Annotated in this window: 56 protein-coding genes, 3 tRNA genes and 1 pseudogene (1 of these 60 only partly in view); 33 read left to right on the top strand and 27 right to left on the bottom strand. The window is 58.4% G+C overall.

Annotated elements, in window-relative coordinates; all coding sequences use genetic code 11:
- Positions 1–1,207, top strand: the 3' portion of a protein-coding gene (locus ACIOVB_RS00385) for an EAL domain-containing protein (RefSeq protein ID WP_401263905.1). Its footprint begins 329 nt before the window's first position; 1,207 of the gene's 1,536 nt are visible here — the last part of the coding sequence; its start codon lies off the left edge, out of view; it ends in the stop codon at positions 1,205–1,207.
- 236 nt (positions 1,208–1,443) lie between these two features.
- Positions 1,444–1,809 carry a histone-like nucleoid-structuring protein, MvaT/MvaU family gene (locus ACIOVB_RS00380; RefSeq protein ID WP_187679905.1) on the top strand — a complete coding sequence of 122 codons (366 nt, stop codon included), beginning with the start codon at positions 1,444–1,446 and terminating at the stop codon, positions 1,807–1,809.
- 217 nt (positions 1,810–2,026) lie between these two features.
- Here ACIOVB_RS00380 and ACIOVB_RS00375 read toward each other — a convergent pair whose 3' ends face one another.
- Positions 2,027–2,545 carry a DUF4946 domain-containing protein gene (locus tag ACIOVB_RS00375; protein WP_401263903.1) on the bottom strand — a complete coding sequence of 173 codons (519 nt, stop codon included), beginning with the start codon at positions 2,543–2,545 and terminating at the stop codon, positions 2,027–2,029.
- 140 nt (positions 2,546–2,685) lie between these two features.
- Between ACIOVB_RS00375 and gloA the strand changes: the two genes are divergently transcribed.
- Positions 2,686–3,207, top strand: coding sequence for a lactoylglutathione lyase (gene gloA / locus ACIOVB_RS00370; RefSeq protein WP_401263901.1), 522 nt, complete (start codon positions 2,686–2,688; stop codon positions 3,205–3,207).
- Between the two features lie 94 nt (positions 3,208–3,301).
- On the opposite strand, the gene ahpF is transcribed toward gloA, so the two are convergent.
- From ahpF to ACIOVB_RS00355, 3 genes are all read right to left on the bottom strand, one after another.
- Positions 3,302–4,864, bottom strand: a complete 1,563-nt coding sequence (ahpF, locus tag ACIOVB_RS00365) for an alkyl hydroperoxide reductase subunit F (RefSeq protein ID WP_401263899.1) — start codon at positions 4,862–4,864, stop codon at positions 3,302–3,304.
- A gap of 124 nt (positions 4,865–4,988) precedes the next feature.
- On the bottom strand, positions 4,989–5,552 hold the full coding sequence (gene ahpC, locus ACIOVB_RS00360) for an alkyl hydroperoxide reductase subunit C (protein ID WP_034154256.1): 564 nt from the start codon (positions 5,550–5,552) through the stop codon (positions 4,989–4,991).
- A 138-nt stretch (positions 5,553–5,690) separates the two neighbouring features.
- Positions 5,691–6,629, bottom strand: coding sequence for a site-specific integrase (locus ACIOVB_RS00355; RefSeq protein WP_401263897.1), 939 nt, complete (start codon positions 6,627–6,629; stop codon positions 5,691–5,693).
- 175 nt (positions 6,630–6,804) lie between these two features.
- Here ACIOVB_RS00355 and ACIOVB_RS00350 point away from each other — a divergent pair, with 175 nt between their 5' ends.
- Positions 6,805–7,821, top strand: a complete 1,017-nt coding sequence (locus ACIOVB_RS00350) for a DNA-binding protein (protein WP_401263895.1) — start codon at positions 6,805–6,807, stop codon at positions 7,819–7,821.
- Here the strand turns inward: ACIOVB_RS00350 and gorA are convergent.
- Together gorA and galU are read right to left on the bottom strand one after the other, a co-directional pair.
- A complete protein-coding gene (gene gorA, locus ACIOVB_RS00345) occupies positions 7,818–9,176 on the bottom strand; it encodes a glutathione-disulfide reductase (protein ID WP_401263893.1) in 1,359 nt (452 codons plus the stop codon). The two genes, ACIOVB_RS00350 and gorA, sit on opposite strands and share 4 nt — an antisense overlap.
- Before the next feature lie 129 nt (positions 9,177–9,305).
- On the bottom strand, positions 9,306–10,145 hold the full coding sequence (gene galU / locus ACIOVB_RS00340; protein ID WP_105345983.1) for a UTP--glucose-1-phosphate uridylyltransferase GalU: 840 nt from the start codon (positions 10,143–10,145) through the stop codon (positions 9,306–9,308).
- A gap of 258 nt (positions 10,146–10,403) precedes the next feature.
- Between galU and ACIOVB_RS00335 the strand changes: the two genes are divergently transcribed.
- Both ACIOVB_RS00335 and ACIOVB_RS00330 read left to right on the top strand, forming a co-directional pair.
- On the top strand, positions 10,404–10,595 hold the full coding sequence (locus tag ACIOVB_RS00335) for a hypothetical protein (RefSeq protein ID WP_401263892.1): 192 nt from the start codon (positions 10,404–10,406) through the stop codon (positions 10,593–10,595).
- Positions 10,596–10,751: 156 nt separating this feature from the next.
- Complete coding sequence (locus ACIOVB_RS00330) at positions 10,752–11,033, top strand: hypothetical protein (protein WP_401263890.1); 282 nt, start codon at positions 10,752–10,754, stop codon at positions 11,031–11,033.
- 3 nt (positions 11,034–11,036) lie between these two features.
- On the opposite strand, the gene ACIOVB_RS00325 is transcribed toward ACIOVB_RS00330, so the two are convergent.
- Both ACIOVB_RS00325 and ACIOVB_RS00320 read right to left on the bottom strand, forming a co-directional pair.
- Complete coding sequence (locus ACIOVB_RS00325; RefSeq protein WP_187679913.1) at positions 11,037–11,267, bottom strand: hypothetical protein; 231 nt, start codon at positions 11,265–11,267, stop codon at positions 11,037–11,039.
- Between the two features lie 71 nt (positions 11,268–11,338).
- Positions 11,339–11,695 carry a hypothetical protein gene (locus ACIOVB_RS00320; RefSeq protein WP_187679914.1) on the bottom strand — a complete coding sequence of 119 codons (357 nt, stop codon included), beginning with the start codon at positions 11,693–11,695 and terminating at the stop codon, positions 11,339–11,341.
- Between the two features lie 210 nt (positions 11,696–11,905).
- Here ACIOVB_RS00320 and ACIOVB_RS00315 point away from each other — a divergent pair, with 210 nt between their 5' ends.
- The 5 genes from ACIOVB_RS00315 (at position 11,906) to ada (ending at position 15,043) form a co-directional block, all read left to right on the top strand.
- Complete coding sequence (locus ACIOVB_RS00315; protein ID WP_042559354.1) at positions 11,906–12,208, top strand: DUF1883 domain-containing protein; 303 nt, start codon at positions 11,906–11,908, stop codon at positions 12,206–12,208.
- 28 nt (positions 12,209–12,236) lie between these two features.
- Complete coding sequence (locus ACIOVB_RS00310; protein ID WP_187679915.1) at positions 12,237–12,413, top strand: hypothetical protein; 177 nt, start codon at positions 12,237–12,239, stop codon at positions 12,411–12,413.
- A 93-nt stretch (positions 12,414–12,506) separates the two neighbouring features.
- The gene (locus tag ACIOVB_RS00305; RefSeq protein ID WP_401263887.1) at positions 12,507–13,217 is read left to right on the top strand and encodes a 2OG-Fe(II) oxygenase; all 711 of its coding nucleotides are present in this window, start codon (positions 12,507–12,509) and stop codon (positions 13,215–13,217) included.
- A gap of 5 nt (positions 13,218–13,222) precedes the next feature.
- A complete protein-coding gene (gene alkB / locus ACIOVB_RS00300) occupies positions 13,223–13,888 on the top strand; it encodes a DNA oxidative demethylase AlkB (protein ID WP_401263885.1) in 666 nt (221 codons plus the stop codon).
- A gap of 87 nt (positions 13,889–13,975) precedes the next feature.
- On the top strand, positions 13,976–15,043 hold the full coding sequence (gene ada, locus ACIOVB_RS00295) for a bifunctional DNA-binding transcriptional regulator/O6-methylguanine-DNA methyltransferase Ada (RefSeq protein ID WP_187679918.1): 1,068 nt from the start codon (positions 13,976–13,978) through the stop codon (positions 15,041–15,043).
- A gap of 8 nt (positions 15,044–15,051) precedes the next feature.
- On the opposite strand, the gene ACIOVB_RS00290 is transcribed toward ada, so the two are convergent.
- Complete coding sequence (locus ACIOVB_RS00290; RefSeq protein WP_401263884.1) at positions 15,052–16,035, bottom strand: MDR family oxidoreductase; 984 nt, start codon at positions 16,033–16,035, stop codon at positions 15,052–15,054.
- 304 nt (positions 16,036–16,339) lie between these two features.
- Between ACIOVB_RS00290 and ACIOVB_RS00285 the strand changes: the two genes are divergently transcribed.
- From ACIOVB_RS00285 to ACIOVB_RS00245, 9 genes are all read left to right on the top strand, one after another.
- Entirely contained in the window at positions 16,340–17,404 is a 1,065-nt protein-coding gene (locus ACIOVB_RS00285) for an NAD(P)H-dependent flavin oxidoreductase (protein WP_401263883.1), read from the top strand.
- Positions 17,405–17,572: 168 nt separating this feature from the next.
- Positions 17,573–18,340 carry a molybdate ABC transporter substrate-binding protein gene (gene modA / locus ACIOVB_RS00280; protein WP_401263881.1) on the top strand — a complete coding sequence of 256 codons (768 nt, stop codon included), beginning with the start codon at positions 17,573–17,575 and terminating at the stop codon, positions 18,338–18,340.
- Positions 18,341–19,021 (top strand): molybdate ABC transporter permease subunit, encoded by a 681-nt coding sequence (modB, locus tag ACIOVB_RS00275; protein WP_187679922.1) that lies wholly within the window; start codon positions 18,341–18,343, stop codon positions 19,019–19,021. It begins immediately after the preceding gene.
- Between the two features lie 3 nt (positions 19,022–19,024).
- A complete protein-coding gene (gene modC / locus ACIOVB_RS00270) occupies positions 19,025–20,104 on the top strand; it encodes a molybdenum ABC transporter ATP-binding protein (protein WP_401263879.1) in 1,080 nt (359 codons plus the stop codon).
- Positions 20,105–20,176: 72 nt separating this feature from the next.
- Positions 20,177–21,214 (top strand): DNA topoisomerase IB, encoded by a 1,038-nt coding sequence (locus tag ACIOVB_RS00265; RefSeq protein ID WP_401263877.1) that lies wholly within the window; start codon positions 20,177–20,179, stop codon positions 21,212–21,214.
- A 146-nt stretch (positions 21,215–21,360) separates the two neighbouring features.
- Entirely contained in the window at positions 21,361–22,998 is a 1,638-nt protein-coding gene (locus tag ACIOVB_RS00260) for an ABC-F family ATP-binding cassette domain-containing protein (RefSeq protein ID WP_401263875.1), read from the top strand.
- A gap of 71 nt (positions 22,999–23,069) precedes the next feature.
- Positions 23,070–23,300, top strand: coding sequence for a hypothetical protein (locus tag ACIOVB_RS00255; RefSeq protein ID WP_401263873.1), 231 nt, complete (start codon positions 23,070–23,072; stop codon positions 23,298–23,300).
- 120 nt (positions 23,301–23,420) lie between these two features.
- Positions 23,421–23,651 (top strand): hypothetical protein, encoded by a 231-nt coding sequence (locus ACIOVB_RS00250; protein WP_123449131.1) that lies wholly within the window; start codon positions 23,421–23,423, stop codon positions 23,649–23,651.
- A gap of 261 nt (positions 23,652–23,912) precedes the next feature.
- Entirely contained in the window at positions 23,913–24,197 is a 285-nt protein-coding gene (locus tag ACIOVB_RS00245; RefSeq protein WP_401263872.1) for a hypothetical protein, read from the top strand.
- Positions 24,198–24,275: 78 nt separating this feature from the next.
- Here ACIOVB_RS00245 and ACIOVB_RS00240 read toward each other — a convergent pair whose 3' ends face one another.
- The 9 genes from ACIOVB_RS00240 to ACIOVB_RS00200 all read right to left on the bottom strand — a co-directional run bounded on the left by ACIOVB_RS00240 (position 24,276) and on the right by ACIOVB_RS00200 (position 30,258).
- Positions 24,276–25,151, bottom strand: coding sequence for a LysR substrate-binding domain-containing protein (locus tag ACIOVB_RS00240; protein ID WP_401263870.1), 876 nt, complete (start codon positions 25,149–25,151; stop codon positions 24,276–24,278).
- Positions 25,152–25,332: 181 nt separating this feature from the next.
- Positions 25,333–25,419: transfer RNA gene (locus ACIOVB_RS00235), tRNA-Leu, on the bottom strand.
- Positions 25,420–25,613: 194 nt separating this feature from the next.
- Positions 25,614–25,687, bottom strand: a tRNA-Cys gene (locus ACIOVB_RS00230).
- Positions 25,688–25,732: 45 nt separating this feature from the next.
- A tRNA-Gly gene (locus ACIOVB_RS00225) sits at positions 25,733–25,808 on the bottom strand.
- A gap of 60 nt (positions 25,809–25,868) precedes the next feature.
- Positions 25,869–26,429, bottom strand: a complete 561-nt coding sequence (pgsA, locus tag ACIOVB_RS00220; protein ID WP_007950102.1) for a CDP-diacylglycerol--glycerol-3-phosphate 3-phosphatidyltransferase — start codon at positions 26,427–26,429, stop codon at positions 25,869–25,871.
- Positions 26,430–26,461: 32 nt separating this feature from the next.
- Positions 26,462–28,285, bottom strand: a complete 1,824-nt coding sequence (uvrC, locus tag ACIOVB_RS00215) for an excinuclease ABC subunit UvrC (protein WP_401263868.1) — start codon at positions 28,283–28,285, stop codon at positions 26,462–26,464.
- Between the two features lie 2 nt (positions 28,286–28,287).
- Entirely contained in the window at positions 28,288–28,929 is a 642-nt protein-coding gene (gene uvrY, locus ACIOVB_RS00210; protein WP_016984198.1) for a UvrY/SirA/GacA family response regulator transcription factor, read from the bottom strand.
- Positions 28,930–29,056: 127 nt separating this feature from the next.
- Positions 29,057–29,500 (bottom strand): N-acetyltransferase, encoded by a 444-nt coding sequence (locus ACIOVB_RS00205; RefSeq protein WP_187679929.1) that lies wholly within the window; start codon positions 29,498–29,500, stop codon positions 29,057–29,059.
- On the bottom strand, positions 29,497–30,258 hold the full coding sequence (locus tag ACIOVB_RS00200) for a carbon-nitrogen hydrolase family protein (protein ID WP_401263866.1): 762 nt from the start codon (positions 30,256–30,258) through the stop codon (positions 29,497–29,499). Before ACIOVB_RS00200 ends, ACIOVB_RS00205 begins: the two co-directional genes overlap by 4 nt.
- Positions 30,259–30,876: 618 nt before the next feature.
- Between ACIOVB_RS00200 and ACIOVB_RS00195 the strand changes: the two genes are divergently transcribed.
- Positions 30,877–31,953, top strand: a complete 1,077-nt coding sequence (locus ACIOVB_RS00195) for a 3-deoxy-7-phosphoheptulonate synthase (protein WP_401263864.1) — start codon at positions 30,877–30,879, stop codon at positions 31,951–31,953.
- 47 nt (positions 31,954–32,000) lie between these two features.
- Here ACIOVB_RS00195 and ACIOVB_RS00190 read toward each other — a convergent pair whose 3' ends face one another.
- Positions 32,001–33,086: a hypothetical protein gene (locus ACIOVB_RS00190; RefSeq protein WP_401263863.1), complete on the bottom strand. Its 1,086-nt coding sequence runs from the start codon at positions 33,084–33,086 to the stop codon at positions 32,001–32,003.
- 335 nt (positions 33,087–33,421) lie between these two features.
- Here ACIOVB_RS00190 and ACIOVB_RS00185 point away from each other — a divergent pair, with 335 nt between their 5' ends.
- The 10 genes from ACIOVB_RS00185 to ACIOVB_RS00140 all read left to right on the top strand — a co-directional run bounded on the left by ACIOVB_RS00185 (position 33,422) and on the right by ACIOVB_RS00140 (position 46,297).
- Complete coding sequence (locus ACIOVB_RS00185) at positions 33,422–34,291, top strand: triacylglycerol lipase (protein ID WP_187679953.1); 870 nt, start codon at positions 33,422–33,424, stop codon at positions 34,289–34,291.
- 95 nt (positions 34,292–34,386) lie between these two features.
- Positions 34,387–34,668, top strand: a complete 282-nt coding sequence (locus ACIOVB_RS00180; RefSeq protein ID WP_401263861.1) for a peptidylprolyl isomerase — start codon at positions 34,387–34,389, stop codon at positions 34,666–34,668.
- A 133-nt stretch (positions 34,669–34,801) separates the two neighbouring features.
- Positions 34,802–36,670: an extracellular solute-binding protein gene (locus ACIOVB_RS00175; protein WP_401263860.1), complete on the top strand. Its 1,869-nt coding sequence runs from the start codon at positions 34,802–34,804 to the stop codon at positions 36,668–36,670.
- Positions 36,670–37,731 (top strand): microcin C ABC transporter permease YejB, encoded by a 1,062-nt coding sequence (locus ACIOVB_RS00170; RefSeq protein WP_187679935.1) that lies wholly within the window; start codon positions 36,670–36,672, stop codon positions 37,729–37,731. Before ACIOVB_RS00175 ends, ACIOVB_RS00170 begins: the two co-directional genes overlap by 1 nt.
- Positions 37,731–38,753, top strand: coding sequence for an ABC transporter permease (locus ACIOVB_RS00165; RefSeq protein WP_305438116.1), 1,023 nt, complete (start codon positions 37,731–37,733; stop codon positions 38,751–38,753). Before ACIOVB_RS00170 ends, ACIOVB_RS00165 begins: the two co-directional genes overlap by 1 nt.
- A 9-nt stretch (positions 38,754–38,762) precedes the next feature.
- Positions 38,763–40,337, top strand: coding sequence for an ABC transporter ATP-binding protein (locus ACIOVB_RS00160; protein WP_187679937.1), 1,575 nt, complete (start codon positions 38,763–38,765; stop codon positions 40,335–40,337).
- Positions 40,338–40,433: 96 nt separating this feature from the next.
- Positions 40,434–41,840 carry a sigma-54 interaction domain-containing protein gene (locus tag ACIOVB_RS00155; protein WP_401263858.1) on the top strand — a complete coding sequence of 469 codons (1,407 nt, stop codon included), beginning with the start codon at positions 40,434–40,436 and terminating at the stop codon, positions 41,838–41,840.
- A gap of 293 nt (positions 41,841–42,133) precedes the next feature.
- Positions 42,134–43,525 carry a GntP family permease gene (locus tag ACIOVB_RS00150; protein ID WP_187679939.1) on the top strand — a complete coding sequence of 464 codons (1,392 nt, stop codon included), beginning with the start codon at positions 42,134–42,136 and terminating at the stop codon, positions 43,523–43,525.
- 7 nt (positions 43,526–43,532) lie between these two features.
- Entirely contained in the window at positions 43,533–44,306 is a 774-nt protein-coding gene (gene hbdH / locus ACIOVB_RS00145) for a 3-hydroxybutyrate dehydrogenase (protein ID WP_401263856.1), read from the top strand.
- 35 nt (positions 44,307–44,341) lie between these two features.
- Positions 44,342–46,297 carry an acetoacetate--CoA ligase gene (locus ACIOVB_RS00140; RefSeq protein WP_401263854.1) on the top strand — a complete coding sequence of 652 codons (1,956 nt, stop codon included), beginning with the start codon at positions 44,342–44,344 and terminating at the stop codon, positions 46,295–46,297.
- Between the two features lie 66 nt (positions 46,298–46,363).
- Here the strand turns inward: ACIOVB_RS00140 and ACIOVB_RS00135 are convergent, their stop codons facing one another.
- The gene (locus tag ACIOVB_RS00135; RefSeq protein WP_401263852.1) at positions 46,364–47,476 is read right to left on the bottom strand and encodes a PilT/PilU family type 4a pilus ATPase; all 1,113 of its coding nucleotides are present in this window, start codon (positions 47,474–47,476) and stop codon (positions 46,364–46,366) included.
- A 130-nt stretch (positions 47,477–47,606) separates the two neighbouring features.
- Between ACIOVB_RS00135 and ACIOVB_RS00130 the strand changes: the two genes are divergently transcribed.
- Complete coding sequence (locus tag ACIOVB_RS00130; protein WP_401263850.1) at positions 47,607–50,144, top strand: PAS domain-containing protein; 2,538 nt, start codon at positions 47,607–47,609, stop codon at positions 50,142–50,144.
- A gap of 51 nt (positions 50,145–50,195) precedes the next feature.
- Positions 50,196–50,471 (top strand): peptidylprolyl isomerase, encoded by a 276-nt coding sequence (locus tag ACIOVB_RS00125; protein WP_007912322.1) that lies wholly within the window; start codon positions 50,196–50,198, stop codon positions 50,469–50,471.
- 113 nt (positions 50,472–50,584) lie between these two features.
- On the opposite strand, the gene ACIOVB_RS00120 is transcribed toward ACIOVB_RS00125, so the two are convergent.
- The 7 genes and pseudogenes from ACIOVB_RS00120 to ACIOVB_RS00090 form a co-directional block, all read right to left on the bottom strand.
- Complete coding sequence (locus ACIOVB_RS00120) at positions 50,585–51,520, bottom strand: sugar kinase (protein ID WP_401263848.1); 936 nt, start codon at positions 51,518–51,520, stop codon at positions 50,585–50,587.
- Between the two features lie 85 nt (positions 51,521–51,605).
- Positions 51,606–52,820: an amino acid deaminase gene (locus tag ACIOVB_RS00115; protein WP_401263846.1), complete on the bottom strand. Its 1,215-nt coding sequence runs from the start codon at positions 52,818–52,820 to the stop codon at positions 51,606–51,608.
- A gap of 42 nt (positions 52,821–52,862) precedes the next feature.
- Positions 52,863–53,627, bottom strand: coding sequence for an IclR family transcriptional regulator (locus tag ACIOVB_RS00110; protein WP_187679954.1), 765 nt, complete (start codon positions 53,625–53,627; stop codon positions 52,863–52,865).
- Between the two features lie 147 nt (positions 53,628–53,774).
- Positions 53,775–54,164 carry a RidA family protein gene (locus ACIOVB_RS00105; protein ID WP_007912330.1) on the bottom strand — a complete coding sequence of 130 codons (390 nt, stop codon included), beginning with the start codon at positions 54,162–54,164 and terminating at the stop codon, positions 53,775–53,777.
- A 31-nt stretch (positions 54,165–54,195) separates the two neighbouring features.
- Positions 54,196–54,993, bottom strand: a complete 798-nt coding sequence (locus tag ACIOVB_RS00100) for an amino acid ABC transporter ATP-binding protein (protein WP_187679948.1) — start codon at positions 54,991–54,993, stop codon at positions 54,196–54,198.
- Complete coding sequence (locus tag ACIOVB_RS00095) at positions 54,990–55,652, bottom strand: amino acid ABC transporter permease (protein WP_187679949.1); 663 nt, start codon at positions 55,650–55,652, stop codon at positions 54,990–54,992. Before ACIOVB_RS00095 ends, ACIOVB_RS00100 begins: the two co-directional genes overlap by 4 nt.
- Before the next feature lie 9 nt (positions 55,653–55,661).
- Positions 55,662–55,771 (bottom strand): annotated as a pseudogene (locus ACIOVB_RS00090) (amino acid ABC transporter permease); the annotation flags it as partial.

The following is a 55,771-nucleotide window of genomic DNA, read 5'->3' as shown; positions in this document are numbered from 1 at the left end:
GTTGTTCGGAGACTATAAGGAAGCCGTCAATGCCGGCGACTACAACGATGGCAAGTTGTGGTTGATGAACGGCAACCCGGTGACGCCCAATACGGCATTGCTGGTGTATCGACTCAGTGAAGGTCGCGGCGGTGCATTGACGACACTGGATGGCTATCACTTGAGCAACATGCTGCGCCTGATCGGCCGGCAGACGCTGCTGTTGCTGCAAGTGGGCGACAACTGGTTGTCCGCCGATGGCAAAGTCCATCAAGGTGCCCTGCCCGCTTTCCCGGTAGCGCAAAGCATGCTGGATTCTTCCCGCTATGCATTCAACGTGTCTGCCGGATTTCCCAGCGGTGAAACCTGGCGTTATATGGCCCACGAATACCCGCCGCTGTTCAGCCTGCTGATTTTTTTTGGTGTGGTCTCCGGCGCAATCGGGCACGTCTTGCAAAAGCGCTCCACTTCGCCGAGCCATGAAATGCTCCGTGCCCTGGAAGCCGGCGAGTTCATTCCGTACTTCCAGCCCGTGGTTCATGGCGATAGCAAGAAATGGTCGGGCGCCGAAGTCCTGATGCGCTGGAATCACCCCAAGGAAGGCCTGGTGCGTCCGGATCTGTTTATCCCGTTCGCCGAGCATTCGGGCCTGATCGTGCCGATGACCCGCGCCTTGATGCAGCAGACCGCAGCATTGCTCGGGCCACAGTCATCGACCTTCGCCACACCGTTTCACATCGGCATAAACATCACGGCAAGCCATTGTCAGGATCTGGTACTGGTGAAGGATTGCCGCGAGTTTCTCGCCGCCTTCGTTCCCGACAGCATCCACTTGGTGCTGGAGCTCACCGAGCGCGAGCTGATCGAGCCCACCGACACGACACGACAACTGTTCGAACAGTTGCGCGCGCTGGGCGTGATGATCGCCATCGACGACTTCGGCACCGGTCATTCGAGTCTTGGTTACTTGCGCAAATTCAATGTGGACTTCCTCAAGATCGACCAGAGCTTCGTTGCCATGATCGGCATCGATGCGCTCTCACGGCACATACTGGACTCCATCATCGAACTCTCGGCCAAGCTTGATCTGGGCATTGTTGCCGAAGGTGTCGAAACTCAGGCGCAAGCCGACTATCTGACCGCGCACAAGGTCAACTTTCTACAGGGCTATCTGTACGGCAAACCCATGCCGGCGGCAGACTTCATTAGTGCATTAAGTCACCATTAACTAAATTGACTTAAGCGTGACACGCCGACAAGGCGCACCAAATTGATACAAAAAGTCCACTGCTGTTACATGAAGACAACATCAGGATTTACTCCAGAGGCATTAACAACTACAATTTTTCGTGCCTGCGCAAAGATTGGCAGGTGAGCCAATTATCACCGAGTCGCTACAGGGCTCTTGGCTTATAGCTTTGTTTGCGGTTGGTATCAGCCAAATACACTATTGGAGTAAAGATATTGTCCAGACTCGCTGAATTTCGTGCAGCTGAAAAGGCCCTTCAGGAACAGCTCAAGCAGTTGGAATCACTGAAGAACGATGCCGGGCTCAAGAAAGAAATCGAATTCGAAGAAAAGCTCCAGGGGCTGATGAAAACCTACGGCAAAGGCCTGAAAGACATCATCGCCATTCTCGACCCGAATCCGGCTAAATCCGGCCTGCAAACCGCTGCAGCACCTAAAACCCGCCGCGCTCGCGTGGTCAAGGTCTATCACAACCCGCATACCGGTGAACTGATTGAGACCAAGGGCGGCAACCACCGTGGCCTGAAAGCCTGGAAGGAACAATACGGTGCAGGCACCGTTGACTCCTGGTTGCGCGGTTAATCTGACGCCAACAAAAAGCCCTGCATACGCAGGGCTTTTTTTATTGACAATATCTAACAAATGAAATGAATTTCATCGTTAAAGTTGCGACTTTTCTGTAACGTTTCCGAGCCAGCGAGCTAAACATTTTGCTGCTCGATGTTGCGACCCGGAGCAACGTTAAACTTTATGCTTAATCCCTTCGGGTATCTAATCCTGTCTTGAATAGAGCAGGCGTCTAAAGTTTGAGGCTGTTTTTCACTGCTGCTATTTCGTCTGAACTCGCCTTATAGACGTCAGCCTGACCGGCATACGATAGGACATAAGCCTTATCCGCTTCGATGGCTGCGACGAGCGTTTGCGATAACACATGCCGACCGTTTTCAGTCACCGTACAAGTCGTCTCCAGAGCAGACAAAGAACCGAGCGTCGCAGGATGCACCTTGTTGCAGACACTCTGATAACCCCCCTGAAAAAAGTCCTTTTGTATCGACTTGCGCATTTCCAGCAACACGCCCTGCAAATTGACCTGATGACCCGGCTCCACCTGAGTCATGGTCAATTCCATCACCATCACTTGATTGCCATCGGCATCATTCTTCACCGCCCGCTGCCGGAAAACCTGTGGCGCGGTATCAGCCAGCGCTTCGACCTCCCAACCTGCGGGCCAAGTGATGCGTGGCGGGTCGGCAAACACGGCCGGCGCGACAAACGCCAGGCCAAAGAAAACGAACAGGGTTTTGAACAGTCGGATCATTGCAGGCAACACTCGCAGATTGAGCCACAAAGTCTGAGGCCCACCCGCACACAGAGCAAGCCCGCGCTTTGGGTTTGGCGATGCCGGCAGGCATGCGTATCATTGCGCCCATTCACTCGCCCCATTGTTACGGAGGGCCTATGAGCCTGCACGAACTGAACACTTTCCCTGGCGTCACTGCCACCCCGGACGGCGCAACCCACAACTTCGTTTTCAACCACACCATGCTGCGTGTGAAGAACATCACCCAGTCGCTGGACTTCTACACACGCGTGATGGGTTTCTCGCTGGTCGAGAAACGCGACTTCCCGGAAGCCGAGTTCAGCCTGTACTTCCTGGCCCTGGTCGACAAAGCGCAGATCCCTGCCGACGCCGCCGCCCGCACCGAGTGGATGAAGTCGATCCCGGGCATTCTGGAATTGACCCACAACCACGGCACCGAAAACGATGCTGAGTTTGCCTATCACAACGGCAACACCGACCCGCGTGGTTTCGGCCACATCTGCATCTCGGTGCCGGATATCGTCGCCGCTTGCGCGCGTTTTGAAGAACTGGGCTGTGATTTCCAGAAACGCCTCACCGATGGCCGCATGAAGAGTCTGGCGTTTATCAAGGACCCGGATGGCTATTGGGTTGAGATCATCCAGCCAGCACCGATGTAAAAAGATCGCAGGCTGCGGCAGGCTGCGATCTTTTGTAACACCCACACAAAACCCCATGATCACTCATGGGGTTTTGTGCTTTAAGGCTTGGCGTTTACGCCGGAGCCGAAGTACGGATCAAGTGATCGAACGCGCTCAGCGAAGCCTTGGCGCCCTCGCCGACCGCGATCACGATCTGCTTGTACGGCACAGTGGTCACGTCACCGGCAGCGAAGATGCCCGGTATCGACGTCTCACCACGATTATCGACAATGATCTCGCCGCGTGGCGACAGCTCGATAGTGCCTTTGAGCCAATCGGTGTTCGGCAGCAGACCGATCTGCACAAAGATCCCTTCCAGCTCGACGTTGCGCAGTTCGTCAGTCTTGCGATCCTTGTAACGCAGGCCGTTGACCTTCTCACCATTGCCGGTGACTTCGGTGGTTTGCGCACTGGTGATCACAGTGACGTTCGGCAGGCTGTGCAACTTGCGCTGCAATACGGCGTCAGCACGCAGCTGTACATCAAACTCAAGCAAGGTTACGTGAGACACGATACCGGCCAGGTCAATCGCCGCTTCAACGCCGGAGTTACCACCGCCAATCACCGCGACACGCTTGCCTTTGAAGAGCGGACCGTCGCAGTGCGGGCAGTACGCCACACCTTTGTTGCGGTACTCCTGCTCGCCCGGCACGTTCATTTCACGCCACCGTGCACCGGTCGCCAGAATCACGCTCTTGGCTTTGAGGGTCGCGCCGCTGGCGAAGCGAACTTCATGCAACTCGCCGTTTTTGCCCGGGATCAATTTGTCGGCGCGTTGCAGGTTCATGATGTCGACGTCGTACTGTTTGACGTGTTCTTCCAGTGCAGTGGCCAGTTTTGGGCCTTCGGTTTCCTGCACGGAAATGAAATTCTCGATGGCCATGGTGTCCAGCACCTGACCGCCGAAACGCTCAGCCGCAACGCCAGTACGAATGCCTTTACGTGCAGCGTAAATAGCTGCCGAAGCACCGGCCGGGCCACCGCCGACGACCAGCACGTCGAAGGCTTCTTTGGCGCTGATTTTCTCGGCTTGACGCTCGATGGCACCAGTGTCTAGTTTGGCGAGGATTTCTTCCAGGCCCATACGGCCCTGGCCGAAGTTCTCACCATTCAAGTAGATGCTTGGCACGGCCATGATCTTGCGATCGTTGACTTCGTCCTGGAACAGCGCGCCGTCAATGGCGACGTGGCGGATGTTCGGGTTGAGTACGGCCATCAGATTCAGTGCCTGGACGACGTCCGGGCAGTTCTGGCAGGACAGCGAGAAGTAAGTCTCGAAGCTGAACTCACCTTTGAGCGAGCGGATCTGCTCGATCACTTCAACACTGGCTTTCGATGGGTGGCCACCGACTTGCAGCAGGGCCAGCACCAGCGAAGTGAATTCGTGGCCCATCGGGATGCCGGCGAAGCGCAGACTGATGTCAGCGCCCGGGCGATTGATCGAGAACGATGGCTTGCGCGCATCATCACCGCTGTCGATCAGGGTAATTTGGCTCGAAAGACTGGCAACGTCTTTCAGCAGTTCCAGCATTTCACGGGATTTCGCACCGTCGTCGAGAGAAGCAACGATCTCGATCGGCTGGGTGACCCGTTCCAGGTACGATTTCAACTGGGCTTTAAGATTGGCGTCCAACATACGGGCGATTTCCTTTATTTGAGGCGAAAAAAAGCCCGAGCGAATCTCGCCCGGGCTTTTCTATTGGGCGGTGCAGCTTACTTAAGTAGGTGCGGAGTTCCGCCCTGAGTTGCGTGTCACAGACTTAGATCTTGCCGACCAGGTCCAGGGACGGAGCCAGAGTGGCCTCACCTTCTTTCCACTTGGCTGGGCAAACTTCGCCCGGGTGAGCGGCAACATACTGAGCAGCCTTGATTTTGCGCAGCAGCTCGGAAGCGTCACGGCCAACGCCGCCATCGTTCAGTTCAACGATTTTGATCTGGCCTTCAGGGTTGATCACGAAGGTGCCACGGTCAGCCAAGCCAGCTTCTTCGATCAGTACGTCGAAATTGCGGGAGATGGCGTGGGTCGGGTCGCCGATCATGGTGTATTCGATTTTGCCGATGGCTGGCGAAGTGTTGTGCCAGGCAGCGTGAGCGAAGTGGGTGTCGGTGGAAACGCTGTAGATCTCTACGCCCAGCTTCTGGAAGGCAGCGTAGTTGTCAGCCAGGTCTTCCAGTTCGGTTGGGCAAACGAAGGTGAAGTCAGCTGGATAGAAGAACACCACCGACCACTTGCCTTTCAGGTCAGCGTCCGAGACTTGAACGAAGTCGCCGTTTTTGAACGCGGTAGCTTTGAACGGTTTTACTTGGCTGTTGATGATAGGCATTGATGACTCTCGGTCAGGGGTTATGAAGTTGATGGGGTGAATCCTACCCACTCACTCGACGGATGGCTCATTGGCAAACCTGATGCTGCTGATTTGTTTTCGCTATTAGCAAACTGTATTAATAGAAGAAAACGATATCTACGACGAAGCCGGTTTATCCGTAATCCGAGCCATCTCTTGAAAGGGGCTGGCTTCAACATAGCGCATGGCTGACTGCATATCCTTCCAGCCTACGTAACTCATCAGTGATTTGAGATCCCAGCCGCTTTGATGCGCCCACGTTGCGAAGCCGCGGCGCAACGAGTGGCTGGTGTAACGTTCGGCGGCAATCCCGGCACGCTCCAGAGCCTGGCGCAATAACGGGATGATGCTGTTGGCATGCAAGCCCTCCTCGTTCAAATTGCCCCAGCGATCGATACCGCGGAACACCGGACCGCGCACGAGCGCCACTTCGGTGATCCAGTCGATGTAAGCCTGCACCGGGCACAGCTTCAACAGTGCCGGGGTCTGGTAGGTCTGGCCAAGGTTTTCCCGGTCGCCTTTGCTGCGCGGCAGATACAACGTAATGCCACGTCCTGCGTGCGCTTGCACATGCTCAATCTGCAAGCGGCACAACTCATCACTGCGGAAGCCGCGCCAGAAGCCCAGAAGAATCAGCGCCCGGTCGCGATAAGCCTTGAGCAACAACGGACGATCCTGTTGTTCTCTGGCGGTTTGAATCTCTTGTTCCAGCCAATCGACAACGCGCTCCAGATCCTGCAACTGCAAAGGCTCGGCCTGTTTTTCCTGCGCCGGATGCAGCGCCCGAATGCCTTTGAACACCTTGCGCACCATCGGCGCCTTTGTCGGATCGGCAAACCCCTGACTGTTGTGCCATTGCGCCAGCGCAGATAAACGCAACTTCAACGTGTTGATCGACAGCACGCCCGCATGCGCCACCAGATAACGCGCAACACTTTCTGCTGTGGCCGGCAAGAAACCACCCCAGGTGATTTCGAAATGCTCGATGGCCGCGCGATAACTGCGGCGGGTGTTATCACGGGTGGCGGCTTGCAGGTAGCGATCGAGGTCGCTCATGGGCTGTTTTCTCTAGCGTACTGATTCAAGGATGCAGAAACGCATTTTGCCGTCTGACACTGGGTAATACCAGTATATCCCGCCTCTTTAATTTCAAAGATTTACCTTTATTCCTCAGATGGTACACTGCGTACTTTAGTGGCATGTACCACAGTACGTAACCGTAGGAGTTCACATGGCCCGTGGCGGCATTACCAAAGCACTGGTTCAGATCGCGCGCACAGCGATCCTGGCCCGCGGCGAACACCCGAGCATCGATGCAGTACGCATTGAAATGGGCAATACCGGCTCGAAAACCACGATCCATCGTTATTTGAAAGAGCTGGATGACGGCGCCCCGCTCGTCGAAGCGTCGGCCGAGCCGATCGATGATGAGCTGACCGCACTGGTTTCACGCCTTGCACAGAGACTGAAAGAACAGGCACAAGAGCCTATCGAGCAGGCTCGCGAGCAGTTTGAAGAACAGCGAGAGACACTCGAATCCGAACTGAAACAGCTGCGCCAGACACTGGAACAACTGGAGCAACAGCACGAGATACAAGGCGCCGCACTGGAACGTGAATCCGAAGCGCTGGGCAACACCCGCTCAATGCTGCAGACCGAACAAACCCGCAACGCCGGCCTGAATCAGGCATTGGCCGATTTTGAGTTGCGCTTGCAGGACAAGGACGAGCAGATTCGCTCACTGGAAGAAAAGCATCTGCATGCCCGCGACGCGCTGGAGCATTACCGCAACGCCACCAAAGAACAGCGCGAACAGGAACAGAGTCGCCACGAAGGGCAAGTGCAGCAGTTGCAGGCAGAACTGCGCCAGGCGCAACAGAGTGCGCTGGTACGTCAGGACGAGATCACTCAACTGCACCGTGACAACGAACGCCTGCTTACCGAAAACCGCGGCACCCAGCGCGAACTGAGCCTGATGCAGGATCAGCTCAAGCACAGCAACCAGCGCCAGGATCAACTGCTGGAGCAAGCGACCCGCGTCGACAGCGAGCGCACCCTCCTCCAGGAACGCTTGCGCGTGGCATCACTGGAAACCCAGACGCTCAAGCAGAACGCCGAAGAGCAAACGCAGCTTAATCAGTCACTCGAGAAGGCATTGAGCAAAGCTCGGGCGAGCCTGGAAGAGAGCCAGCGTCTGGCGGCTACCGTTGCGGCAGCGCCAGACTCGGCCAAACCGAAGGACGCTTAAGCGCCGACCGGCGTACGCATGGTGACAAACTCTTCGGCGGCGGTCGGGTGTACCCCGATCGTGTCGTCGAAGTCGCGCTTGGTCGCGCCAGCTTTCAACGCGATCGCCAGGCCTTGGACGATTTCGCCCGCGTCCGGGCCGACCATGTGACAACCGAGCACTTTGTCGGTCTTGCCGTCGACCACCAGCTTCATCAGCGTTTTCTCCTGACATTCGGTCAGGGTCAGCTTCATCGGCCGGAAGCGGCTCTCGAAGATCACCACATCGTGACCTGCATCGCGCGCCTCTTCCTCGGTCAAGCCGACAGTGCCAATGTTCGGCAGACTGAACACCGCCGTCGGGATCATCTTGTAATCAACCGGACGGTATTGCTCCGGCTTGAACAGACGCCGCGCTACCGCCATACCTTCAGCCAACGCCACCGGCGTCAACTGCACACGACCGATCACATCGCCCAACGCCAGAATCGATGGCTCGCTGGTCTGATACTGCTCGTCGACCTTGATGAAGCCTTTGTCATCGAGCTGCACGTCAGTGTTTTCCAGCCCCAGATTGTCCAGCATCGGACGGCGACCTGTGGCGTAGAAGATGCAATCCGCCTCCAGCACGCGGCCATCCTTGAGCGTGGCTTTCAGGCTGCCGTCGGCTTGCTTGTCGATGCGTGCAATGTCGGCGTTGAATTGCAGATCCATGCCACGCTTGGTCAACTCTTCCTGCAAATGCTTGCGTACCGAACCGTCGAAACCGCGCAGGAACAGATCGCCGCGGTACAGCAATGTGGTGTTCGCGCCGAGACCATGGAAAATCCCCGCGAATTCGACCGCGATGTAACCACCGCCCACAACCAATACACGCTTGGGCAACTCTTTAAGGAAGAACGCCTGATTGGAGCTGATCGCGTGCTCATGCCCCGGGATCTCCGGAATCTGCGGCCAGCCACCGGTAGCAATCAGAATATTTTTGGCCGTGAAGCGCTCACCATTCACCTCAACCTCATGCGGGCCGACGATTTTGGCGTGCGCCTCGTGCAGGGTCACGCCACTGTTAACCAGCAGATTGCGATAGATGCCGTTAAGGCGATTGATCTCGCGATCCTTGTTGGCGATCAACGTCGACCAATCAAAATCCGCCTCACCCAGGCTCCAGCCGAAGCCTGCGGACTGCTCAAAGTCTTCGGCAAAATGCGCGCCGTACACCAACAGTTTTTTCGGCACGCAGCCAACGTTGACGCAGGTCCCGCCCAGATAACGGCTCTCGGCAACCGCCACTTTCGCACCGAACCCGGCAGCAAAACGCGCAGCCCGCACACCGCCGGAACCGGCACCAATCACATAAAGGTCAAAATCGTAGGCCATTTCTATCTCCTCGGCAGGGGATCAGCATACCTGTAGACATCCATTGGGCAAGCACTGCTATCCATATAAGGACGGAAAATGAAAAAGCCACCCGAAGGTGGCTTTTTCGTACAGACGGATCAAGCGCTATCAGTAAGCCTTGCCAGTCTTGTAGAAGTTTTCGAAGCAGAAGTTGGTCGCGTCGATGTAGCCTTCAGCGCCACCGCAGTCGAAACGCTTGCCTTTGAACTTGTAGGCCATTACGCAGCCGTTCTGGGCTTGTTTCATCAGGGCGTCGGTGATCTGGATTTCGCCGCCCTTGCCTGGCTCGGTCTGCTCGATCAGGTCGAAGATGTCCGGGGTCAGGATGTAACGACCGATGATTGCCAGGTTCGACGGAGCATCTTCCGGCTTTGGCTTCTCGACCATGCTGTGAACGCGGTAGATGTCGTCGCGGATCATCTCGCCGGAGATAACGCCGTACTTGTTGGTTTCCTGCGGATCGACTTCCTGGATGGCCACAATCGAGCAGCGGAATTGCTTGTACAGCTTGACCATCTGGGTCAGTACGCCGTCGCCTTCGAGGTTGACACACAGGTCGTCCGCCAGCACCACGGCGAACGGTTCGTCACCGATCAGCGGGCGACCGGTCAGGATCGCGTGGCCCAGACCTTTCATTTCGGTCTGACGGGTGTAGGAGAACGAGCACTCGTCCAGCAGTTTGCGGATGCCAACCAGGTATTTCTCCTTGTCGGTGCCCTTGATCTGGTTTTCCAGCTCGTAGCTGATGTCGAAGTGGTCTTCCAGAGCGCGCTTGCCACGACCGGTAACGATCGAGATTTCAGTCAGGCCAGCGTCCAGAGCTTCTTCAACGCCGTACTGGATCAGTGGCTTGTTTACCACCGGCAGCATTTCTTTGGGCATGGCTTTAGTCGCTGGCAGGAAGCGAGTACCGTAACCGGCTGCTGGGAACAAGCATTTCTTGATCATATAAGTCCTTGAAAGGGCTGTGTGTACGAGTTTCGGCGCAGTCTAATCAGGCGGCGTGCACCTTACAATGCCCCGCACTGGCTAACCGATGCCAACATAGAGAAATATTCTCGCTGATAGTTCCATCGGCATATTTGCGCAACCAGATCAGCGTAGCTCAAAGATGCCGGCAAGCAGAACCACCATACGCTCATCGCCCCCCAATGCGAGCATTTGCCGGTATCATGGCGACTTTGAACCAGCGAACGAGACAGATAGATGGCCGCGGTAAAAATCATCAACGGGTATGTGATCGACAAGAAAGACGGCAAGTGGACTCTGACTACTACCAATGGCGAACACGTCGCCGGGCCATTCGACAGCGAACAGCTGGCGACTGATGTAGCATCGGTGTTCACCGATACCCCAGCGTCGGCGAAGCGTCGCGGCAAAGATAAAGATCAGGATTGATCTCCAGCGGCGCAAGCAGAGCCCTGCCATCGTGCAGGGCTTTTTTGTGTCTGGCCAAACAACAGTCGCAAACAAGTGGCCAATCGCTATAACCTTTTCACACCGGCGCTGTCAGAGCGTCTAGTCCCCCCCTCGCTGAAGACGACAACTATGAACATGAAAGGATTTTTGCCACTGATTGCGGTACTGGTACTGAGCGGCTGTGCCACTTCCGAACCTACCACCCTGAACAACGGCGAACAGGGCCTGACCATCGACTGCTCCGGCGAAGCCAACTCCTGGGCCACCTGCTATGAGAAGGCAGACGCCTCTTGCGCAGGCACCGGCTATCGCATCATCGGCACCGACGGTACGCCAGCGCCTAAGGAAAGCGACAAGACACTGGGCGTCGATGTCGGCAACTACAAGAACCGCAGCGTGGTGGTGGTCTGCAAATAGACGCTACATGTGAATTTCAGCGAATTTGATTCCGAGCCCGCGTACGACTTCGATCAGATCGTCGAGTCGATTGAATGACTCGACTTCGTCGTTCTCGTCCACCAGAAAGTAGCTGCGGCCGGCGCTTTTCTTGAAAAATACGATCCACTCGCCCGAATTCGCCGGGTTCTGGATTACATGGGTGGCAGAGATTAGGCCCTCTACATGGCGCTCCCGCACTTGCTCTCGCTTCATCGCGACTCCATAAATGAAAATGCCGTCACAGCATGACTGTGACGGCATCGATGCTGATGACCCACAGTCTATCAGCCGGAAATACACGCATTGGCAGCGTTACGCACATCGTGCGGGCGAACAGGCACATTGGACATGCGCTCATGCAGCTTGATGCTGCTGCCGCCGGAGCGATCTTCGATATCGAATACGGCGGCCGGGCCTGAGGACAGTTTGCCCGGAACAATAACGCGAACCCCATCCTTGTGGGGTTGCACCTGCAACGCGCCGCGGCTGTCAGCCAGTTTTTCGGTCAGGCACTGCGCGTACTCCTGGGGTTTCTTTCCGGAGATCACGCTCACAGTCGGCAGCGTTTCATTGATTTCGGAAACGCTCGCACAACCACCCACAGCCAAAACCAACGGCAGACACACCACACCCCACTTCATACAAAACCTCCGTTAAAGACCGTCCGACAGCAAAAATGCCGTTTTTCTCCGGGGCCTTCTGCATTTAACCCGCATCCAATCGCGAATATCTGTTCAAAATTGTCAAAGCAACGCCCGACGGCCCGATAATAACCCGTGCGGGCTGATAAACTGCGCGCAATTACAAGCTATCGTTTTGATTTAGTAGAAAAAGCCCTTCTGGAGGCGCCCATGAAATTCATTCACCAGCGCGAGCACCTCAACGAAGACGACATCGTCGTCATCCAGTGCTCGCAAACCTGCAACATCCGTTTGATGAGCGACGCCAACTTCCGCAGCTTCAAAAATGGCGGTCGTCACTCTTACCACGGCGGCGCTTTCGACACGTTCCCGGCGCGTATCACCGCGCCGAGCACCGGTTTCTGGAACATCACCATCGACACCGTCACCACCCGGGCAATCAGCGTTACACGCAAACCGACGCTGACGCATTCGATCAAGATCATCCGCCGCTCCAGCTCCAAACTCAGCTGAGCCGCCCCGCCCACACAGACAGGTATTCATGACCGTGGCCCAAACGACCAAATACGTCATCAAGTACAAACTCAACGGTGAACGCCGCTTCGAGTTCGCGCAGCTGGAAAACGGCACCGCCGAAGAAGCCAAAGCTGCGCTGGACGCGATCCACGGCCAGAGCGAAGACGTGATCAGCGAGATCGCCGTCAGTAAAGCGCTGTAAGACTGCGGCAGGAATTCAACCGCAAGCGGCGGAGTGATCTGCCGCTGGGGCCTGCCTAGACTGACCGCCTCGACCTTGAGTCAAGGAGTCAGCATGTCGATGTCTCCCTCCCGGCTGGATGCGCTCGACTGGGCCAGCCTGGAACAGCAACTGGATCAGGACGGCTGCGCGATCATCCGTTCGCTGCTGCATGGCGAGAGCTGTGATCGCTTGAGCGGCCTGTATTCGCAGACCGAACCGTTTCGTTCGCAGGTCATCATGGCCCGCCACGGTTTCGGTCGCGGCGAATACAAGTACTTCCGCTATCCACTTCCCACGACCGTAGAACGTCTGCGCACTGCGCTCTATCCGCGCCTGGTGCCAATCGCCAACCGCTGGCACGAACGGATGGGCCTGCCCACTCGCTTCCCGCCGACCCACGCAGCATTTCTGCAGAGCTGTCATAGCGCCGGGCAGTTACGCCCTACTCCACTGTTATTGCAGTACGGCCCACAGGACTACAACTGCCTGCATCAAGACCTGTATGGCGAACGGGTTTATCCGCTGCAAGTGGCAATTCTTCTGTCAGAGCCCGGGCACGACTTTACCGGTGGCGAGTTTGTGCTCACCGAGCAACGCCCGCGCATGCAGTCCCGGCCGCAAGTGCTGGACTTGAAGAAAGGCGACGCGGTGATTTTTGCCGTCAACCAACGTCCGGTCAAAGGCGTGCGCGGTGACTATCGGGTGACCATGCGTCATGGTGTCAGTCGCCTGCACAGTGGAAAAAGGCATACCCTAGGCATCATCTTTCACGACGCCACATAACCGCCATGCAGCCTCACACGTTCGATTTGTTCGCTGACAACGAACCCGCACAACAATCACGCGCCGAACAGATCGGCGAACAATCGTGGGTGCTTCGCGGATTGGCCCTGCCGCTTATCGAGCAATTGCTGCCGGCGCTGGATGCCATTCTTGTCGCCGCCCCGCTTCGCCACATGGTCACACCGGGCGGTTTCAGCATGTCGGTGGGCACCAGCAGTTGTGGGGAGCTGGGCTGGATCACCGATCGCAGCGGCTATCGTTACTCGCGTGTCGATCCGCTCAGCGGATTGCCCTGGCCGCCGATGCCAGCAGTGTTTGCTGAGCTGGCGCATGCGGCGGCGCTGGAATCGGGGTTTTCCGACTTCAAGGCAGATTCCTGCCTCATCAACCGATATGTCCCCGGCGCGAAGATGTCATTGCATCAGGACAAAGACGAAAACGCCTACGCGGCGCCGATCGTTTCGCTGTCGCTAGGGTTGCCGGCGATGTTTCTGTTCGGCGGATTCGCTCGAAGCGACAAGAGCCAGCGAATTCCTTTGCTGCATGGCGATATGGTGATCTGGGGCGGCGTCGATCGTTTGCGCTTTCATGGGGTTTTGCCGATCAAGCAGGGTCGGCATCCACGACTGGGTGAACAACGGATCAATCTGACTTTTCGCGTTGCTGGCTAAGCTGCAAAAGTTTGACCGCAAGGCCCGGAGTGTCGCGTCCACCCACGCTGGTTAACCTGAATCAAACAGGTCAACGGATTACCCACCATGAAAACGCTTTCAACCCGCGTCAACGCTGAAGACGATCCACGTTGGGCCGCCGTGGTAGCGCGGGATCCAAGGGCAGACGGGCAATTTGTCTATGCCGTGAAAACCACTGGCATTTACTGCCGCCCGAGCAGTCTTGCGCGGTTGCCGAAACCACAGAATGTCGAGTTCTTCGACACCGCCCAACAGGCTGAAGCCGCCGGTTATCGCCCCAGCAAACGAGCGAGCAAGGATCAAAGTGACGTGAGCGCTCAGCATGCCGCCACGGTGGCGACAGCCTGCCGCCAGATCGAGTCCGCCGAAACCTTGCCGGCACTCAACGAACTCGCTGAGAAAGCCGGGTTAAGCCCCTTTCATTTCCACCGTGTATTCAAAGCCGCGACAGGACTGACGCCCAAGGGTTACGCCAGTGCGCACCGCTCGCGCAAAGTCCGTGAACGTCTGGCGGACGGAGGTTCTGTGACCGATGCGCTGTATGACGCGGGTTTCAATTCCAACAGCCGTTTTTATGAAGCCGCCGATCAGTTGTTGGGAATGAAGCCCGGCGACTACCGCGCCGCCGGGCGGAACAACGACATTCGATTCGCCGTCGGACAATGTTCACTCGGGGCGATTCTGGTGGCACAGAGCGAACGCGGCGTTTGCGCGATCCTGCTAGGCGACGATCCTCACCAACTGGTGTGTGACCTCCAGGACCAGTTCCGCAAGGCGAACCTGATTGGCGCCGACTCTGGATTTGAACAGTTGATCGCCAAAGTGGTGGGTTTCATCGAGACACCGGCCATTGGCCTGGATTTGCCGCTGGATGTGCGCGGCACGGCTTTTCAGGAACGCGTCTGGCAGGCGCTTCGGGAAATTCCGCTCGGCAGCACCGCCAGTTACACCGAGATCGCCCAGCGCATCGGCGCGCCGACCTCCATGCGCGCCGTGGCTCAAGCGTGCGGGGCTAACCGCCTGGCGGTGGCGATCCCTTGCCACCGCGTGGTGCGCAGCGATGGCAATCTCTCGGGCTACCGCTGGGGGGTGGAGCGCAAACGGCAATTGCTTGAGCGCGAGACGCAGCCTTAGCGACTGAATCAGCGATTGACGTCAACCACAACCCGTCCGCGAAGTTGTCCGGCCAGTAGTTTTGGCGCGGCTTCAATGACTTCGCTCAAGGCAATTTCATGACTGATCAATGGCAGCAAAGTGAAGTCCAGATCCCTGGCCAGACGATCCCACGCCTCAAGGCGACGCGCCTTGGGTTGGGTCACGCTGTTGATACCCACCAAGGTGACACCACGCAAAATGAACGGCGCTACCGACGCTGGAAAATCCATGCCCTGCGCCAGACCGCACGCGGCGACGGTACCTTCTTCACGCGTACTGGCGCAGGCATTGGCCAACGTATGGCTGCCGACCGAGTCGATTACCGCTGCCCAGCGTTCCTTGGCCAGCGGTTTGCCCGGCTCGGAGAGGGTCGCGCGGTCGATGATTTCGCTGGCGCCCAACTGCTTCAGGTATTCATGCTCGGACACCCGGCCGGTGGACGCCACTACTCGATAGCCTAGCTTGCTGAGCAGCGCGATAGCGAAACTGCCGACACCGCCGTTAGCGCCAGTGACGAGTACCTCGCCCTGCTCCGGGGTCACACCATTACGTTCGAGCGCCAGAATGCACAGCATTGCAGTGTATCCGGCGGTACCGACGGCCATCGCCTGTGCTGCCGTAAAAGCCTTGGGCAGTGGAATCAGCCAGTCACCATTGAGCCGTGCCTTCTGCGCCAGGCCACCCCAATGGCTTTCGCCGACGCCCCAGCCATTGAGCAGCACCTGGTCGCCCACTTTATAGTCAGGATGGGAACTGACTTCGACCGTGCCCGCCAGATCAATCCCCGGCACCAGCGGAAATTTGCGCACCACCGGGCTGCTGCCGGTAATCGCCAGACCGTCCTTGAAATTCAACGTGCTGTAGGCGACGTTGACCGTGACATCGCCTTCGGGCAACTGCTCTTCGTTGATCTGTTGCAGGTTGGCGCGGTAACCGTTGTCGTCTTTATTGATCAAAATACCGTTGAACATGATGGCCTCTCATGGAAGGGTTTGCGGTAGTCATGCCATTCAAATAGCACATCGCAACAGGTTGCCACACTCGACTTTCCGCCAATCGGCGAATCCCCGCCAACAACTTTTGCAATCAGCGTACCCGAGGTTTTCACAGCTGCTCGCAATTCCTGAACCATTCATTTGGCGGAGGCAGATTCCGTCAACGCTGAAAATCTGAATGTGACGTTCTGTATTTCAGAGTGGCCCTTTATCCGGTTTTACTGTTAAAAAACCGGCTCTACCGTCCCTGCCCCGTTTTATCGTTCGGAGAACCGCTCCCATGAGCCCATGGCCAGATACCCGCATCGTCGACTTGCTCGGCATTGAACTGCCAGTCATTCAGGGCCCGATGGCCGGTGCCACGAACTCATCCATGGTGATTGCCGTTTGCAACGCCGGCGGCCTCGGGTCGATGCCGGCGGCGTTGCTGAGCATCGCGCAGTTGCGCGAAGAACTGAAGACGATTCGTCAGCACACCGACAAGCCTTTCAACGTGAATTTTTTCTGTCACCAGCCGCCCGCAGCCGATGAGCAGCGGGCGCGCGACTGGAAGAATCTGCTGGAGCCGTACTACCGCGAGTTAGGCGTCGACTTCGATGCGCCAACACCCGTGTCCAACCGGGCGCCGTTCGATGCGGCGGCGTGCGAAGTGCTGGAGGAATTCCGGCCTGAGGTGGTGAGTTTTCACTTCGGCCTGCCGGAAAAATCCTTGCTTGATCGAGTGAAGGCCACCGGCGCAAAAATCCTCTCTTCTGCAACCACCGTCGATGAAGCGGTCTGGCTGGAGCAGAACGGTTGCGACGCGATCATCGCCATGGGCTATGAGGCCGGAGGCCATCGCGGGATGTTTCTCAGTGATGACTTGAGCAGCCAGGTCGGCACGTTTGCCCTGGTGCCGCAGGTAGTCGATGCAGTGAAAGTGCCGGTGATTGCCGCCGGGGCGATTGCCGATGCCCGCGGTGTTGCGGCGGCGTTCATGCTGGGCGCTTCGGCGGTACAGGTCGGCACCGCGTATCTGTTCACCCCCGAAGCGAAAGTCAGCGCCTCGCATCACAAGGCCCTGCGCACGGCCAAAGAAAGCGAAACAGCGATCACCAACCTTTTCACCGGACGTCCCGCTCGCGGCATTCTCAACCGCGTCATGCGTGAACTGGGGCCGATGTCGCCGAAAGCACCGGCATTTCCGTTGGCCGGTGGAGCATTGATGCCATTGCGTGCGGAAGATGACGCGCAGTTCGCCAACCTGTGGGCCGGTCAGGCCTTCACACTGGGCGAGGACATCAGTAGCGCCGAGCTGACGCGGCAATTGGCCGAAGGTGCGTTGGCTAAGCTGACTCGTCGTTGACGGGTGAACAGGGTGAGGAAGCAAAGGTCTTTACCCTGATTTCCAGCAGAGCTTCCCGTTTGGCGGCATTTCGCTATATATTTCGCTATATAGCGATTTCACCTCTGCATCGGCGCAGTCCATTCCAATAAGAACTGCCCTCTGCACCGCCAATAACGGAGCTGTTTCATGACCATTCTTGCCTCACGTTTTGCCCCTGCCTGCCTTGCATCCTTGCTGGCGGTCTTCGCCATTGGCGCAGTTCAGGCTGACGAAGTACAGGTAGCGGTTGCAGCCAACTTCACCGCTCCGATCCAGGCCATCGCAGCCGACTTCGAAAAAGACACCGGGCACAAACTGGTCGCAGCCTATGGCGCCACCGGCCAGTTCTATACCCAGATCAAGAATGGCGCACCGTTCGAGGTGTTCCTCTCGGCTGACGACACCACCCCGGAAAAGCTCGAAAAAGAAGGCGACACGGTTAAAGGCTCGCGCTTCACCTACGCCATCGGCACTCTGGCGCTGTGGTCGGCGAAGGACGGTTACGTCGATGCCCAGGGTGAAGTGCTGAAGAAGAACGCATACCAGCACCTGTCCATCGCCAACCCTAAAGCCGCGCCATACGGCTTGGCCGCCACGCAGGTATTGGAAAAGCTCAAGCTGACCGAAGCCACCAAAGCCAAAATCGTTGAAGGCCAGAACATCACTCAGGCCTATCAGTTTGTCTCCACCGGCAACGCCGAACTGGGCTTTGTGGCGCTGTCGCAGATCTACAAGAACGGCAAAGTCAGCAGCGGTTCGGCGTGGATCGTCCCGGCCAGCATGCACGACCCGATCAAACAGGACGCGGTGATCCTCAACAAAGGCAAGGACAACGCCGCTGCCAAGGCGCTGGTTGAATACCTCAAAGGCCCGAAAGCCGCTGCAGTGATCAAGTCTTACGGTTACCAGCTCTAAATGTCGCTGACGAGTGCTGATTTCGCGGCGATCTGGCTGACCCTGAAACTGGCGTCCCTGACCACCGTGATCCTGTTGATTGTCGGCACTCCGATTGCCCTGTGGCTGTCGCGCACCCGCTCGTGGCTGCGCGGCCCGATCGGGGCGATTGTCGCCCTGCCCCTTGTGCTGCCGCCGACCGTCATCGGCTTCTATCTGTTGCTGATGATGGGGCCACACGGCTTTCTCGGCCAGTTCACCCAATGGCTGGGGCTCGGCACCCTGACGTTCAGTTTCACCGGACTGGTGATTGGTTCGGTGATCTATTCCATGCCTTTCGTGGTGCAACCGTTGCAAAACGCGTTCTCGGCGATCGGCACCCGTCCGCTGGAAGTGGCCGCGACGTTGCGCGCCAACCCGTGGGACACGTTTTTCAGCGTGATCCTGCCGCTGGCCCGTCCCGGTTTTGTCACTGCGGCGATCCTCGGCTTCGCGCATACCGTCGGTGAGTTCGGCGTCGTGCTGATGATCGGCGGCAATATTCCCGACAAGACCCGCGTGGTCTCCGTGCAAATCTACGACCACGTCGAAGCGATGGAATACGCCCAGGCTCACTGGCTGGCGGGCGCGATGCTGGTGTTTTCGTTTCTGGTGTTGCTGGTGCTGTACTCCAGCCGTAAAACCCGCGCGGGCTGGAGCTGATCAATGATTGATGCACGTCTTCAACTGGCTTACTCAGGCTTTAGCCTGGATGTCGATCTGCACTTGCCGGGCCGCGGCGTCACCGCACTGTTCGGCCATTCCGGTTCTGGCAAAACCACCTGCCTGCGTTGTATTGCCGGGCTTGAGCGCGCCGACCACGGTTTTATCCAGATCAACGAAGAAGTCTGGCAGGACAGCGAAAACGGGATTTTCGTCCCGCCGCACAAACGCGCATTGGGTTATGTATTTCAGGAAGCCAGCCTGTTCCCGCATTTGTCGGTGCTGGCCAATCTGCAATTCGGCCTCAAGCGCATCGCCAAGTCGCAGCGTCGCGTAGACATGGCGCAAGCCACCGAACTGCTGGGGATCGGTCATTTGCTCGAGCGGCATCCGCAGCATTTGTCCGGTGGCGAGCGTCAGCGTGTCGGCATCGCCCGCGCGCTGCTGACCAGTCCGAAATTGCTGCTGATGGACGAGCCACTGGCCGCGCTCGACAGCCAGCGCAAAAACGAAATCCTGCCGTATCTGCAACGCCTGCATGACGAACTGGATATTCCGGTGCTGTACGTCAGTCATGCGCAGGATGAGGTCGCTCGTCTGGCCGACCATCTGGTGTTGCTCAACGATGGCAAGGCCCTGGCCAGCGGCCCGATCGGCGAAACCCTCGCCCGTCTGGACTTGCCGATGGCAATGGGCGATGACGCCGGCGTGATCATTGAAGGTCAGGTCAGCGCCTACGATACGGACTATCAGTTGCTGAGCCTGCAACTGCCGGCCACCGAAATGAACATTCGCGTCACTCATGCACCGATGGCCGTGGGCCAGGCCTTGCGCTGCAAGGTACACGCGCGCGACATCAGCCTGGCCCTGCACAACGACGCTTTCAGTAGCATCCTCAATCGCCTGCCGGTGACCGTGATCAGCGAGCAAGCGGCAGACAACGCCGCCCATGTGCTGATCCGTCTCGACGCTGGCGGCACTCCGCTGCTGGCACGCATCACACGGTACTCGCGCGACCAACTGGGTGTGCGTCCGGGTCAGCAACTCTGGGCGCAAATCAAGGCAGTCGCAGTGCTCGCCTAAATCCGTTGGCACGACGGCATCAGTGCGCGGTCAATCGTTTTACAGACCGCCGCGCCAACGAAGGAAGCCGCCATGCCCGATACCGCGCTGACCGATGCACTGCCATCCGACCTGCATTACGTCGATGACACACAGCCCGGCATCACCCGCAAAAAACTGCGCGGCAAGTTCAGCTACTTCGAACCGTCGGGCCAGCGCATCACCGATCCCGACGAAATCAAACGCATCAACGCTCTCGCCGTGCCGCCGGCTTACACCGACGTGTGGATCTGTCTCGACCCACGCGGCCATCTGCAAGCCACCGGTCGCGATGCCCGTGGCCGCAAGCAATACCGCTATCACGCGCGCTGGCGCGAAGTGCGCGACGCCGACAAATATTCGCGGCTGCGCGAGTTCGGTCTCGCCCTGCCGAAGTTGCGAAAACAGCTGGAAACCTTGTTGGCTGCCCCCGGTTTCAGCCGCGACAAAGTCATGGCCACGGTGATCACCCTGCTCGATGCCACGCTGATCAGGGTCGGCAATACGCAGTACGCGCGGGACAATCGCTCCTACGGCCTGACCACCCTGCGCAGTCGGCATGTCGAGGTTAACGGCAGTGCGATCCTGTTCCAGTTCCGGGGCAAGAGCGGCATCGAACACCAGATCACCGTGAAGGATCGGCGCCTGGCGCGGATCATCAAGCGCTGCCTGGAGCTTCCTGGCCAGAACCTGTTCCAGTACTTGGACGAAAACGGCGAGCGGCACACCGTCAGCTCCTCCGACGTCAACACCTACCTGCAAACCCTGACCGGCGCTGACTTCACTGCCAAGGACTATCGCACCTGGGCCGGCAGCGCCTTGGCACTAGCGGTTTTACGCGAACTGAAACACGAGTCCGAAACGGAAGCCAAACGGCACGTGGTGGAAATGGTGAAGGGTGTCGCCAAACAGTTGGGCAACACGCCAGCGGTGTGCCGCAAGTGCTACATCCACCCGGCGGTGGTGGAAAAATTCATGCTCGGTGCCCTCGCCGAATTACCGCGCCCGCGCGTGCGCAAGGGCTTGCGGGCCGAGGAAGTGGCATTGGCGATGTTTCTCGAACGCATGAGCGAGATAACGGCTACACCTTGATCGATTGCGCGTCGTCCTCTAGGCTAGCCACCTTTCCCCTCCTCAGGACGACCGCAGAAGTGAACAACTCAGCCCTCTGAAAATGTAATCGCGACACGCCGCAAACGGCGCTTGTCAGTTTTCACGACATTTTTCTGGAGGTGCCGATGACTCACGTCTCGCGTACGCCCGCACTCGTCTCGCTGAATCAACTGGGTTTTCAATTCGCCAATGGCGAGACGATTTTCAACGACCTGAATCTGAAATTCGATCATCTGCCGACCGCTATCGTCGGACGCAACGGTGTCGGCAAAAGCGTACTCGCGCGGCTAATTGCCGGGCAGCTGCGGCCCACAACCGGCAGCGTGGTGAGTTCTTTTACTGTGCATTACGTCTCACAAAACTTCGTCGCACCACCGGGGCAAACCGTGGCCGACGCAACGGGCGCGGCCTCCCTTCTGGCGGCCCTGGGGCGACTCAACCTGGGGCACGCCAGTGCCGGGGATTTCGACATCATTGGCGAACGCTGGGATTTGCCGGAACGCTTGCGCCAGTTACTCGATGAGTGCGGACTGGCCGACATCGCGGCGAACGATCTGACGGCCAACCTCAGCGGCGGCCAGCAAGCCAGGATCGCCCTGATTGGCGCGCTGCTGAGCCCGGCACAATTACTGGTGCTGGATGAACCGACCAATCATCTCGACAGCGCGGGCCGGCAGTGGCTGACGAAAAAACTCGAAGAATGGCGCGGTGGCTTGATCGTCGTCAGCCATGACCGGCAGTTGCTGGAGCAAATGCGCAAAATCATTGAACTCACGCCTTTGGGCGCCAGCGTCTTCAGCGGTTGTTATTCGGAATTTGCCGAACAACGCCGAATCCATCAAGCCGCTGCGCAAGCTCAAATTGATCAAGCCCGGATCGAACGCCAGCGCGAGCGTTCGAGACTGCAACGCGAGCACGATGCGATCCAGCGCCATGCTGCCGGCAGCCGGCGTAAAGCTGAGACTGCCAACGTGGCCAGCTTCGAACGAGTGGCCGCTAAAGCGGCTGCGCGAGAAATCATGGGCAAGGTGCGCCACGGGCATCAGGCACGTAAATCCGATCTGGATACTCGTGTGCGCGACGCTTATGCGAACGTCGTGCCCGCCGACGGGGTGCTGATCAACCTGCCGGGCAGCGTCGTGCCGAGCAAGCGTCAGGTCTGCACACTGGTCGATGCGTGCCTGCCATGGCTGCCGATTGGTGCGCCTTCTACGCGGGTGAGCCTCGCCATCCACGGGCCGATGCGCATTGCCGTCAGCGGCCCCAACGGGTGTGGCAAATCGACTCTGCTGAACATCCTCGCCAATGACCTGAGACCTGTGTGCGGTGAATGCCTGACCCACGTGCCTTTTGCGTTCATCGATCAACAATTGACGCTGCTGGATGAGCGGACATCCATCCTTGAGCAACTGAAGGCACAACAAACGCCATTGGACGAAGGCACCTTGCGCAGCTATCTGGCGCATCTGCAACTTAATGCGCAGCGCGTCACCTTGCCCTGTGCCTCGCTCAGTGGCGGTGAACGCCTGAAAGCCGCGCTGGCCCTGGCATTGTGGCGCCAGACGCCGGCGCAATTGTTACTGCTTGATGAGCCGACCAATCATCTTGATCTGGCATCCGTGGAAGCTTTCGAGCGGGCATTGCAGACATTTCCCGGGGCGATCGTCGCCGTTTCCCACGATCAAACGTTTCTACGCGCCTTAAACCCGACCCATGATTTGATTTGGCATCCGCAAGGTTGGCACCTGCAACCGACGAGTTGACCTGTCTATTTTTTGCACGATCGCCGGGGGCTTCTATAGTTGATGTGACACGAATCAGCTGCGGTGACGCCATGGAAGACATTTTCGTCGTGAAGCGTTGCAACAAGATCATTATTCACGGTCGACGCGCCGAGGACAGCCAGCATGATCCCGCCGAAGCCATTGGCTGGTTTCGTATCTGCGATACACGCACAGGCGGCTTCATCGGCGATGGCTACGACGCGGAAGCAGACGCTCGGCGCGAATGCACCCGTCTCAATGCAGTCAGTTCGCCCATTACGGCCCGCGAGTCTTCCGGCTGATGCCGAGCAGAAGCGGGTCTATACTGAAACCAGCTGAAGGAGCGGCGCCCCAACGGCAGAAGGCTCGCAAATAGCGGGCTTTTTGCTGCCGCTCAGCGGTTTCACGAACGGAGGTGTTCCATGTCCGAAAAAGAGTCCATCACCACCCTCCTCACCCTGCTCGACGCCCGGCAGGCGCGCCTCGCGGCAGCTTGCAAAGAGATCGCCGACTGGGTCGATCACCAAGGCGGACACCCGACCGCCCTGCGAATCCGCGATCGCCTGAACGATATCGAGAAAGACGCGCCGCTGATCCGCAACACGCTGACAGCGCTCAAGCCAATCGATCGGCCGCTACCTCGGTTCAGATAGCACCGGTTGGCAATAAGGCTTCATACGCGGTGACGCTTGTGCCACCGCGGCGTCGCCTGTGCGGCATTTATATTCTTCGCTCAGGGATTTGGTTCTTTTCACATAACCATCACATCTAAGCGCTTACAGTGAAATTACTCCTTTAGAAAGTCCCCCTCTCACCCGCCCGCATGCGGGTGTTTTTTTGCCTGCAGTTCCACTCACCGAACGGCGCTATCTACGAGTTGTCATAACCTGTACACGTCACGAAGGAGACGGTCCATGGTTATCCATTTCAACGTCGGCGGGCATCTGGCCTGCGGCCACAAAGGCAAGCAACTCTCTGCGAGCAAGGAACTCAATCGCGTGAAGTGCCGCAGTTGCCGTAATACCGATGCCTACAAACAGGCGAGAAAAGATCAACGCAATGCAGCCCGACGCAGCGCACGGCACGCAAAAACCACTCATGGCGCAACAAACTGGCGCGCAGAATGGATCGAGCGGCTGACGACGATGGCCGGGCTTCAACGCTTGCCTCGTGGTTTTGCCGGGCAGGCATTTGTTTAGAGCGGGATAAAAAATGGGCCGAGCAAGTCGGCCCATTTTTGCGTTAGTTGTTACTCAGAAGACAGTTTCGCCAGGGATCTATCTCGCGGCGAGAATCTCCTCAAGAAAATCAATAAACACATTGATCCGGCTAGCCCCCCGGTGATTGGGCAAATACAGCGCATTGATGCAACTGCTCGCACTGCCGGGATTGACCTCATAGTGTTCCAGCAATCGGGTGAGTCGCCCTGCCGCGACGTCGTCGCGCACCAGCCAATCGGCCAGTAATGTCACCCCGCCGCCCGCTATTGCTGCTTCGCGCAGAATATCGGCGTTGTTGCTTTGCAGGCGACCGTGGACGTTGAGCTGGATGGTTTCTTCGTCGCCCTGAAAGGTCCAGTGCAGGTGGGAGCCAGCGTAATCAAAGCGCAGACATTGGTGTTCGAGCAGGTCGCGGGGATGGCATGGCGTCGGGTGCCGACTCAAATAATCCGGGCTGGCCACCACCCAGCGCTGGAACGCCCCTACCCGCTTGCTGACGATATCGTCGCTGACCACCGAGGAGCCGAGGCGCACGGAAACATCGATCTGCTCACTCAAAAAATCACTGACCTGGTCGCTCAACGACAGGCTGATTTCCAGCCCCGGATGACGATCCAGCAGGCGACTCAAATGCGGCGCAATGATGCGCCGGCCAAACTCGACGGGGACGCTGATTCGCAATCGTCCTTGCGCGTCGCTGCCACGATCGGCGACGACCGCGTCGGCCTCATCGATGGCATCGAGAATGGCCACGGCTTTCTCGAAATAGGTTTGTCCGGCGACAGTGACGCTGGTATTGCGAGTCGTGCGGTTGAGCAGGCTGGCGCCGAGCTCGTTTTCCAGTCCCGCCACCTGGCGCGTCAGCCGAGCACTTTCTTTGGTGGCGATCACCGTGGCTACGTGGATTACCCGGTTGCGCCGGCGACGTTCCAAGAGTGACTTTCTTTGGGCCTACAAGGCAGGAGCCAATGGTGACGTTACAAAAAATCACGTGGGCTATGGCTCGTCGAAGGATATGACTATTTGCGAGTGAATCGCGGTGCACAGTCCATATTATGGCGGGCAAAAAAATAAGGGCTCGCATGAGAAATCTCATGCGAGCCCTTGATATTCATGGTGCCCGAAGCCGGAATCGAACCGGCACGCCCTTACGAGCGGGGGATTTTAAGTCCCATGCGTCTACCAGTTTCGCCATTCGGGCGGTAGCGCGGTGTAGCTCATTTCAACTGCCGAGTCGCGATCCTGACAGGATGCACGCTAAGCAGCAGAGCGGGAAATATATACATCACTTCCCGGTGAAGCAAGTTCGCAATGGCCGTATTCAAGACAAAATCTTGCAGCGCACTGGAAATAAAAAAGCTCCGTAAATCATGGATCTACGGAGCTTGTTTATAGTGGAGGCCGAGGTCGGAATCGAACCGGCGTAGGTGGATTTGCAATCCACTGCATAACCATTTTGCTACTCGGCCTCAAAGCATCTGCTGTCAGTAGCACAACAACAAACACGTACAAATTGGAGCGGGAAACGAGACTCGAACTCGCGACCCCGACCTTGGCAAGGTCGTGCTCTACCAACTGAGCTATTCCCGCTTGGTGTGGCGCATTCTATAGATTTCAGAAGCCCCGTCAACCCTTTGATTCAAAAAAGTTTTATTTCTTTTCAACATCGGTTTTCAGATGTGGCCAGGCAGCGCGAAGGTATTGAACCATCGACCACAAAGTCAGACCTGCCGACACCATCAGCAAGGCATAACCGAGGATCACCCAGAAACTGAAGTCTTTCGGATTGGCCAGCAGAATGACCAGCGCCAGCATCTGCGCAGCGGTTTTCCATTTGCCTAGATTCGATACAGCTACATGAGCACGGGCGCCGAGTTCGGCCATCCATTCACGCAATGCCGATACGACAATCTCACGACCGATGATCACGGCAGCCGGCAGCGTGAGCCAGAGATTACCGTGTTCTTGCACCAGCAGTACCAGCGCCACCGCGACCATGAGTTTGTCGGCGACCGGATCAAGAAAAGCGCCGAACGGAGTGCTTTGTTCCAGACGGCGGGCCAGATAACCATCCAGCCAGTCGGTGGCTGCCGCAAAGGCAAACACCGAGGCGGAGGCCATGTAACTCCACTGGTAAGGCAGATAGAACAGCAAAATGAAGATCGGAATGAGCAGGACGCGTAGAACGGTAATCAGATTAGGGATATTCATCGGCACAACTGGCTACGAGGTGAAGGGGCATTCTACTCGCTATGCAGGTTTGCATAAATCGACTCTGCGAGCTTTTTACTGATCCCCGGGGCTTTGGCGATCTCTTCGATGCTTGCACGAGACAGCTCCTGCAATCCACCAAAATGTTTCAACAAGTCGCGACGTCGGGTCGGCCCGACGCCGGCAACGCCTTCCAGTGTGGACGTGCGGCGTGTTTTACCGCGGCGTGCGCGGTGTCCGGTAATTGCGAATCGGTGGGCCTCATCGCGGATCTGCTGAATCAAGTGCAATGCGGGTGAGTCGCCGCGCAAGGTGAACTCGTGCGCGGCATCATTCAGATACAAAGTTTCAAAGCCGGCCTTGCGGGTTGCGCCTTTGGCCACACCGAGCAAGATCAGATCCGGGACTGCCAGCTCATTGAGAACGTCACGGGCCATCGATAGCTGCCCCTTGCCACCGTCGACCAGCAGAATATCCGGTAACTTGCCCTCGCCGTCCTTGAGCTTACTGAATCGTCGCGTCAGCGCCTGGTGCATGGCGGCATAGTCGTCACCTGCCGTGACACCTTCAATGTTATAGCGGCGGTAATCCGACTTGATTGCGCCCTCCGGGCCAAAGACCACGCAGGACGCGACCGTAGCCTCGCCGCTGGAGTGACTGATGTCGTAGCATTCCAGACGCTGTGGCGGCTCATCCAGGTTCAACACCTCAGCCAGTGCATCAAAACGCGCTGCCGTGTGCTGCCGATTGGCAAGGCGTGCGCCCAACGCCTGTTCTGCGTTGGTGACGGCCAGTTGCTGCCAGCGCGCGCGGGTGCCGCGCACCCGATGACTGATGGCCAATTCTCGACCGCGCAGTTCACTAATCGCCTCGATCAGTGTCGGGAAGTCCTCATGCACGACGTTAACAATCAGTTCGCTCGGCAGGTCGCGCTCTGGGCTGCTGATGAAATACTGCCCAAGAAACGCCGCCATGACTTCAGAAACGTCTTCTTCGATCCCGACTTGCGGGAAGAAATTCTTGCTGCCCAGCACGCGTCCGCCACGGACACTGATCAGATGCACGCAGGCACCGCCCGGGTTGACGAAGGCAGCGATGACGTCAATATCACCCGTGCCCCCTTCCATGCTCTGCTGGTCCTGCACGCGGCGTAGCAGCGCGATCTGATCACGCAGCTCGGCGGCACGCTCGAACTCAAGGTTGATCGCCGCCTCTTCCATTGCCGTGGACAGCTCATTGGTCAGCGCATGACTGCGCCCTTCAAGAAACATCACCGAGTGGCGCACGTCTTCGGCATAAACATCAGGCTCGACCAGCCCGACGCAAGGTGCCTTGCATCGCTTGATCTGATATTGCAGACATGGGCGTGTGCGGTTCTTGTAGTAACTGTCTTCACACTGACGAACGAAAAACGTCTTTTGCAGCAAACTCAGGCTTTCGCGAATGGCGCCGGCACTTGGATAAGGCCCGAAGTATTTGCCCTTGGCCTTTTTTGCCCCGCGATGGATGCTTAAACGCGGGAACTGCCCATCTGACAGAAAAACATAGGGATAGGATTTGTCGTCGCGTAGCAGGATGTTGTACGGCGGCCGCCATTCCTTGATCAGTGTCTGTTCAAGCAGCAGCGCTTCCGTTTCGTTGGCGGTGATGGTCGTTTCGACCTGAGCAATGCGACCAACCAATGCAGCCGTTTTCGGCGCCAGCCCGGTCTTGCGAAAGTAACTCGCCAAGCGCTTCTTCAGGTTTTTGGCCTTGCCGACATACAACAGGCGCGCATCGCTGTCGAACATGCGATAGACGCCGGGGCGCCCGCTGACGGTAGACAGGAAGGCGCTGGAATCGAATGTTTCAATCATGGTCAGAGGCTGGCATCAACCATGCCGTGACGAACCGCCAACAGTGTCAACTCGACGTCGCTGCTGATCGAAAGCTTTTCGAAAATACGGTAGCGATAGGTGTTAACGGTTTTCGGCGACAGGCACAACTTGTCGGAAATGATTTGCACCTTCTGACAGCCGACAATCATCAAAGCGATCTGGATTTCACGCTCGGATAAAGCGTCGAAGGGCGAATCGTTGGACGGCTGAAAGGACTTGATCGCCAATTGTTGAGCAATCTGCGGGCTGATATAACGCTGACCGGCAAAGACCAGGCGAATGGCCTGAACCATCTCCGGCAAACCCGCGCCTTTGGTCAGATAGCCAGCAGCACCTGCCTGCAGCAACCGAGTAGGAAAAGGATCCTCCTCACACACCGTAACCGCGACCACTTTGATGTCCGGATGACTGCGCAACAGTTTTCGCGTGGCTTCCAGGCCGCCGATGCCGGGCATCTTGACGTCCATCAACACCACATCGGGTTTCAACTCTCGGGCCTTGATCAGGGATTCTTCCCCGGATTCGGCCTGGCCCACCACCTGCAAGCCATCAATATCGGCCAGCATCCGTGTAATGCCTGTACGAACGAGATCGTGGTCATCGACCACTAGCACCCTAATCAAGCAGACACCTCGCGATATGGTCTTATTGGGATGCCGGACACCTTAGCAAAAAGTACCGGACAGACCTAGCGGCAAGCATCATTTAAAAAGTTTCAATTCATCATTGAGGGCTTGCCCGCCGTGGGCTTCAGAGCACAGGTGTACCGATATCCAGCTGCATCCGCAGGAAACACTCGTCCTCGCCTTGCACGCGTAGTCCTTTTCTTTCATACAAATATTTCGCCGGGTTATTTTCAAACACGGTGAGTCGCAAAGCCGGGCGCCTTTGCTGATGAGCCATGCCAATAACCTGATCAATCGCCCAAGAACCTGCACCCTGCCGCTGAAAGGCTTCAGCAATCTGCAGTTCACGAATATACAGTGCGCGCGCATCTCGGCTGAGACTGAAAAAACCTGCCGGCACATCATCACGCAATATCAGCCAGTTCTCGCGCCCCAGCCATGCAACATCGAATGCCTCGTCCTGCCACAACAGGTCATGATGAATGTAGTAACGCAGCATGTTCTGACAAGTAAGGTAGCGCGAAAACGCCAGGTCCTCTGTTGTCGCAGGGCGTGCCTGGAATGTCATTGAGCCTGTTCCACGTTAATGACTCGCCCCTGCCATGCACCGGCGTCACGCCGGGCGACCACGAGAAGATCACCCGACCCCGGCGCCGCAGCAATCAGTGAACCGTCCTCGGACCAAATCGCGCTACGCCCCGCCGACTGCCAACCGCCGGTAAGGCCACTATGGTTGGCCATCAGCACCGCCATCGCATGTTGTCGGGCATAACCCTGCAGCACCGCGGCGTCTGCGTCGTAGCCCTGCTCACTGATTAACACACCCGCAGCGTAAAGGTCGGCGCCTAGATCAGCGGCCGCAGCCGCATGGCTGGCATGAGAGAAATCGGCGCAGACCGCCAGCGCTACCTTATCGTTACCGATGCTCAGGGATGACCCGCCGAACCCAGCGGCGAAGACCCGCTCCTCGCCCGAGTGCAGATGTTGTTTGCTGTACACCCCAAGCGATCCGTCGGCGCCCAGAACCAGTGCGCCAATCAATACCGCAGAACTGTGTTTCAGTCGAATCGGCATGCCGACGACAGCCGTCACACCCAGTGCGTGCGCCAGATCCCGTAGTGGCTGAATCACAGCTTCCTGTGGATCGATGGCCAATGCCGCAGCCACCTCGCCTTCGTAGCCGGTCAGTGACAGCTCAGGAAACACCAGCAACTCCACACCCTGCTCCCCCGCGACCTCGATGAAGCGCATATGGCTGGCGATGTTTGCGGCAAGATCGCCAGCAATGGAAGTAGTCTGGGCGGCTGCAATGTTCAATGTCGACATGATTCAACCTTGGTCATCAGGCAAAACGCTGAGTGTGTCACAACTCATGCAGCGCTCAAGCAATAGGCATTTGGCTAGCCGCGCTATAGCATTTTCTGATTGCTGAGGCGTGTCGGCCTCTAGTAAGCTCGGCGCATTCATCGGAGACAGACCATGTTCAACGCCCTCTCACAGCTTCGTACCGCCAGCGCACTGCGCTCGGTTGCGGCTGCCCGGGCGAATGACGTTTGCGCTCCGGTCAGCTTTTATTTTGGGTATTGGTTTAGCCACTGGCGCGCCTGATACCCAAACGGCGCCCATAAAAACGGGTCGCCTACCAGAGATTTCTCAACCCCCGGTCGGCTTCCCGACCGGGGGTTTTGTTTTTTCAGGCCCAAAATTTTTCAGCAACACATCAGACACCTTGAGGATTTACGCAATGAACTACGCCACTTATTACCGTTACGACAGCTTTAGCGCCTGGCGATTTAGCAGCCTCCGCTCGGGACAGCCTGCCGCCTCCGATCGGTCACCTACAGGTGGCAAACATGCACACGTAGCCAATACGGCCAATTGTCGAACACCCCAGTAGGGCCGAGCGCGCGGGAAAAGCCCGCCGCCAGCCCAGGAAGACCGAATATGAACTCGTCAGTTTCTGCTCTGCCACTGTCCACCCTCGATTCTGCCAACGAAGCACTGACCCTGCGTCTGCCCAGCTCGTTGCAACTCAAACAGCAATTGCCATTGAGCAATGCCTTGAGCCAACAAGTCGCCGCCCACCGCCAAGCGGTTCGCGCGATCCTCAACGGTGAGGACCAGCGCCTGCTGGTAATCGTTGGCCCCTGCTCTATCCACGACCCTCAATCCGCTCTTGAATACGCCGGAAAACTCGCCCGCCTGGCAGAAGAAGTCAGCGATGAAATGCTGCTGGTGATGCGTGCCTACGTCGAAAAACCGCGCACTACAGTCGGATGGAAAGGCCTGGCTTATGACCCGCACCTGGACGGTAGTGATGACATGGCCGCAGGCCTGTCCCTGTCCCGCGGGCTGATGCTGGAAATGATCCGTCTCGGCTTGCCCGTGGCGACCGAATTGTTGCAACCCATGGCAGCTGGCTACTTCGACGACTTGCTCAGTTGGGTTGCCATTGGCGCACGCACAACCGAATCACAAATCCATCGCGAGATGGCCAGCGGCTTGAACATGCCGGTAGGATTCAAAAATGGCACCGACGGCGGCGCGGCCGTGGCTGTCGATGCCATGCGCTCGGCCTCACACCCGCATCGCCATTTCGGGGTCGACAGCCAGGGACACCCAGCCATCATCCAGACGCCTGGCAACCCTGACACCCATCTGGTGCTGCGCGGCGGACATAAAGGACCGAACCATGATCGCGAAAGCATTGCCAGAATTCACGCCGATCTGGACCGACTGAAGATCCCGAGCCGAATCATGGTCGATTGCAGCCACGCCAACAGCGGCAAAGACCCATTGCGTCAACCCGGCGTTTTCAATGAAGTGCTTGAACAACGCTTGCAAGGTGATCGTTCACTCATCGGCATGATGCTGGAGTCTCATTTGTTCGAAGGTTGTCAGCCGCTGAGTGCATCGCTGCGCTACGGCGTTTCGATCACTGATGGCTGCCTCGGTTTCAGCGCAACAGAGCGATTGCTGGTCGATGCTGCTCAGCGTCTTGGCGCACACGCCAGACGCTGATTGCGAGACAGGCCCTCCGGCTTATTCAAACTGGAGGGCCGTCAACGTTACAGCTTGGCCTCTACCTGCACCCGCGTCACTGCGGACTCCTGACTGACATCGTCCAAACGTTCAACCGTGTACGCAACACGCACGGAAGATCCGTGGTGCTCGCGCCAGAAGCGATGTGGAACGATAAAAATCAGCGGCTTTCCTGCGGTTTCCCGGGTGATTTCGCGATCATCCCGATGATTGAAAAAGTCTCCGTCACATTTGAGATAAACCAGCTCACCCTCTTGCGCCTGAGCGTTGCCGATCACGACGGTTACGCCATCAATGGAGTCTTCCGCAAGCAGCACGCCGTCCTCAGCTTCAAGTACGTCGGGTGCGTCCAGTTCGCCACGAAGAAACGGGGTGATGAGAATTCTCGTCGGCTCGGACTCACGTGCCACGCCATTGGACTGCTCGACTCGGTAGCGTACCGACACCTCACCACCGAGATTTGCTGCGATGTACTCGGGCGGAACCCAGAAAGACAGCAAATCTGAAACAGCAAAGGTTTCGACCTTCAATCTGTCGTGGAACGATGCGGATGGCGCGTCTGCGCACCAGCTCAATGACACCTGATCGCCTGCCGCCATTCGTGCGTAGGGCTGGAGAGTGACGAGTGCCCCTTCCACGACCCGCGCCGGATCCAGGGCCCCACCGATTGCACCTTCGACGTGCGGGGCAAGCAACTGAGGCCTTGAATCCCCCACTGTCAGTTGCAAGCGCGCAGACGATGCAGGTTCGGGCAGGGCCGCGCTGACAAGTGTCCAGTAGACCTCCAGTGAACCGCCATCCAGGGCCGCGACGTGCATGCCTTTGATAACGAAGACGACGTCTTTGCCTACCTGAGCTTCGCTGACAAAGCGGACCATTTCGTGCTGATAAACAAAACCCTCGACATCCAGCCCCTCCCAACTCATCAGCAACTGATCGCCACACGCCATGTTTGCATAAGGCGTGATACGAACGACGACCTTGCCCAGGGCGGGATCGAGCACGCTCCCCTGGAGAGAATCAAGCGTTGCTGCTGGCAACTGTTCATGTGTCGCCTTGGGGCTGGCGGGGTGACGCATTCGATAGCAAAACTCGATTTCATGCATGTTCATTCGCAACTCCATTCCCTGGATAAAACGCTGTCTTCATGACGGCGTCGACAGCCAACATTGAACGCGATTGCTGGTGTTCTCGATATCAGCCCGATACACCGCAGCCATGGCGCAAAAGCTACAAGCCCGGTAGGCAACCAACACTAAATCGACCTTCCCCAGGCGGAGGACGGCTAGAACTTCCGATTTGGATTTCGTAAGTATCTGAAAATTCGTACAGCCTCTAGTCCGAATTCAACGGCCAAGTGAAGCCTCTTCGTACTTCTTCAACGAGGTGTGTGTTTTAGAGTGGCCAACAGATTTCCCCGATGAACTTCTGCGAAAAAGGTAAGAACATGCAACGGAGTGCTACAACTCGTTATCCCATCCTGTTGGTACACGGCCTGTTTGGATTTGAGCGTATCGGCCATTTCGAGCTGTTTCATGACGTCAAGGACGCTTTGAAAACCGCTGACTGCCGAGTGTTCGTTCCACACCTCTCCGCCACCCACGACAATGAAGTCAGGGGTAAGCAACTGCTGACGCAGATTGACAGTGTCCTGCGGGGCACAGGTGCCAAAAAAGTCAATCTCATCGGGCACAGCCAGGGAGCTTTGGCAGCTCGATACGCCGCAGCGCTTGCCCCACACGCCGTGGCCTCAGTGACTTCAGTCAGCGGCCCCAATCATGGCTCGGAATTGGCTGACTTTTTGCGCAAGGCGCTGGTTCCAGGTCGGCTGCCGGAAGTCGTCGCGCAGAACGTGGCGACGGTATTTGCCGATTTTCTTTCGTTGCTTAGCGGCAGTACCACGCTGCCGCAGAATGCATTGGCGGCGCTCAATGCACTGACGACCGAGGGAGTGGGTGACTTCAACGACAGGTTTCCACAGGGATTACCCGGCACTTGGGGCGGACACGGCCCCGAACAGGTCAATGGTGTACGGTATTACTCCTGGAGCGGCGTTCTTCCGGCCATTGGGCTAGCAACACTCGACCCGGTGCAGGGAGCCTGCCGGGCGCTGTCGCAGTATTTCATGACCGAGGGGGAGCAGAATGACGGCTTCGTCGGGCGTTTCAGCTCTCACTTGGGTCAAGTCATCCGTTCCGACTATCCGCTGGATCACCTGAGCAGCCTGCGCCATTGCGCCGGCAAGGTAACCGGTCAGTTCGACCCGATAGACCTTTACGTTGAGCATGCCGCGCGCCTGCAAGCAGCGAATCTCTGATCAGACCATGACAACCGAACGGAACTTTGCCGAGAATTCGACCACTGAATCCGGTAGGCTCCGCACTTTATTGAAATAGATTGGAGAGTTTTCTCATGGCTAAAGCCACTGCCCGTCACATCCTGGTTTCCGATGAAGCCAAATGCAACGAACTCAAGGCCCAGATCGAAGGCGGCGCTGATTTCGCTGAAATCGCTAAGGCCAACTCCACTTGCCCATCCAGCCGTCAGGGTGGCGACTTGGGTTCGTTCGGTCCAGGCCAAATGGTCAAGGAATTTGACACCGTGGTATTCAGCGCGCCAATCAACGTCGTGCAAGGCCCGGTAAAAACCCAGTTCGGTTATCACCTGCTGGAAGTCACCAGCCGTCAGGACTGATCCGTCGCCTGAGCGCTGTCCAACGGCCCGCCTTCTGGTGGGCCGTTGTGTTTCAGTTACACATACGGCTGGCGACTGACGCGCCTCTCGCGTACAACTTGCGCTTATCGATTACCCGGTTCCAAGGCTGATAATGCGACTGGTTTTCCCCACATTGATGCTCACCGCCCTCGCCCTGCTGTCGGGCGCCGCCGGTGTGAACGCGGCACCGCAACATGCGTTGACCGTGTATGGCGAACCTGCCAAATACCCTGCCGGTTTCAGTCACTTCGATTACACCAACCTGCAGGCCCCCAAAGGGGGAACGATGCGCCGCTCGGCGATCGAAATCGGTCACTTCGACCATCTCCTTCCTTATATAGACAAAGGCATCGGCGTCACTCAGATCGATGGCCTGCTTTATTCGCCGCTGGCCCAGCGTTCGATGGATGAGCCCTACACCGTTTACGGCCTGGTCGCACAGAAGATGGAGCGCTCGGACGACGGCCTGTCGCTGCGTTTCTTCATCAATCCCAAAGCACGCTTCGCCGACGGCAAACCGATTACCGCCGAAGACGTGCGCTATACCTACGATTTGTTGATGACCCAGGGCAGCCTGCGCTACCGCACCCAATTCGCCGACGTCAAAGGCGTCGAAGTGGAAGCGCCGCTGACTGTGCGTTTCGACTTCAAAAGTAATGAAAACCGCACCCTCCCGCTGGATATCGCGACCCTGCCGGTGTTCCCCGAACATTGGTGGAAGAACCGCGATTTCGCCGGCGGTGGCGGATACGAGCCACCGCTGGGCAGCGGCCCGTATCGTGTCGGCAAAGTCGATTCGGGGCGCAGCATTACGTTTGAGCGTAATCCCGACTGGTGGGGCAAGGATTTGCCGGTCAGCCGCGGCCTGTACAACTTCGATCACTTCAGCATCGAGTATTTCGGCGACACCGACGTTGCACGTCAGGTGCTGCGCGGCGGCGCCTACGACTACAACCGAGAGTTCTCCGCCACCGGTTACTCGATCGGTTATGACAGCCCCGCCCTCAGCGACGGGCGCCTGCAAAAAGCCCACTTGGCCACCGAGGCGCCGCAATCGGCCCAGGGTTTTGTGTTCAACCTGCAAAAACCGATTTTCCAGGATCGGCGCGTGCGTCAGGCGCTGGCCATGCTCTGGGATTTCGAGTGGAGCAACCGGCAGATGATGCGCAACCTGTACATCCGCCAGCAAAGCTACTTTTCCAATACCGAACTCGCGGCTCGCGAACTGCCCGATGCGCAAGAGTTGAAAATCCTTGAGCCGCTGCGTGGGCAGGTTCCCGACGAAGTCTTCTCAAAAGTATTCGAAGCGCCAAAAACCGATGGCAGCGGCCTGATCCGCGACAAGCAGTTGCAAGCCCTCGAGTTGCTGGAACAGGCCGGCTGGAAACCCGATGGCGATCAACTGGTCAACGCCGAAGGCGAGCCACTGAGTTTTACCTTCCTTGTCAGCCAGAACGGCATGGATCGTCTGTTGCTGCCGTACAAGCGCACGCTGAAACAGATCGGCATCGATCTCAATATCCGCCGTATCGACTCCTCGCAATACGTCAACCGCCTGATGAGCCGCGATTACGACATGATCGTCACCGGCTACCCCGTCACCACGTCTCCGGGTGGCGAGTTGCTCAACTACTTCGGCTCAGCGTCGGCCAACGATCCGGGCGCCAACAACTACATGGTGTTGAAAAACCCGGCGGTTGATACCTTGATCAACGGCCTGATGCGCGCCTCGACCCAATCCGACATGCTGCACTACGCCCACGCGCTGGACCGGGTGCTGCAATGGAATTACTACTGGATTCCCAACTACTATCCGCCGGGTACCTCGACTGTCTGGTGGAACCGTTTCGGCATGCCGTCGGTTCAGGCGAGCAATGACGAAGCCATCGAGAGCTGGTGGGAAATCAGCAGCACACCGCTGACCAATCAACAGATGACCGCTGAAAAAATCTCTCGCGGCAGACCCGGAGGACCGCACTGATGTGGGGTTACATACTGCGGCGCCTGCTGCTGATCATTCCGACACTGGTGATCATCCTGCTGGTGAATTTTGTGATCATTCAAGCCGCGCCGGGTGGCCCGGTCGAGCAGGCGATCGCGCACTTGCAAGGTATCGGCGGTGCCAGTGTCGGCGGCGGCGCGAGCGAAACCATGAGTGGCACATCCCGTGCCAGTCGTGGTCTCGACCCGCAGCTGATCAAAGACATCGAAAAACAGTACGGCTTCGACAAGCCCGCTCATGAACGTCTGTGGCTGATGCTCAAGAACTATGCGCAACTGGACTTCGGCAAAAGCTTCTTTCGCGGCGCGACGGTCACCGACCTGATCCTGGAAAAAATGCCGGTGACCATTTCCCTCGGTCTGTGGGCGACGCTGATTACCTATCTGGTGTCGATACCGCTGGGCATCCGCAAAGCCGTGCACCATGGCAGCCATTTCGATATCTGGAGCAGCACGGCGATCATCATCGGTTACGCAATGCCGGCGTTCCTGTTTGCGATGTTCCTGATCGTGCTGTTCGCCGGCGGCACCTCACTGAACTGGTTTCCAGTACGGGGGCTGGTGTCGGACAACTTCGAATCGCTGTCGACCCTGGGCAAGATCGCCGACTACTTCTGGCACTTGGTGTTGCCGGTGACGGCACTGGTGATCGGCGGTTTCGCGACATTGACGATCCTGACCAAAAACTCGTTCCTCAATGAGATTACCCGCCAATACGTGGTTACCGCACGGGCCAAGGGTCTGAGTGAGCGCCGGGTGCTCTATGGCCATGTGTTTCGCAATGCAATGCTGTTGGTGGTGTCGGGCATTCCTCAAGCCTTCATCAGCGTGTTCTTCGCCGGCTCGCTGCTGATCGAAGTAATCTTCTCCCTCGACGGCCTCGGCCGCATGAGCTACGAAGCAGCGGTTTCCCGGGATTATCCGGTGGTATTCGGCTCGTTGTTCATCTTCACCCTCTTCGGCCTCCTGATAAAACTGATCGGCGACCTGTGCTACACCCTCGTTGATCCGCGCATCGACTTCGCCGCGAGGAACGCCTGATGTTCAAGCTCTCGCCTTTGGGCCGTCGTCGCTTTGAGCGATTCAAGAAGAACCGTCGTGGCTGGTGGTCGTTGTGGCTGTTTATCGGGCTGTTTATTGTCACCTTGGGTGGCGAACTGATCGCCAACGACAAGCCGCTGGTAGTCAGCTATCAGGGCCAGTGGTACTTCCCGGTGTTCAAGCGCCACACCGAGCAGGAGTTCGGCGGACAACTGCCGTTCCAGGCCGATTACCGCAGCGATTATGTGCAGAACCTCATCCGCAAGGACGGTGGCTGGCTGCTGTTTCCGCCGATTCCCTTCAGCGACGACACACCGAACTACGACCTCACCAAACCGGCACCGAGCCCGCCCACGGCAGTCAACTGGCTGGGCACCGACGATCAGTCGCGGGATGTCTTGGCGCGGGTGATCTTCGGCGCGCGGGTATCGATTCTGTTTGCCCTGATGCTGACGTTTGTCAGTGCGCTGATCGGCATCGCTGCCGGCGCGTTGCAGGGCTACTACGGCGGCTGGGTCGACTTGATCGGGCAACGTCTGCTTGAGGTGTGGTCAGGACTGCCGGTGCTGTACCTGCTGATCATCCTTTCCGGTTTCGTCGAGCCGAATTTCTGGTGGCTGCTGGGAATCATGGCGCTGTTTTCCTGGCTGGCGCTGGTCGACGTGGTGCGGGCGGAGTTCTTGCGCGGGCGTAATCTGGAATACGTCAAAGCCGCGCGAGCCCTTGGTCTGACTGACCGCAAAGTGATTGTCCGGCACATCTTGCCCAACGCCATGAATGCGACATTGAGCTACTTGCCGTTCATTCTGACCGGGGCGATTTCCACCCTTACCGCGTTGGACTTCCTCGGTTTCGGCATGCCGGCCGGCAGCGCTTCGCTGGGCGAACTGATCGGTCAGGGCAAGCAGAATCTGCAGGCGCCTTGGCTGGGGCTGACGGCGTTTTTCACCCTGGCGCTGATCCTTTCTTTACTGGTGTTCATCGGCGAGGCGTTACGTGACGCCTTCGACCCTCGATCCTGAAGCGTGGCCATGACTGACAACCTGATTGAAATCCGTAACCTCAACGTTGCCTTCCATGGCCAGCCCGTGGTGCGCGACCTGTGCCTGGACATCCGCCCTGGCGAGTGCCTGGCGCTGGTCGGCGAGTCGGGCTCGGGCAAATCGGTGACTGCTCATTCAATCCTGCAATTACTGCCTGACAGTGAAGCGCAAACCACCGGCAGCATTCGCTATCGCGGGCAGGAACTGGTGGGGGCAGACCCCAAGGTCCTGCGCGAACTGCGTGGCAACCGTATCGCCATGATCTTTCAGGAGCCGATGACCTCGCTCAATCCACTGCACACCATCGAAAAACAGATCGGCGAAACCCTGCTGCTGCATCGCGGCCTCGGAGGCAAAGCGGCGCAAGCACGCATTCTCGAACTGCTCGGACTAGTGGGCATCCAGAAACCCAAGGAGCGGCTCAAGGCTTACCCTCATCAACTGTCCGGCGGACAACGCCAGCGGGTAATGATCGCCATGGCTCTGGCCTGCGAGCCGGAATTGTTGATTGCCGACGAGCCAACTACAGCGCTCGACGTCACCGTGCAACGCAAGATCCTGTTGCTGCTCAAATCCCTGCAACAGCGTTTGGGCATGTCGCTACTGCTGATCAGCCACGACCTCAATCTGGTGCGTAGCATCGCTCAACGCGTGTGCGTGATGAAGGCCGGAGAAATCGTCGAACAGGCACCGTGCGAAACCCTGTTTACCGAGCCGAAACATCCTTACAGCTGCGTCCTGCTCAATGCCGAACCGGAAGGCGAAGCACTGCCGAGGGACGAGCGTGAGAACGTGCTGGAAGTCGATAACCTGCGGGTCGAATTTGCCGTCGGTGGCGGCCTGTTTCAGCGCAAACAATACCTGCGCGCGGTCGACGGCATTAGCCTGAACATTCAGCGCGGCAAGACATTGGGCATCGTCGGGGAGTCCGGTTCGGGCAAGTCGACACTCGGTCAGGCGATTCTTCGTTTGCTCGACTCCGAAGGCAGTATCCGCTTCCAGGGCGAAGCGCTCGACGGCCTCAATCAGAAGCAGTTGCGACCCTGGCGCCGGCAGATGCAAGTGGTGTTTCAGGATCCGTTCGGCAGCCTCAGCCCGCGTATGTCGGTAGCACAGATCATCAGCGAAGGCCTGGAAGTGCATTGCGAATCCACCGCTGGCGAATGCGATGAGCAAGTGATCCGTGTACTCAAGGAAGTCGGTCTCGATCCTGAAAGTCGTCACCGTTACCCTCACGAGTTTTCCGGCGGTCAACGTCAGCGCATCGCCATCGCCCGGGCATTGGTACTGAAACCGGCGCTGATCCTGCTGGATGAACCGACGTCGGCCCTGGATCGCACGGTGCAGAAACAAGTGGTCGCCCTGCTCCGTCAGCTTCAGGAGAAACACGGTCTGACCTATCTGTTTATCAGCCACGACCTGGCGGTGGTCCGCGCTTTGGCCCACGACATGATCGTGATCAAGGACGGTAAAGTGGTCGAACGTGGCGCCAGTCACGAGGTGTTTGATTCGCCGCAGCATCCTTACACCAAAGAGCTGTTGGCGGCGGCGCATCCGGGATAGGCATAATCGGCGCTCGATTTGAAACCCGGTCGTGGCCATCGCTGGCGAGCCCGCGATGGCGTCGGCACTGACAACACAAACCTCGGACCAGCCTTCATGAACACCACCGAAAGCCTCAAGGACTACCAAAGGGTTCGCACTCTGGCGATCCGTTCGCTGTTCGAGATCATCGAGCAGTCGAGCGAAGGCACGGTGATTGTCGATCGTGACGCCAACATCGTCTGGATGAATGAGCGTTACGCCCGGCGTTTCGGTCTGGAATCCGCCGCAGGCGCCATCGGCAAGCCCTGTGAAAGGGTGATCCCCGGAAGTCTCCTGCGTGAGGTGGTGCGCACCGGTCGCCCTATTCTGCTGGACATGCAGGACACCCCAAAAGAACCGCTGGTGGTGATGCGCCTGCCGATCCACGACGACGCGGGCACGGTCATTGGCGCCATCGGCTTCGCCCTGTTCGATGAGTTGCGTACCCTGTCGCCGATGCTCAAGCGTTACCTGAGCATGCAGGAAGAGCTGGCCTCGACCCGCTCCTTGCTGCGCGCGCGGCAGACCAAATACAACTTCGCCCATTTCATCGGCACCAGTGCCGCCAGCCTCGACGTCAAACGCCGTGCGCGGCGCAGTGCGAGTGCCGAGTCTCCTGTGTTGCTGCTGGGTGAAACCGGTACCGGCAAGGAATTGCTGGCACAGGCCATCCACAGTGCCTCACCCCGAGCGCACAAAGCTTTCGTCAGCATCAACAGCGCGGCGATTCCCGAGGCGCTGCTGGAAGCGGAGTTTTTCGGCACCGCCCCAGGCGCGTTCACCGGAGCCGACCGCAAGGGCCGTACCGGCAAGCTGCAAATCGCTCAGGGCGGCACGCTGTTCCTTGACGAAATCGGCGACATGCCGCTGCCGCTGCAAAGCAAATTGCTGCGCGTGCTACAGGAGAAGGAGTTCGAGCCAGTGGGTTCGAACGACGTGATCCAAAGTGATGTGCGGGTGATTGCCGCCACGTCGACGGATCTGCAAGCGGCGATCAAACGCGGCGAATTCCGCGCGGACCTTTATTACCGGCTCAACGTGTTGCCGATCAATGTACCGCCGCTGCGTGAAAGGCTCGACGATCTGCCGGCACTCAGCGAAGCCATTCTGGAAGAGCTTCGCAGTCAACATGAGCTGAACCGTGAAGCGTTGACGTTGCTTGGACAGCATGCCTGGCCGGGCAATATTCGAGAGCTGCGCAATGTGCTGGAACGAGCAGCGCTGCTGAGTGATGACCTGATGCTCACCGAGAACGACATTCGCGCGGCCATCGGTACGTTTACGCCGGTGGAGCGTGCTTCGGCACCGATGATTGAGTCGTTGGCCGAGGAGACATTCGCTGAGGCGCGGGAGCGGTTTGATCGGCAGTTGATTCAGTCTGCCCTTGCGCAATGCGGGGGTAAGGTGCCGGAGGCAGCGGCTAGATTGGGGCTTGGACGGTCGACGCTGTACAAGAAAATGGTGGTGCTGGGGATCGTCTAGTCTCGATAAAGAGATACTTATCTCTGTTTCTGGATAAGACCTTGAAGATCAAAAGATCGCAGCCTACGGCAGCTCCTACAGGGTGGATTGGCTTCAAATTGTAGGAGTTGCCGGAGGCTGCGATCTTTTTTGGCCGACGAAATCTCCCGATTGAGACAAAACTCTATCCACACATTTAAAACAGAGAATAATTTCCTTAAATTTCAACATGTTAACAACTTGGCACACATCTCGCTTTGCCCCTTCCTACACCCGTTTCAACCACAAAAATAACAATTCTGGAGAGACACACCATGAGTGTGATCATTGCCTTGGCAGCCCTGGCGCTGTTGATGGTCGCTGCGTATCGTGGCTACAGCGTTATCCTCTTCGCACCCATCGCCGCGCTCGGCGCTGTCCTGCTGACCGACCCGTCCGCCGTTGCCCCAGCTTTCACAGGGGTGTTCATGGAGAAAATGGTCGGTTTCATCAAGCTGTATTTCCCCGTGTTTCTGCTCGGTGCCGTGTTCGGCAAGTTGATCGAACTGTCGGGTTTCTCGCGTTCGATCGTTGCAGCGGCCATTCGTCTGTTAGGCACAAAGCAGGCCATGCTAGTGATCGTGCTGGTCTGCGCCCTCCTCACCTACGGTGGCGTTTCGCTGTTCGTGGTGGTGTTCGCGGTTTACCCGTTTGCGGCGGAGATGTTTCGCCAGAGCAACATCCCCAAACGTCTGATCCCGGCCACCATCGCCCTCGGCGCGTTTTCGTTCACCATGGACGCCCTGCCCGGGACACCACAAATCCAGAACATCATCCCCAGCACGTTCTTCAATACCACCGCGTGGGCGGCGCCGTGGCTGGGTGTGATCGGCACGATTTTCGTGTTCTGCGCCGGCATGCTGTTTCTGCAACGTCAACGCAACAAGGCTCAACGCGCCGGTGAAGGCTATGGCACCGAACTGCGCAACGAGCCGGAAACCGCCGAAGACCTGACGCTGCCGAACCCTTGGCTTGCGCTGTCGCCGTTGTTGGCGGTGGGCATCATGAACCTGCTGTTCACCCACTGGATTCCGCAGTGGTACGGCAAGACCCACAGCTTGGCGCTGCCAGGCATGGCCACACCGGTGACCACTGAAATCGCCAAACTGACGGCGATCTGGGCCGTTCAAGCCGCATTGCTGGTCGGGATTCTGATGGTATTGGCGTTCGGCTTTCAGGCGATTCGCAGCAAACTGGCCGAGGGCAGCAAAAGTGCGGTCAGTGGCGCGTTACTCGCAGCGATGAACACCGCTTCCGAATATGGTTTCGGCGCAGTGATCGCCTCGCTGCCGGGCTTTCTGGTGCTGGCCGACTGGCTCAAGCAAATCCCCAATCCACTGGTCAACGAAGCGATCACCGTGACCTTGCTCGCGGGTATTACAGGCTCGGCTTCGGGGGGCATGAGCATTGCGCTGGCGGCAATGTCCGAGCAGTTCATCAGCGCCGCCAATGCGGCGAACATTCCGCTGGAGGTGTTGCACCGCGTGGCTGCGATGGCCAGCGGCGGCATGGACACCCTGCCGCACAACGGCGCGGTCATCACGCTGTTGGCGGTCACCGGCCTGACCCATCGTGAAGCCTATAAAGACATTTTCTGTATTACGCTGATCAAAACTCTGGCGGTTTTCGTGGTGATCGGCACTTTCTACGCCACTGGCATTGTGTGAGGCATTCATGACGACTCTTACTGGCAAGACCGCACTGGTTACCGGCTCCACCAGCGGCATTGGCCTGGGCATTGCGCTCGTGCTGGCCAAGGCTGGAGCCAATGTTGTTCTCAATGGCTTTGGCGATGCGTCCAAAGTGATTAGCGAGGTGGCGCAGTTCGGCGGCAAGGTCGGCCATCATCCGGCGGATGTCAGCGACCCGGCACAGATCGCCGAGATGATCGCCTACGCCGAGCGCGAGTTCGGTGGCGTGGACATTCTTATCAACAACGCGGGCATCCAGCATGTCGCCGCCGTGGAAGAGTTTCCGATTGAACGCTGGGACTCGATCATCGCCATCAACCTCTCTTCGGTGTTTCACAGCACCCGCCTGAGTCTGCCGGGCATGCGCTCCAAAGGCTGGGGGCGGATCATCAATATCGCCTCTGTACACGGCCAGGTCGGTTCCACAGGCAAAGCGGCTTACGTTGCTGCCAAACACGGGGTGATCGGCCTGACCAAAGTGGTCGGTCTGGAAACCGCGACCAGCAACGTCACCTGCAATGCGATTTGCCCGGGCTGGGTACTGACGCCGCTGGTGCAGAAGCAGATCGATGATCGCGCCGCCAAGGGCGTCGATCCGCAGCAGGCGCAGCATGATTTGCTGGCCGAGAAACAGCCATCGCTGGAGTTCGTTACGCCGCAGCATCTGGGGGAACTGGTGTTGTTTCTGTGCAGCGAAGCAGGCAGCCAGGTGCGTGGTGCGGCGTGGAATATTGACGGTGGGTGGTTGGCGCAATAAGCCGCGACACCTTCAGGAAAACAAGAGGCAAACAAATGTCCGACATCCTCTGGCAGCCCGACGCCAACCGCATCGCCAAGTCGCGCATGGATACCTTCCGACGCTTCGTCAATCAGCGCCATTCGCTCAATCTGGAAGGCTACCCTGCCCTGCACCAATGGAGCATCGAAGAGCGTGAAGCGTTCTGGCAAGCCATCGTCGACTTCTTCGACATTCGCTTCCATACCCAGCCAGACGCCGTGTTACGCGAAGGTGAATACATGCCCAGCGCCGAATGGTTTCCCGGCGCCTCCCTGAACTTTGCCGAACATTTATTGCGGCGCCGTGATGACGCCGTGGCGGTGGTAAGCCTGGCCGAGAACGGTCAGCGCGAGCAATTGAGCTGGGCCGAACTGGCTCGCCAGGTCGCCGGTTTCCAGGCAAGTCTGCAAGCCGTGGGCGTGGGTCTCGGCGACCGGGTGGCGGCGTGTATGCCCAACACCTGGCAGACGCTGGTGGCGATGCTCGCAACCACCAGCCTTGGGGCAATCTGGTCGTGCTCTTCGCCGGATTTCGGCACCCACGGCGTGATTGATCGTTTTGGCCAGATCGAACCGAAAGTCCTGATCACCTGCGCCGGTTACCGCTATGCCGGCAAAGAGATAGACCAGACGACGAAGCTCAATGAAATCCTTGCGCAACTGCCATCGCTGCAACAGTTGATCATCGTTCCCTATGCACGTGCGCAAGCGCGCATCGAAGACTATCGCACGCAAGCCAATGTCACCCTGTGGGACGACTTTTATCAGCCCGGCGATGAGCCGCGCTTCGTCCCGGTGCCTTTCGCTCATCCGCTGTACGTGCTGTATTCCAGTGGCACCACGGGCGTGCCGAAATGCATCGTGCACAGCACCGGCGGCGTACTGCTGCAACACGTCAAGGAACATGGCCTGCACGTCGACCTCGGCCCAGGCGATCGCTTGTTTTACTACACCACCTGCGGCTGGATGATGTGGAACTGGCTGGTGTCGGCACTCGCGGTCGGCAGCGCCGTGGTGCTGTACGACGGTTCGCCGTTTCACCCGGGCCCGGAGCGTTTGCTGGATCTGCTCGACGACGAACGCGTCAGCGTCTTCGGCACCAGCCCCAAATACCTCGCGACGCTGGAAAGCAACGGGCTCAGACCGCGCGAGAGCCATGACCTCAGCAGCCTGAGAACCCTGCTTTGCACCGGTTCGGCGTTGTCGCCGCAGAGTTATGACTTTGTTTACCGCGACTTCAAACCCGACGTGTGCCTGGCTTCGATGTCCGGCGGTACCGACATCGTTTCCTGCTTCGTCAATGGCAACCCGATGTCGCCAGTGCGGCGCGGTGAAATCATGGGCAAGAGCCTGGGCATGGCGGTTGAAGTGTGGAATGACGCCGGGCAGCCCGTGATCGGCGAAAAGGGTGAACTGGTCTGCACGCGGCATTTTCCGGCGATGCCAATCGGGTTGTGGAACGATGCCGATGGGGAAAAGTTGCGCAAATCCTATTTCAGCCTGTTCCCCGGTGTCTGGGCGCAGGGCGATTACGCCGAACAGTTGCCCCATGGCGCGATGATGATCCACGGTCGCTCCGACGCCGTGCTCAATCCCGGCGGCGTGCGCATCGGTACGGCGGAGATCTATCGCCAGGTCGAGAAAATCCCGGAAGTACTCGACAGCGTGGCCATCGGGCAACAGTGGCAAGACGATGTGCGGGTCGTGTTGTTCGTGCGGCTCAAGGACAGCGTGACACTTGATGAAACGCTGCAACAGCAGATTCGTCAGGTCATCCGCGCCAACACCACGCCCAGGCATGTGCCGGCAAAGATCGTCGAGGTCACCGACATTCCACGCACCATCAGCGGCAAGGTCGTGGAGCTGGCGGTGCGCAACGTGGTGCACGGAGAGCCGGTGAGAAACACCGATGCGCTGGCCAACCCGGAGGCACTGGAGCAATTTCGCAATAGAAACGAGTTGCGCAGTTGATCGTAAAGATCACAGCCTGCGGCCGGGGAGACTCGCCCGGCGCAGGCTGTGATCTTTTGAGGCGGTCTAATCCACCAACCCCCACTCCCCCGAAGCGGCTGGCGGCGGCCCGGGCACCCTATCATCATGCAGTTTCAGGCGCAGACGCAGGTTGTTCACTGAGTCCGCATGGTTGAGCGCCTCCTCCTCGCTGATGACACCTTCCACGACCAACGCAAACAGCGCCGCATCAAAGGTCTGCATCCCAAGCTCGGCAGACTTCTCCATGATCGCCTTCAGTTCCCCCAACTCGTTACGGCGAATCAGATCCGCGACCGTCGGCGTACCCAGCATCACCTCGACCGCCGCTCTGCGCTGCCCGTCCAGGGTGCGTACCAGTCGTTGCGATACAAACGCTTTAAGGTGGTTACCCAACGCATGCAACAGCTGCGGGCGTCGCTCTTCGGCAAACATGTTGATAATCCGATCCAGCGCCTGATTGGCGTTGTTGGCGTGCAACGTGGAAAGCACCAGATGCCCGGTTTCGGCAAATGCCAAGGCGTGTTCCATGGTTTCGCGGTCACGGATTTCTCCGATCAGCACGACGTCCGGCGCCTGGCGCAGGGTGTTTTTCAGCGCTGCATGAAAGCTGCGGGTGTCGACGCCGACTTCACGCTGATTGATGATCGACAGCCTGTGCCGATGGATGTACTCGATCGGGTCTTCGATGGTGATGATGTGCCCGGTGCTGTGGCGGTTGCGGTGATCAATCAAGGCTGCCAGCGAGGTCGACTTGCCCGAGTCGGTGGCGCCGACAAACAGGATCAAGCCTTGTTTGAGCATCACCGTTTCGAGGAGTACCGGCGGCAGTTTCAAGTCTTCGAAACGCGGAATGTCGAGTTTTACATTGCGAATGACGATCGACACATCGTTGCGTTGCTTGAAGATATTGACCCGAAAGCGGCCAATGCCGGCTCGGGAGATCGCCAGATTCATTTCCAGATCCCGGTCGAACTCTCGGCGCTGCTCGGCGTCCATCAGTGAGGTCGCCATGGCGGCAATTTCACCGGATTTGAAGGGTTCGTCGCTTAATGCCGTCAGTACACCGTCTACTCTTACACTGGGCGGCGCGGCGGTAGACAGGAACAGGTCAGAACCCTGTAAGTTGGACAAACGAGATAACAGTGCATCGATTTCCATGGCAAAAAGCACCCGCGAAGCATTCAATGAGCAGAATTGGCCGCCGTCGTGACGCGACGAGCCATACAGCGTCTAAAGCCTGCAACAATGATAGACGCCGTCTCACCGACCGACGCTCAGGATTGATGTGATGAACGCTGCACCGACCAACGACGACGCGCAGGCACTGATCGCCCGCACCGACTGGAGCCGCAGTCCACTGGGCGCGGCAGGAACCTGGCCGCAGAGCCTGCGTACCGCGGTGGATATCGTGATTCATTCGCCGATGCCGATGCTGTTGTTGTGGGGGCCGCAACTCACGCAAATTTATAACAACGGCTTCGCCCTGCTCGCCGGCAACAAACATCCCCACGCTTTCGGACAGCCTGCGCACCTTATATGGCCGGAACTTCGAGACTTCACTGACCCGATTTACAGCGCCGTCCTGCAAGGCCAGGTACGCACCTACAGTGAACGACGCTTCACCCTGCAGCGCGACGGTAAAGACACCGACTTCTGGCTGGATCTGACCTACAGCCCGATCCGCGATGAAAACGCGCAGGTCGCCGGTATTCTGGTTACGGCGATCGAAACCAATGAGCGCCGACGTATCGCCCTGGAGTTGCAGCAGCGCTCCGACGACAGCCTCAAGGCTCAGCGCGAAACAGAAGAGCGCTTGCAACTGGCCCTCGCCGCGACAGATGCGGTCGGTACCTGGGACTGGGATATCGGCGAAGACCGCTTCATTGCCGACGCCCACTTCGCCCAATTGCACGGCATTGATCCGTCTCGCGCCGCGCAATTGCCCATCAGTGATTACCTGCACGGTGTCCATCCTGAAGACCGTGCGCTGGTGGCTCGCAGCATCAAACATTGCATCACCCACGGCACCGAATATGCCGAGGAATACCGCTTGTTGCTGCCCGGCGGTGAGCAGCGCTGGGTGTTTGCCCGCGGCCGCTGCTACAAGGATCACCATGGCCGGCCGGTGCGTTTTCTCGGTGCGGCGCTGGACTTGACCGAGCGCAAACACACCGAACAAGCGTTGCGCCAGAGTCAGACAGAACTGCAGCTGATCATCAACGCCATGCCGATCCTGATCAGTTATGTCGACCACGAAGAACGCTTTCGCCTCAATAATGCGGCTTATCTGGACTGGTACGGCCTCACACCCCAAGAGCTGTGCGGCCGAACCATTCGAGAAGTGATCGGAGAGGAAGCGTATTTCCTGCGCGCGCCGTATATCGCCGAAGCACTCGCCGGTCGATCCTGTTCGTTCAGCCTGTACACGCCCCACCGCGACGGCAGCAGCCGCCATGCCCTGATGAATTACCTGCCGCGCCACGGTGCGGACGGTTCGGTCAACGGTTTCTACATCTTTGTGATCGACGAATCCGAGCGCAAGAAAACCGAAGAAGCCCTGCGCAACCTCAATGAAACCCTTGAAGAGCGTGTCAGCGCCCGCACCGAGCAATTGGCCCAGGCCAATCAGCGTTTGCAGAACGAGATGTTCGAACGCGAGCGCGCTGAAGATGCGTTGCGCCATGCGCAGAAGATGGAGGCGGTCGGACAGCTTACCGGCGGCATTGCCCACGACTTCAACAACATGCTCACCGGGATCATCGGCAGCCTCGACCTGATGCAGCGCTACATCGCCAACGGTCGCGCCAGCGAGATCGGCCGCTTTACCGAAGCCGCCGTCGCCTCGGCGAACCGTGCGGCCGCCTTGACTCACCGGTTGCTGGCGTTCTCGAGGCGGCAATCGCTGGATCGCAAGCAACTGAACGTCAACGAACTCATTCACTCGCTGGAAGACCTGATCCGCCGTACCAAGGGCGATCCAATCGACCTCAAGTTAAAGTTGGCCGATGACTTGTGGCCGGTGAGCACTGACATCAGCCAATTGGAAAATGCCCTGTTGAATCTGGTGATCAACGCCCGCGATGCCATGCCTGAGGGCGGTGACTTGCTGATCGAAACGGCAAACGTCTTCCTCGACGGCAGCGACATCACCACCCTCGAACCGGTCAAGGCCGGCGATTACCTGATGCTGGCGGTCAGCGATAACGGCACGGGAATGACGCCATCGGTGAGGGCCAAGGCGTTCGATCCCTTCTTCACCACCAAACCGATCGGCCAGGGCACCGGGCTCGGTCTGTCGATGATTTACGGTTTTGCCCAGCAATCGGGTGGGCATGTCAGCCTCGACAGCTTGCCCGGCCAAGGCACCTGCGTGCGTCTGTACTTGCCAAGAATGGTTGGCCTGGAAGCGGAACGTCTGCCAGTCGAGCCCACCGAGCCGCAACCGGCCACGGCCACCGGTGAATCCGTGGTGGTGGTCGAAGACGACCCGGCGGTGCGCATGCTGGTGCTCGATCTGCTCAAGGAGTTGGGCTATCAAGCGCACGAAGCCGAGGACGCCCGGGTGGCCCTGCCGTTGCTCGAATCCGATCTACGGGTGGACCTGCTGGTTACCGACGTCGGCCTGCCGGGCATGAATGGTCGCCAACTCGCTGAAATCGCCCGTCAGCATCGCCCGGGCCTCAAAGTATTGTTCATGACCGGTTATGCGCAGAAAGCCGCCGAACGCCAGGGCTTTCTCGAGGACGGCATGGACATGGTGGCGAAACCGTTTTCCATCGAGCTATTGGCCAGCAAGATCCGCGCGATGATCAGCCAAACCTCTTGAGTTGAGGCATAATCCGCGCCCCGCCTTCACCCCGTTATCAGGTATCGCAAGATGAAAGCCCAAGCCCGCCACATTCTGGTGAAAACCGCCGAAGAGGCCGAACAGCTCAAACAACGCATCGCCAAGGGCGAAGCGTTTGATGTGTTGGCCAAGAAATTTTCCACCTGCCCGTCCGGCAAACGCGGCGGTGATCTGGGTGAAGTGCGACCGGGGCAGATGGTGGGGGCGATTGATGCGGTGATTTTCAAGAAGCCGCTGCGTACGGTGCATGGACCGATCAAGAGCAAGTTCGGTTATCACCTGGTGCAGGTTTTCTATCGCGATTGACCACTACTCACCCCACCGGTAGGAGCTGCCGAAGGCTGCGATCTTTTGATCCTGTTTTTTACAATCGAGATCAAGAGATCGCAGCCTTCGGCTGCTCCTACAGGGGTTGTATTTCAATCGTTGGGGATCAGTGCTCCCGGCACTTGAATCACCCGGCTTGCCAACCTATGCCCCGCGTCGGCCGCCTCAGCCGGGCTGCCGCCAGTCAGACGACTGGCCAGATACGCCGCACTGAAAGAATCCCCCGCCGCCGTGGTGTCCACGACCTTCTCGACCTTCTGCGCCGGCACTTCAAACGCTTCACCGTCACAGCGAATCAGGCATGCCTCGGCGCCGCGCTTGAGCACCACTTCCGGCGTGCCGATCTGCGCGTAAGCGTCGAACACCGCATCGCAATCGGCAAAACCAAACAGCGCCTGCTCGTCATCCACCGTCAGCAACGCCAGATCGATGTGCGGCAACACGCTGCGATAGGCCGCCCGCGCGTCTGCCAGTGACGCCCACAAACGTGGTCGGTAGTTATTGTCGAAGACAATCCGTGCATCCCGCTGACGCGCTTCGATCAACACCTGAATCAATCTTTCGCGGCCCTGCGCACCGAGCACGGCCAGGGTGATGCCGCTGAAGTACAGCACGTCGTAATCCGGCAACGCGGCCAGAATCGGCTCGGCGGCCGGGGTGGTGAAGCAATCGCGCACAGCCGCTTCGTTGCGCCAGTAGAGAAAGCGCCGTTCGCCGTTGGCGTCAGTCTGGATGCAATACAAGCCCGGCAAGCGACCGGGCAGGCGCTGCACCAGGTCAAGGCCAATGCCTTCGCTGGTCCAGATCTGGCACATGGCGTCGCTGAAACTGTCATCGCCCAGCGCCGTGACGTAATCGACCTGAGCCTTGTCGCCCAAGGCGCGAGACAGGTAGACGGCAGTGTTGAGCGTGTCGCCGCCAAAGCTCTGCTGCAGGCTGCCATCGGCGCGTTGCTGGAGTTCGATCATGCATTCGCCTATCAGGGCGATGCGCGGGGCGTTGGGGCCCAAGGGGCTGAGGGTGGTCATTGTGTGGTGTCTCTGCTGATTCGCGGGTGTCTGGTCTGGCCTCATCGCTGGCAAGCCAGCGATGGTCGCTACTCGGTTTCGAGTCTTAGAAACAGGTTTCCATGCTCTCGATCACCGACAACTGCTCATCCACCAGCAACCCCACGCGCCACTTATCAAAGGTCAGGCACGGGTGCGAAGTACCAAAGGAAACGATGTCGCCGACGCGCAGTTCAACGCCCGGCGCCACGGTCATGAACGCGTGCTGATCCATCACCGCTGTCACCTTGCATGCACCGACATCATCGCCCTCCGCCGGCAACACGCCTGCCTTGTAACGCAGCAGCGGCACCGGCAGCCCGGCATCGAACGCCACATCACGCTTGCCCAGGGCAATCACCGCAAACCCCGGTTCCGGCATCGACTGTACGTGCGCCCAGACTTCCAGCGCCGGCCGCAGGCCTTCATGCAAATCGCTACGACGATCGAGCACGCAGCACTGCGCTTCTTTGTAGATGCCATGGTCGTGTGCCACGTAGCTGCCCGGACGCAACACGCTGAGGAAGCGGCCGCCAGCGTTCTGCACTTCGAACGATTCGGCGATCAGGTCATACCACGCCGATCCCGAAGCGGTGATGATCGGCTTGGGAATGGCAAACGCGCCGCTGTTCTGCAATTGCACCGCCAGACGCACCAGCGACGCGGCGAACGCGCGAATGCCGCTGACCGCGTGATCACCGTGAATCACGCCTTCGTAACCTTCGATACCGGTAAGCGCCAACGAAGGTTGCGCGTTAATCGCTTTGGCCAGCTCAATGACTTCCTGCTCGCTGCGGCACCCGCAACGACCACCGACCACGCCGTATTCGATCATCACGTTGAGCTTCACGCCGCGCGAAGCAAAGTAAGCGCCGAGGTCGGCAACGTTGTCCGGATGATCGACCATGCAATGGAAATCGAACGACGGATCGGCCAGCAGATCGGCAATCAGCGCCATGTTCGGCGTGCCGACCAATTGGTTGGCCATCAGCACGCGACGCACGCCGTGGGCATATGCCGCGCGGGTCTGGGTAGCGCTGGCGAGGGTGATGCCCCAGGCCCCAGCGTCGAGCTGACGCTTGAACAGTGCCGGGGTCATGCTGGTCTTGCCGTGGGGCGCGAGTTCGGCGCCGCTGTCGCTGACGAACTTCTGCATCCAGCGAATGTTGTGCTCCAGCGCCTCGCGGTGCAGCACCAGCGCCGGCAGGCTGACGTCTCGTACCAGGTGCGCGCCGATGGCGGCATCGCCCTTTTCCACAGCAGTATTGATGGCAGTCGTCATGGTCAAACTCCTCGCATTCATTCGCGGCGCAGACAGCCGCGGTTATTCGTTGATTCGCCGGGCGAGGCTGTTGGCACTCTCGATCAGAACCCGGCGATAGTCGTTGTAATTGTTCTTCGCGTCGGCCCGTGGGGCGACGATGCACAGGGTGCAGATTGCAACGCCGGAAGGGTCTTTGACCGGTGCCGCGAAGCAATGGGTGAAGGTGTCGGCAACACTGTCGAAGGAGAAAAATCCATCGATGCCGGCCTGACGGATTTCTGCCAAAAACCGCTCCAGAGGCAGGCGTTCACCGTCGGGCAGGATGTAGTCGTCTTCGTCGATGAGGTCGATGATTTGCTGATCGCTCAGGTGCGCGAGCAGCAAGCGCCCGGACGCGGTCCATGGGATCGGCGCGTTCTCGCCGATATCAGAGGAAATGCGGAAGTGCCGCTCGCCCTCCTTCATCAGCGCCACGGTGTATTTGCGCCCGTTGAGCAGGCACATCTGCGCGGTTTCGCGAGTCTGGCTGACGATCTCCTGCAAGGCGTGATCGGCTTCGCGGCTGAGGTCAAAATGGCGCAAATGCGCCTGACCGAGGAAGTACAGCTGCCGGCCGAGATAGACGTGACCGTCCTTGCCCACCGGTTCCAGGATTCGCCGCTCCAGCAACGAGGCGACCAGCTCATAGACCGTGGATTTCGGGCTGCCGATGCCGTTGGCGATGTCATTCGGACGCAGCGGCTGGCCGACTTCCTTGAGGAAATCGAGGATATCGAACGCCCGGTCCAGACCTCGGGCCCTGCGTTTGATGGTGTCTTCGGTCATTTCAGTGGTTCCCATTCAAAGTCGCCGGGAGTTTACCGAGAGTATTGCATCGCTTGGTAGGCCGCTTTCGCGAGCAGGCTCGCTCCCACAGGGGATTGCATTTCAAATGTGGGAGCGAGCCTGCTCGCGAAGAAGTCAGCACAGATTTCAGGCCTTCTTCTTGTAAGCAATGCAATCAATCTCGACCTTGCAATCCACCATCATGCTCGCTTGCACACACGCCCGCGCCGGAGCGTGTTCCGGTTTGAAGTACTCGCCGAAGACTTTGTTGAAACTGCTGAAATCCCGCGGATCGTCCAGCCACACGCCCGCGCGCACCACATCTTCCAGGCCGTAACCGGCCTCTTCGAGAATCGCGATCAGGTTCTTCATGGTCTGGTGCGTCTGCTCGACGATGCCGCCAACAATAATCTCTCCATCCACTGCCGGCACTTGGCCGGACACGTGCAGCCAGCCATCCGCTTCAACGGCGCGGGCGAATGGACGAGGCTGACCACCAGCGGCGGTGCTGCCGGTACCGTAACGCGTAATGCTCATGGGTGTTTCTCCTGATTACAAAAGTGAAAATTCAGAACCGCGTGCTTTTCAGAAACTCAGCCAGACGCGGTGATTGCGGGCGTTCGAACAGCTCCTTGGGAGGCCCCTGCTCTTCGATCCGCCCTTGGTTCATGAAAACGATTTTGTCCGAGACCTCGAAGGCGAAACGCATCTCGTGGGTCACCAGCAACATGGTCATGCCGTCTTCGGCCAGGCCCTTGATCACGTTGAGCACTTCGCCGACCAACTCCGGGTCGAGGGCTGAAGTGACTTCGTCGAACAGCATCAGGCTCGGGTTCATCGCAATCGCCCGGGCGATGGCCACGCGCTGTTGCTGACCGCCGGACAACTGACCGGGAAAGTGATTGCGCCGTTCCAGCAGGCCGACCCGCTCCAGCCATTTCTCGGCCAGCACCACGGCTTCATCCTTGTGCATCTTTTTCACCTTGAGCAGTCCCAGGGTGACGTTCTGCAATGCGCTCAGATGCGGGAACAGATTGAACTGCTGGAACGCCATGCCGGTCATGGCGCGATGGCGAGCGATGACTTTTTCACCATGGCGCACGCGTTTGCCGTTGACCTCGTCATAGCCGATCGATTCGCCCTCAAGCAGGATCTGCCCGCCCTGGAACTCTTCGAGCATGTTCACGCAGCGCAGCAGCGTGGTCTTGCCGGAACCGCTGGAGCCGATCAGCGTGACGACGTTGCCGCGTTGCATGCTCAGGTCGACGCCTTTAAGCACCTCCACCGTGCCGTACTGTTTGTGCAGGCCACGGATGTCCAGCAGTGGCTGGCCGTTTTGAACGTTGGAAACTTGAGCTTCAGTCATGGCAAGGCCACCCGCTTTTCAATGTGCCGGCCGAGTAATTCGATGCCGAAGTTGATGACGAAGAACAGAAAACCGGCGAACAGATAGAACTCCAGGGTCATGAAGTTCCGGGCGATGATCTGTTGAGTGCTGAGCAGCAATTCGGCGACGCCGATCACCGAAAGCAAGGTCGATGCCTTGACGATTTCGGTGGACGAGTTGACCCAGGTCGGCAGGATCTGCCGCAGTGCCTGGGGCAACAGCACATAGCCGAGGGATTGGTAAAACGTCAGGCCGATGGCCTTGCTGGCTTCCATCTGCCCACGGGGCAACGCCTGCAACGCACCACGCACGATCTCGGCGACGTGAGAGCCACAGAACAGCGTCAGCCCCAACGCGCCGGCCTGAAACGCGCTGATCTGCCAGCCGAGCGCCGGCGCCATGTAGAAGCAGGCCAGGACCAGCACAAACACCGGGGTGCCGCGAATAATGTCGACGTAAAAGCGGAACGGTGCGCGCATCCAGAACTTGCCGTAGGTCAGCACCAGACCGGCAAACACACCGAGAATCGTGCCGAACAGAATCGCCAGCGCCGAAGCCTGCACACTGGTCAGGAAGCCTTGCCAGAGTGGCTCGCGCGCCACCCACAATTCATGCAACCAACTGGGGGATTCGTACATCGCAGCCTCCTATCGGCGGATCGCCAGACGCTGCTCGAGATACCGCAGCAGCATGGCAATGAGGTAACAGGCTGCGACATACAGCGCCGTGGTCACCAGCCAGGTTTCGATCACCCGGT

The sequence above is a fragment of the Pseudomonas sp. NPDC087639 genome (assembly GCF_044743385.1).
Taxonomy (GTDB): domain Bacteria; phylum Pseudomonadota; class Gammaproteobacteria; order Pseudomonadales; family Pseudomonadaceae; genus Aquipseudomonas.
Note: the sequence above shows the minus strand (reverse complement) of the source record. Positions and strands in the feature narration are given on the sequence as shown.

Coding starts and splice junctions, on each gene's coding strand:
- ACIOVB_RS00375 (WP_401263903.1), bottom strand. CDS start 2,545: ATGATCCGACTGTTCAAAACCCTGTTCGTTTTCTTTGGCCTGGCGTTT.
- gloA (WP_401263901.1), top strand. CDS start 2,686: ATGAGCCTGCACGAACTGAACACTTTCCCTGGCGTCACTGCCACCCCG.
- ahpF (WP_401263899.1), bottom strand. CDS start 4,864: ATGTTGGACGCCAATCTTAAAGCCCAGTTGAAATCGTACCTGGAACGG.
- ahpC (WP_034154256.1), bottom strand. CDS start 5,552: ATGCCTATCATCAACAGCCAAGTAAAACCGTTCAAAGCTACCGCGTTC.
- ACIOVB_RS00355 (WP_401263897.1), bottom strand. CDS start 6,629: ATGAGCGACCTCGATCGCTACCTGCAAGCCGCCACCCGTGATAACACC.
- ACIOVB_RS00350 (WP_401263895.1), top strand. CDS start 6,805: ATGGCCCGTGGCGGCATTACCAAAGCACTGGTTCAGATCGCGCGCACA.
- gorA (WP_401263893.1), bottom strand. CDS start 9,176: ATGGCCTACGATTTTGACCTTTATGTGATTGGTGCCGGTTCCGGCGGT.
- galU (WP_105345983.1), bottom strand. CDS start 10,145: ATGATCAAGAAATGCTTGTTCCCAGCAGCCGGTTACGGTACTCGCTTC.
- ACIOVB_RS00335 (WP_401263892.1), top strand. CDS start 10,404: ATGGCCGCGGTAAAAATCATCAACGGGTATGTGATCGACAAGAAAGAC.
- ACIOVB_RS00330 (WP_401263890.1), top strand. CDS start 10,752: ATGAAAGGATTTTTGCCACTGATTGCGGTACTGGTACTGAGCGGCTGT.
- ACIOVB_RS00325 (WP_187679913.1), bottom strand. CDS start 11,267: ATGAAGCGAGAGCAAGTGCGGGAGCGCCATGTAGAGGGCCTAATCTCT.
- ACIOVB_RS00320 (WP_187679914.1), bottom strand. CDS start 11,695: ATGAAGTGGGGTGTGGTGTGTCTGCCGTTGGTTTTGGCTGTGGGTGGT.
- ACIOVB_RS00315 (WP_042559354.1), top strand. CDS start 11,906: ATGAAATTCATTCACCAGCGCGAGCACCTCAACGAAGACGACATCGTC.
- ACIOVB_RS00310 (WP_187679915.1), top strand. CDS start 12,237: ATGACCGTGGCCCAAACGACCAAATACGTCATCAAGTACAAACTCAAC.
- ACIOVB_RS00305 (WP_401263887.1), top strand. CDS start 12,507: ATGTCGATGTCTCCCTCCCGGCTGGATGCGCTCGACTGGGCCAGCCTG.
- alkB (WP_401263885.1), top strand. CDS start 13,223: ATGCAGCCTCACACGTTCGATTTGTTCGCTGACAACGAACCCGCACAA.
- ada (WP_187679918.1), top strand. CDS start 13,976: ATGAAAACGCTTTCAACCCGCGTCAACGCTGAAGACGATCCACGTTGG.
- ACIOVB_RS00290 (WP_401263884.1), bottom strand. CDS start 16,035: ATGTTCAACGGTATTTTGATCAATAAAGACGACAACGGTTACCGCGCC.
- ACIOVB_RS00285 (WP_401263883.1), top strand. CDS start 16,340: ATGAGCCCATGGCCAGATACCCGCATCGTCGACTTGCTCGGCATTGAA.
- modA (WP_401263881.1), top strand. CDS start 17,573: ATGACCATTCTTGCCTCACGTTTTGCCCCTGCCTGCCTTGCATCCTTG.
- modB (WP_187679922.1), top strand. CDS start 18,341: ATGTCGCTGACGAGTGCTGATTTCGCGGCGATCTGGCTGACCCTGAAA.
- modC (WP_401263879.1), top strand. CDS start 19,025: ATGATTGATGCACGTCTTCAACTGGCTTACTCAGGCTTTAGCCTGGAT.
- ACIOVB_RS00265 (WP_401263877.1), top strand. CDS start 20,177: ATGCCCGATACCGCGCTGACCGATGCACTGCCATCCGACCTGCATTAC.
- ACIOVB_RS00260 (WP_401263875.1), top strand. CDS start 21,361: ATGACTCACGTCTCGCGTACGCCCGCACTCGTCTCGCTGAATCAACTG.
- ACIOVB_RS00255 (WP_401263873.1), top strand. CDS start 23,070: ATGGAAGACATTTTCGTCGTGAAGCGTTGCAACAAGATCATTATTCAC.
- ACIOVB_RS00250 (WP_123449131.1), top strand. CDS start 23,421: ATGTCCGAAAAAGAGTCCATCACCACCCTCCTCACCCTGCTCGACGCC.
- ACIOVB_RS00245 (WP_401263872.1), top strand. CDS start 23,913: ATGGTTATCCATTTCAACGTCGGCGGGCATCTGGCCTGCGGCCACAAA.
- pgsA (WP_007950102.1), bottom strand. CDS start 26,429: ATGAATATCCCTAATCTGATTACCGTTCTACGCGTCCTGCTCATTCCG.
- uvrC (WP_401263868.1), bottom strand. CDS start 28,285: ATGATTGAAACATTCGATTCCAGCGCCTTCCTGTCTACCGTCAGCGGG.
- ACIOVB_RS00205 (WP_187679929.1), bottom strand. CDS start 29,500: ATGACATTCCAGGCACGCCCTGCGACAACAGAGGACCTGGCGTTTTCG.
- ACIOVB_RS00200 (WP_401263866.1), bottom strand. CDS start 30,258: ATGTCGACATTGAACATTGCAGCCGCCCAGACTACTTCCATTGCTGGC.
- ACIOVB_RS00195 (WP_401263864.1), top strand. CDS start 30,877: ATGAACTCGTCAGTTTCTGCTCTGCCACTGTCCACCCTCGATTCTGCC.
- ACIOVB_RS00190 (WP_401263863.1), bottom strand. CDS start 33,086: ATGAACATGCATGAAATCGAGTTTTGCTATCGAATGCGTCACCCCGCC.
- ACIOVB_RS00185 (WP_187679953.1), top strand. CDS start 33,422: ATGCAACGGAGTGCTACAACTCGTTATCCCATCCTGTTGGTACACGGC.
- ACIOVB_RS00180 (WP_401263861.1), top strand. CDS start 34,387: ATGGCTAAAGCCACTGCCCGTCACATCCTGGTTTCCGATGAAGCCAAA.
- ACIOVB_RS00175 (WP_401263860.1), top strand. CDS start 34,802: ATGCGACTGGTTTTCCCCACATTGATGCTCACCGCCCTCGCCCTGCTG.
- ACIOVB_RS00170 (WP_187679935.1), top strand. CDS start 36,670: ATGTGGGGTTACATACTGCGGCGCCTGCTGCTGATCATTCCGACACTG.
- ACIOVB_RS00165 (WP_305438116.1), top strand. CDS start 37,731: ATGTTCAAGCTCTCGCCTTTGGGCCGTCGTCGCTTTGAGCGATTCAAG.
- ACIOVB_RS00160 (WP_187679937.1), top strand. CDS start 38,763: ATGACTGACAACCTGATTGAAATCCGTAACCTCAACGTTGCCTTCCAT.
- ACIOVB_RS00155 (WP_401263858.1), top strand. CDS start 40,434: ATGAACACCACCGAAAGCCTCAAGGACTACCAAAGGGTTCGCACTCTG.
- ACIOVB_RS00150 (WP_187679939.1), top strand. CDS start 42,134: ATGAGTGTGATCATTGCCTTGGCAGCCCTGGCGCTGTTGATGGTCGCT.
- hbdH (WP_401263856.1), top strand. CDS start 43,533: ATGACGACTCTTACTGGCAAGACCGCACTGGTTACCGGCTCCACCAGC.
- ACIOVB_RS00140 (WP_401263854.1), top strand. CDS start 44,342: ATGTCCGACATCCTCTGGCAGCCCGACGCCAACCGCATCGCCAAGTCG.
- ACIOVB_RS00135 (WP_401263852.1), bottom strand. CDS start 47,476: ATGGAAATCGATGCACTGTTATCTCGTTTGTCCAACTTACAGGGTTCT.
- ACIOVB_RS00130 (WP_401263850.1), top strand. CDS start 47,607: ATGAACGCTGCACCGACCAACGACGACGCGCAGGCACTGATCGCCCGC.
- ACIOVB_RS00125 (WP_007912322.1), top strand. CDS start 50,196: ATGAAAGCCCAAGCCCGCCACATTCTGGTGAAAACCGCCGAAGAGGCC.
- ACIOVB_RS00120 (WP_401263848.1), bottom strand. CDS start 51,520: ATGACCACCCTCAGCCCCTTGGGCCCCAACGCCCCGCGCATCGCCCTG.
- ACIOVB_RS00115 (WP_401263846.1), bottom strand. CDS start 52,820: ATGACGACTGCCATCAATACTGCTGTGGAAAAGGGCGATGCCGCCATC.
- ACIOVB_RS00110 (WP_187679954.1), bottom strand. CDS start 53,627: ATGACCGAAGACACCATCAAACGCAGGGCCCGAGGTCTGGACCGGGCG.
- ACIOVB_RS00105 (WP_007912330.1), bottom strand. CDS start 54,164: ATGAGCATTACGCGTTACGGTACCGGCAGCACCGCCGCTGGTGGTCAG.
- ACIOVB_RS00100 (WP_187679948.1), bottom strand. CDS start 54,993: ATGACTGAAGCTCAAGTTTCCAACGTTCAAAACGGCCAGCCACTGCTG.
- ACIOVB_RS00095 (WP_187679949.1), bottom strand. CDS start 55,652: ATGTACGAATCCCCCAGTTGGTTGCATGAATTGTGGGTGGCGCGCGAG.